At 58.8% G+C, this 55,223-nt stretch carries 59 protein-coding genes (1 of these 59 running past the window's edge); 33 read left to right on the forward strand and 26 right to left on the reverse strand.

What is annotated here, in order from left to right:
- Positions 1-320: 320 nt before the first annotated feature.
- The 5 genes from AC2FFB_RS17915 to AC2FFB_RS17935 are packed head-to-tail and all read left to right on the forward strand — an operon-like array spanning position 321 to position 4,095.
- Positions 321-971 carry a histidine phosphatase family protein gene (locus tag AC2FFB_RS17915; protein WP_142640087.1) on the forward strand — a complete coding sequence of 217 codons (651 nt, stop codon included), beginning with the start codon at positions 321-323 and terminating at the stop codon, positions 969-971.
- A gap of 21 nt (positions 972-992) precedes the next feature.
- Positions 993-1,607 carry a glutathione S-transferase family protein gene (locus AC2FFB_RS17920; protein ID WP_142640085.1) on the forward strand — a complete coding sequence of 205 codons (615 nt, stop codon included), beginning with the start codon at positions 993-995 and terminating at the stop codon, positions 1,605-1,607.
- A 15-nt stretch (positions 1,608-1,622) separates the two neighbouring features.
- Positions 1,623-2,669, forward strand: coding sequence for a saccharopine dehydrogenase (locus AC2FFB_RS17925; RefSeq protein ID WP_496875255.1), 1,047 nt, complete (start codon positions 1,623-1,625; stop codon positions 2,667-2,669).
- Positions 2,670-2,681: 12 nt separating this feature from the next.
- Positions 2,682-2,930 carry a SemiSWEET family sugar transporter gene (locus AC2FFB_RS17930; RefSeq protein WP_142640081.1) on the forward strand — a complete coding sequence of 83 codons (249 nt, stop codon included), beginning with the start codon at positions 2,682-2,684 and terminating at the stop codon, positions 2,928-2,930.
- 22 nt (positions 2,931-2,952) lie between these two features.
- On the forward strand, positions 2,953-4,095 hold the full coding sequence (locus tag AC2FFB_RS17935) for a saccharopine dehydrogenase family protein (RefSeq protein WP_496690446.1): 1,143 nt from the start codon (positions 2,953-2,955) through the stop codon (positions 4,093-4,095).
- Between the two features lie 48 nt (positions 4,096-4,143).
- Here the strand turns inward: AC2FFB_RS17935 and AC2FFB_RS17940 are convergent, their stop codons facing one another.
- A complete protein-coding gene (locus AC2FFB_RS17940; RefSeq protein ID WP_142640076.1) occupies positions 4,144-4,461 on the reverse strand; it encodes a DUF3775 domain-containing protein in 318 nt (105 codons plus the stop codon).
- 79 nt (positions 4,462-4,540) lie between these two features.
- A complete protein-coding gene (locus AC2FFB_RS17945; RefSeq protein ID WP_142640074.1) occupies positions 4,541-5,317 on the reverse strand; it encodes a DUF1365 domain-containing protein in 777 nt (258 codons plus the stop codon).
- 147 nt (positions 5,318-5,464) lie between these two features.
- Here AC2FFB_RS17945 and AC2FFB_RS17950 point away from each other — a divergent pair, with 147 nt between their 5' ends.
- On the forward strand, positions 5,465-6,121 hold the full coding sequence (locus AC2FFB_RS17950) for a sigma-70 family RNA polymerase sigma factor (RefSeq protein WP_142640072.1): 657 nt from the start codon (positions 5,465-5,467) through the stop codon (positions 6,119-6,121).
- A 10-nt stretch (positions 6,122-6,131) separates the two neighbouring features.
- Positions 6,132-6,782 (forward strand): ChrR family anti-sigma-E factor, encoded by a 651-nt coding sequence (locus tag AC2FFB_RS17955; RefSeq protein ID WP_281973765.1) that lies wholly within the window; start codon positions 6,132-6,134, stop codon positions 6,780-6,782.
- Between the two features lie 60 nt (positions 6,783-6,842).
- Here the strand turns inward: AC2FFB_RS17955 and AC2FFB_RS17960 are convergent, their stop codons facing one another.
- From AC2FFB_RS17960 to AC2FFB_RS17985, 6 genes are all read right to left on the reverse strand, one after another.
- The gene (locus AC2FFB_RS17960) at positions 6,843-8,072 is read right to left on the reverse strand and encodes a DNA recombination protein RmuC (RefSeq protein WP_496875256.1); all 1,230 of its coding nucleotides are present in this window, start codon (positions 8,070-8,072) and stop codon (positions 6,843-6,845) included.
- Between the two features lie 52 nt (positions 8,073-8,124).
- The gene (gene mutL / locus AC2FFB_RS17965; protein WP_496875257.1) at positions 8,125-9,975 is read right to left on the reverse strand and encodes a DNA mismatch repair endonuclease MutL; all 1,851 of its coding nucleotides are present in this window, start codon (positions 9,973-9,975) and stop codon (positions 8,125-8,127) included.
- 282 nt (positions 9,976-10,257) lie between these two features.
- A complete protein-coding gene (locus tag AC2FFB_RS17970) occupies positions 10,258-11,187 on the reverse strand; it encodes a metal ABC transporter permease (RefSeq protein WP_496875258.1) in 930 nt (309 codons plus the stop codon).
- A complete protein-coding gene (locus AC2FFB_RS17975) occupies positions 11,184-12,389 on the reverse strand; it encodes a metal ABC transporter permease (RefSeq protein WP_282022374.1) in 1,206 nt (401 codons plus the stop codon). Before AC2FFB_RS17975 ends, AC2FFB_RS17970 begins: the two co-directional genes overlap by 4 nt.
- A 3-nt stretch (positions 12,390-12,392) precedes the next feature.
- Positions 12,393-13,196 (reverse strand): metal ABC transporter ATP-binding protein, encoded by an 804-nt coding sequence (locus AC2FFB_RS17980; protein WP_281996044.1) that lies wholly within the window; start codon positions 13,194-13,196, stop codon positions 12,393-12,395.
- A gap of 3 nt (positions 13,197-13,199) precedes the next feature.
- Positions 13,200-14,153, reverse strand: coding sequence for a metal ABC transporter solute-binding protein, Zn/Mn family (locus AC2FFB_RS17985; protein ID WP_142640058.1), 954 nt, complete (start codon positions 14,151-14,153; stop codon positions 13,200-13,202).
- Positions 14,154-14,351: 198 nt separating this feature from the next.
- On the opposite strand from AC2FFB_RS17985, the gene deoC reads away from it, so the two are divergent.
- The 3 genes from deoC (at position 14,352) to AC2FFB_RS18000 (ending at position 18,604) form a co-directional block, all read left to right on the forward strand.
- Positions 14,352-15,350 carry a deoxyribose-phosphate aldolase gene (gene deoC, locus AC2FFB_RS17990; RefSeq protein WP_281973768.1) on the forward strand — a complete coding sequence of 333 codons (999 nt, stop codon included), beginning with the start codon at positions 14,352-14,354 and terminating at the stop codon, positions 15,348-15,350.
- An 11-nt stretch (positions 15,351-15,361) separates the two neighbouring features.
- Positions 15,362-17,695 carry an aldehyde dehydrogenase family protein gene (locus AC2FFB_RS17995; RefSeq protein WP_281996042.1) on the forward strand — a complete coding sequence of 778 codons (2,334 nt, stop codon included), beginning with the start codon at positions 15,362-15,364 and terminating at the stop codon, positions 17,693-17,695.
- Between the two features lie 177 nt (positions 17,696-17,872).
- Entirely contained in the window at positions 17,873-18,604 is a 732-nt protein-coding gene (locus AC2FFB_RS18000; RefSeq protein ID WP_271952139.1) for a Crp/Fnr family transcriptional regulator, read from the forward strand.
- Positions 18,605-18,607: 3 nt separating this feature from the next.
- On the opposite strand, the gene AC2FFB_RS18005 is transcribed toward AC2FFB_RS18000, so the two are convergent.
- The 7 genes from AC2FFB_RS18005 to AC2FFB_RS18035 all read right to left on the reverse strand — a co-directional run bounded on the left by AC2FFB_RS18005 (position 18,608) and on the right by AC2FFB_RS18035 (position 27,068).
- Complete coding sequence (locus tag AC2FFB_RS18005) at positions 18,608-19,912, reverse strand: M16 family metallopeptidase (protein WP_271952138.1); 1,305 nt, start codon at positions 19,910-19,912, stop codon at positions 18,608-18,610.
- On the reverse strand, positions 19,909-21,249 hold the full coding sequence (locus AC2FFB_RS18010; protein ID WP_496875259.1) for a M16 family metallopeptidase: 1,341 nt from the start codon (positions 21,247-21,249) through the stop codon (positions 19,909-19,911). Before AC2FFB_RS18010 ends, AC2FFB_RS18005 begins: the two co-directional genes overlap by 4 nt.
- 81 nt (positions 21,250-21,330) lie before the next feature.
- On the reverse strand, positions 21,331-21,849 hold the full coding sequence (locus AC2FFB_RS18015; protein ID WP_271952136.1) for a DUF3035 domain-containing protein: 519 nt from the start codon (positions 21,847-21,849) through the stop codon (positions 21,331-21,333).
- Between the two features lie 50 nt (positions 21,850-21,899).
- Positions 21,900-22,370: a signal peptidase II gene (gene lspA, locus AC2FFB_RS18020; RefSeq protein ID WP_281973770.1), complete on the reverse strand. Its 471-nt coding sequence runs from the start codon at positions 22,368-22,370 to the stop codon at positions 21,900-21,902.
- Complete coding sequence (purH, locus tag AC2FFB_RS18025; RefSeq protein ID WP_496875260.1) at positions 22,370-23,959, reverse strand: bifunctional phosphoribosylaminoimidazolecarboxamide formyltransferase/IMP cyclohydrolase; 1,590 nt, start codon at positions 23,957-23,959, stop codon at positions 22,370-22,372. The genes lspA and purH overlap by 1 nt, the downstream gene beginning before the upstream one ends.
- A gap of 22 nt (positions 23,960-23,981) precedes the next feature.
- Positions 23,982-25,721, reverse strand: a complete 1,740-nt coding sequence (locus AC2FFB_RS18030; protein ID WP_496875261.1) for a heparinase II/III family protein — start codon at positions 25,719-25,721, stop codon at positions 23,982-23,984.
- 90 nt (positions 25,722-25,811) lie between these two features.
- The gene (locus tag AC2FFB_RS18035) at positions 25,812-27,068 is read right to left on the reverse strand and encodes an RsmB/NOP family class I SAM-dependent RNA methyltransferase (protein ID WP_496690436.1); all 1,257 of its coding nucleotides are present in this window, start codon (positions 27,066-27,068) and stop codon (positions 25,812-25,814) included.
- Between the two features lie 89 nt (positions 27,069-27,157).
- On the opposite strand from AC2FFB_RS18035, the gene AC2FFB_RS18040 reads away from it, so the two are divergent.
- Positions 27,158-27,340 (forward strand): DUF1674 domain-containing protein, encoded by a 183-nt coding sequence (locus AC2FFB_RS18040; protein ID WP_142640036.1) that lies wholly within the window; start codon positions 27,158-27,160, stop codon positions 27,338-27,340.
- Here the strand turns inward: AC2FFB_RS18040 and AC2FFB_RS18045 are convergent, their stop codons facing one another.
- Positions 27,341-28,198 carry a LysR family transcriptional regulator gene (locus AC2FFB_RS18045; protein ID WP_496875262.1) on the reverse strand — a complete coding sequence of 286 codons (858 nt, stop codon included), beginning with the start codon at positions 28,196-28,198 and terminating at the stop codon, positions 27,341-27,343.
- A gap of 99 nt (positions 28,199-28,297) precedes the next feature.
- Here AC2FFB_RS18045 and tmpA point away from each other — a divergent pair, with 99 nt between their 5' ends.
- From tmpA to AC2FFB_RS18060, 3 genes are read left to right on the forward strand one after another with little or no spacing between them, the layout of a single operon-like run.
- Positions 28,298-29,434 carry a 2-trimethylaminoethylphosphonate dioxygenase gene (tmpA, locus tag AC2FFB_RS18050; protein WP_142640032.1) on the forward strand — a complete coding sequence of 379 codons (1,137 nt, stop codon included), beginning with the start codon at positions 28,298-28,300 and terminating at the stop codon, positions 29,432-29,434.
- Entirely contained in the window at positions 29,431-30,021 is a 591-nt protein-coding gene (tmpB, locus tag AC2FFB_RS18055; protein ID WP_142640030.1) for a (R)-1-hydroxy-2-trimethylaminoethylphosphonate oxygenase, read from the forward strand. Before tmpA ends, tmpB begins: the two co-directional genes overlap by 4 nt.
- A complete protein-coding gene (locus tag AC2FFB_RS18060) occupies positions 30,018-30,686 on the forward strand; it encodes an ureidoglycolate lyase (protein WP_281996035.1) in 669 nt (222 codons plus the stop codon). Before tmpB ends, AC2FFB_RS18060 begins: the two co-directional genes overlap by 4 nt.
- Before the next feature lie 25 nt (positions 30,687-30,711).
- Here AC2FFB_RS18060 and dapB read toward each other — a convergent pair whose 3' ends face one another.
- Entirely contained in the window at positions 30,712-31,521 is an 810-nt protein-coding gene (gene dapB / locus AC2FFB_RS18065; protein WP_142640026.1) for a 4-hydroxy-tetrahydrodipicolinate reductase, read from the reverse strand.
- 91 nt (positions 31,522-31,612) lie between these two features.
- Between dapB and rbfA the strand changes: the two genes are divergently transcribed.
- The 14 genes from rbfA (at position 31,613) to AC2FFB_RS18135 (ending at position 42,260) form a co-directional block, all read left to right on the forward strand.
- A complete protein-coding gene (rbfA, locus tag AC2FFB_RS18070) occupies positions 31,613-32,008 on the forward strand; it encodes a 30S ribosome-binding factor RbfA (protein WP_142640024.1) in 396 nt (131 codons plus the stop codon).
- Positions 32,005-32,742, forward strand: a complete 738-nt coding sequence (locus AC2FFB_RS18075; protein WP_496714223.1) for a phosphodiester glycosidase family protein — start codon at positions 32,005-32,007, stop codon at positions 32,740-32,742. Before rbfA ends, AC2FFB_RS18075 begins: the two co-directional genes overlap by 4 nt.
- A gap of 60 nt (positions 32,743-32,802) precedes the next feature.
- Positions 32,803-33,708, forward strand: coding sequence for a tRNA pseudouridine(55) synthase TruB (gene truB, locus AC2FFB_RS18080; RefSeq protein WP_496714227.1), 906 nt, complete (start codon positions 32,803-32,805; stop codon positions 33,706-33,708).
- 21 nt (positions 33,709-33,729) lie between these two features.
- A complete protein-coding gene (locus AC2FFB_RS18085; RefSeq protein WP_496714231.1) occupies positions 33,730-34,233 on the forward strand; it encodes a DUF1643 domain-containing protein in 504 nt (167 codons plus the stop codon).
- A 94-nt stretch (positions 34,234-34,327) separates the two neighbouring features.
- Positions 34,328-35,341, forward strand: coding sequence for a calcium-binding protein (locus AC2FFB_RS18090; protein ID WP_496690431.1), 1,014 nt, complete (start codon positions 34,328-34,330; stop codon positions 35,339-35,341).
- A gap of 145 nt (positions 35,342-35,486) precedes the next feature.
- The gene (gene rpsO / locus AC2FFB_RS18095; protein WP_142640015.1) at positions 35,487-35,756 is read left to right on the forward strand and encodes a 30S ribosomal protein S15; all 270 of its coding nucleotides are present in this window, start codon (positions 35,487-35,489) and stop codon (positions 35,754-35,756) included.
- 689 nt (positions 35,757-36,445) lie between these two features.
- Positions 36,446-36,655 carry a hypothetical protein gene (locus AC2FFB_RS18100; RefSeq protein WP_281996033.1) on the forward strand — a complete coding sequence of 70 codons (210 nt, stop codon included), beginning with the start codon at positions 36,446-36,448 and terminating at the stop codon, positions 36,653-36,655.
- A gap of 316 nt (positions 36,656-36,971) precedes the next feature.
- Positions 36,972-37,325, forward strand: a complete 354-nt coding sequence (locus AC2FFB_RS18105; RefSeq protein ID WP_142640011.1) for an ArsR/SmtB family transcription factor — start codon at positions 36,972-36,974, stop codon at positions 37,323-37,325.
- The gene (locus AC2FFB_RS18110; RefSeq protein WP_281973782.1) at positions 37,306-37,728 is read left to right on the forward strand and encodes an SRPBCC family protein; all 423 of its coding nucleotides are present in this window, start codon (positions 37,306-37,308) and stop codon (positions 37,726-37,728) included. Before AC2FFB_RS18105 ends, AC2FFB_RS18110 begins: the two co-directional genes overlap by 20 nt.
- Positions 37,725-38,093: a DUF1761 family protein gene (locus AC2FFB_RS18115; RefSeq protein WP_142640007.1), complete on the forward strand. Its 369-nt coding sequence runs from the start codon at positions 37,725-37,727 to the stop codon at positions 38,091-38,093. Before AC2FFB_RS18110 ends, AC2FFB_RS18115 begins: the two co-directional genes overlap by 4 nt.
- Before the next feature lie 236 nt (positions 38,094-38,329).
- Positions 38,330-40,480 carry a polyribonucleotide nucleotidyltransferase gene (gene pnp / locus AC2FFB_RS18120; RefSeq protein WP_281973783.1) on the forward strand — a complete coding sequence of 717 codons (2,151 nt, stop codon included), beginning with the start codon at positions 38,330-38,332 and terminating at the stop codon, positions 40,478-40,480.
- Between the two features lie 173 nt (positions 40,481-40,653).
- The gene (locus tag AC2FFB_RS18125) at positions 40,654-40,926 is read left to right on the forward strand and encodes a PepSY domain-containing protein (RefSeq protein WP_142640003.1); all 273 of its coding nucleotides are present in this window, start codon (positions 40,654-40,656) and stop codon (positions 40,924-40,926) included.
- Positions 40,927-40,949: 23 nt separating this feature from the next.
- Positions 40,950-41,480 (forward strand): helix-turn-helix transcriptional regulator, encoded by a 531-nt coding sequence (locus AC2FFB_RS18130; protein ID WP_271952098.1) that lies wholly within the window; start codon positions 40,950-40,952, stop codon positions 41,478-41,480.
- 48 nt (positions 41,481-41,528) lie between these two features.
- Entirely contained in the window at positions 41,529-42,260 is a 732-nt protein-coding gene (locus AC2FFB_RS18135) for a glycosyltransferase family 25 protein (protein WP_496875263.1), read from the forward strand.
- A 71-nt stretch (positions 42,261-42,331) separates the two neighbouring features.
- Here AC2FFB_RS18135 and AC2FFB_RS18140 read toward each other — a convergent pair whose 3' ends face one another.
- A complete protein-coding gene (locus AC2FFB_RS18140; protein ID WP_281996032.1) occupies positions 42,332-42,982 on the reverse strand; it encodes a peroxiredoxin in 651 nt (216 codons plus the stop codon).
- Between the two features lie 207 nt (positions 42,983-43,189).
- On the opposite strand from AC2FFB_RS18140, the gene AC2FFB_RS18145 reads away from it, so the two are divergent.
- Complete coding sequence (locus tag AC2FFB_RS18145) at positions 43,190-44,629, forward strand: aldehyde dehydrogenase family protein (protein WP_142639996.1); 1,440 nt, start codon at positions 43,190-43,192, stop codon at positions 44,627-44,629.
- A gap of 12 nt (positions 44,630-44,641) precedes the next feature.
- Here AC2FFB_RS18145 and AC2FFB_RS18150 read toward each other — a convergent pair whose 3' ends face one another.
- The 3 genes from AC2FFB_RS18150 to AC2FFB_RS18160 all read right to left on the reverse strand — a co-directional run bounded on the left by AC2FFB_RS18150 (position 44,642) and on the right by AC2FFB_RS18160 (position 47,590).
- Positions 44,642-45,541 carry a cation diffusion facilitator family transporter gene (locus tag AC2FFB_RS18150; RefSeq protein ID WP_142639994.1) on the reverse strand — a complete coding sequence of 300 codons (900 nt, stop codon included), beginning with the start codon at positions 45,539-45,541 and terminating at the stop codon, positions 44,642-44,644.
- Between the two features lie 76 nt (positions 45,542-45,617).
- Positions 45,618-46,469: a bifunctional helix-turn-helix domain-containing protein/methylated-DNA--[protein]-cysteine S-methyltransferase gene (locus AC2FFB_RS18155; protein ID WP_496694602.1), complete on the reverse strand. Its 852-nt coding sequence runs from the start codon at positions 46,467-46,469 to the stop codon at positions 45,618-45,620.
- A 77-nt stretch (positions 46,470-46,546) separates the two neighbouring features.
- The gene (locus AC2FFB_RS18160) at positions 46,547-47,590 is read right to left on the reverse strand and encodes a heme-binding protein (protein ID WP_142639991.1); all 1,044 of its coding nucleotides are present in this window, start codon (positions 47,588-47,590) and stop codon (positions 46,547-46,549) included.
- Between the two features lie 210 nt (positions 47,591-47,800).
- On the opposite strand from AC2FFB_RS18160, the gene nth reads away from it, so the two are divergent.
- Positions 47,801-48,445, forward strand: coding sequence for an endonuclease III (gene nth / locus AC2FFB_RS18165; protein WP_271952085.1), 645 nt, complete (start codon positions 47,801-47,803; stop codon positions 48,443-48,445).
- The gene (locus tag AC2FFB_RS18170; RefSeq protein WP_271952078.1) at positions 48,442-49,431 is read left to right on the forward strand and encodes an adenosine kinase; all 990 of its coding nucleotides are present in this window, start codon (positions 48,442-48,444) and stop codon (positions 49,429-49,431) included. The genes nth and AC2FFB_RS18170 overlap by 4 nt, the downstream gene beginning before the upstream one ends.
- A 55-nt stretch (positions 49,432-49,486) precedes the next feature.
- On the opposite strand, the gene trhA is transcribed toward AC2FFB_RS18170, so the two are convergent.
- Positions 49,487-50,134 (reverse strand): PAQR family membrane homeostasis protein TrhA, encoded by a 648-nt coding sequence (gene trhA, locus AC2FFB_RS18175; protein WP_281996029.1) that lies wholly within the window; start codon positions 50,132-50,134, stop codon positions 49,487-49,489.
- A 1-nt stretch (position 50,135) separates the two neighbouring features.
- The gene (locus AC2FFB_RS18180) at positions 50,136-50,621 is read right to left on the reverse strand and encodes an RNA pyrophosphohydrolase (protein WP_496690426.1); all 486 of its coding nucleotides are present in this window, start codon (positions 50,619-50,621) and stop codon (positions 50,136-50,138) included.
- 138 nt (positions 50,622-50,759) lie between these two features.
- On the opposite strand from AC2FFB_RS18180, the gene AC2FFB_RS18185 reads away from it, so the two are divergent.
- The gene (locus tag AC2FFB_RS18185) at positions 50,760-52,787 is read left to right on the forward strand and encodes an FAD-dependent oxidoreductase (protein ID WP_496694603.1); all 2,028 of its coding nucleotides are present in this window, start codon (positions 50,760-50,762) and stop codon (positions 52,785-52,787) included.
- 51 nt (positions 52,788-52,838) lie between these two features.
- Here AC2FFB_RS18185 and AC2FFB_RS18190 read toward each other — a convergent pair whose 3' ends face one another.
- Both AC2FFB_RS18190 and AC2FFB_RS18195 read right to left on the reverse strand, forming a co-directional pair.
- Complete coding sequence (locus AC2FFB_RS18190) at positions 52,839-53,447, reverse strand: LysE family translocator (protein WP_496694604.1); 609 nt, start codon at positions 53,445-53,447, stop codon at positions 52,839-52,841.
- A 127-nt stretch (positions 53,448-53,574) separates the two neighbouring features.
- Positions 53,575-54,015 carry a DUF4399 domain-containing protein gene (locus tag AC2FFB_RS18195; RefSeq protein ID WP_281973795.1) on the reverse strand — a complete coding sequence of 147 codons (441 nt, stop codon included), beginning with the start codon at positions 54,013-54,015 and terminating at the stop codon, positions 53,575-53,577.
- A 228-nt stretch (positions 54,016-54,243) separates the two neighbouring features.
- Here AC2FFB_RS18195 and AC2FFB_RS18200 point away from each other — a divergent pair, with 228 nt between their 5' ends.
- The gene (locus AC2FFB_RS18200) at positions 54,244-55,149 is read left to right on the forward strand and encodes a LysR family transcriptional regulator (RefSeq protein ID WP_142639975.1); all 906 of its coding nucleotides are present in this window, start codon (positions 54,244-54,246) and stop codon (positions 55,147-55,149) included.
- 50 nt (positions 55,150-55,199) lie between these two features.
- Here the strand turns inward: AC2FFB_RS18200 and AC2FFB_RS18205 are convergent, their stop codons facing one another.
- On the reverse strand, positions 55,200-55,223 hold the final stretch of the coding sequence (locus AC2FFB_RS18205) for a hydrogen peroxide-inducible genes activator (protein ID WP_496875264.1). Its footprint extends 894 nt past the window's final position; 24 of the gene's 918 nt are visible here — the last part of the coding sequence; the start codon falls outside the window, past its right edge; the stop codon is at positions 55,200-55,202.

The raw sequence follows: 55,223 nt of genomic DNA on the forward strand, positions 1-55,223 counted from the left end.
GAACAGGCATCTCCCAGCCCGCAAAATCAACCAACTTCCCACCCAACTCAACATGCAAACCATGCAAAGGCGTGCGCCTAATATCCGTCATAAATAAATCCTTTCCCAAGCCAGTTTTCCGAGGTCATCGAATAGCTTGCAACGATGAATTTGCAGGACAGTCTGATATCACCAAGGTTCCTGTGGACGGTCTTGCGAGTCAACAACAATACCGCCCGGCCAGATTCGGGGGTGAGCGAGAATAATTTCCAAACCGCAACGAACGGCTCTGGCCCCAGACCTAGACCTGTCCTAAGACTTGCCACGCAAGAGGGACCGACATGTCACATATCACACTGGTGCGTCACGGGCAGGCCAATACCACCGCGCGCGACGAAAAGAACTATGACAAGCTCAGCGATCTGGGACATCAGCAGGCCCGCTGGCTGGGGGCGCATCTCCAGGACACACGCAGCCATTTTCCCCGGGTCTATTGCGGCACCCTGATCCGCCACGCCGAGACCACCGCCAGCATGGGGCTGACTGATCCGATCCGCGATCCGCGGCTGAACGAGATCGAGTATTTCACCATCGCGCAGCTGTTCGAGGAACAGCACGGAGTGAAAGTGCCCACTGATCGCGAAGGTTTTGTCGAGCATCTGCCCCGCACCTTTGCCGCCTGGGCCGATGGCGCCATCAAAAACACACCGGAAACCTTCGAGGAATTCGAAACCCGGGTGCGCGACGCGCTGACCGATATCGGAACCGAAGGCGGCCCTGCCATCGTTGTGACCTCGGGCGGGTTGATTTCGATGGTTGTCCGGCAGGCGATGGGGCTGGATATCCCGGCCATGGCGCGGGTGGCTCTTGCCATCATGAACACGTCAATGCACCGTTTATACCCGATAGGTACACAGCTCAGCCCGGTTCTGTTCAATGCCGTTCCGCATCTGGAAGCACCAGACCGGCAGTTTGCACAGACCCACCTGTAACCCCAAACCAGAGGCTTTGTGATGCAACTTTACTATGCCCCTCGCACGATTTCGGTCGCCGTTGCGATTGCACTGGAAGAGGCCGGGCTGGACTATGAGGCGATCCAACTGGACTTTGCCAGTGGAGAGCAAACCAAATCCGCCTACAAGCAGATCAACCCAAAAGGCCGGGTTCCGGCGCTGGTGGTTGACGGTGGGATTTTGACCGAAACCGGGGCACTTTTGGAGTTCATCGCAGCAATGGCTCCGAAGGCCGGGCTGGTGCCTGCGGACCCGATCATGGCCGCCCGGATGCGCGAGGTGATGTATTACCTTGCCTCGACCATGCATGTGAACCACGCCCATAAGCTGCGCGGCGCGCGGTGGGCCGACAAGAAATCCAGCTGGAAGGATATGACGGCAAAAGTCGCGCAGACCATGGCAGCGTCCTGCGACTATATCTGTTCGAACGGTCTGCGTGGACCGTTTGTGCTGGGCGAGGCGTTCTCGCTTGCCGATGCCTATTTGTATGTGGTTTGCAGTTGGTTGGAAGGCGACGGCGTCGACATCGCAGCCTACCCCAAGATCGTCGCCTTTCGTGAGGCGGCAGAAGCGCGCGCTTCGCTGAAAGCCGTACGTGCCGCCGGAATGCTCTGATAAAGGGGACAAAATATGACGCATCTATGGGTCCGGGCCGAACAGCGCCCGAACGAAGAACGGGTCGGGCTGACCCCTGAAGGCGCTTTGGCGCTGATCGCTGCTGGCATCCGCGTAACGGTCGAGGAAAGCCATGTTCGCGCCATCCCCATCGACGGTTACAAGGCTGCTGGCTGCGAGATCGCGCCCGAGAACTCCTGGCCAGATGCACCCAAGGACGCGATCATCTTTGGCCTCAAGGAACTGCCCGAGGATGGCACGCCCCTGCCCCACCTCCACATCATGTTCGGCCATGCCTATAAGGGTCAGCATTCCGGCCGGGCGCTGCTAGAACGGTTCAAGGCCGGGGGCGGAACGCTGTATGATCTGGAATATCTTGTCGACGAAAACGGCCGCCGAGTCGCCGCCTTTGGCTATTGGGCCGGCTATGCCGGGGCTGCGGTGACACTCAAGACTTGGGCCGCGCAGCAGCGGGGCGCGGAATGCCCTCCGGTTGGTGTCTATCCCAGCAAGGACGCGTTGAATTCCGAGCTTCTGGCTGAACTAGATGCCATCGAGGCCAATAGACCAAGGGCCATCGTCATCGGTGCTCTTGGCCGCGTGGGCACCGGCGCCAGCGACCTTTGCACGGCGATGGGTGTCAGTGTCACCAAGTGGGACATGGCCGAAACCGCCAGCGGTGGGCCGTTCCCTGAAATCCTGGACCACGACCTGTTCCTGAACTGTATCTTCGCGCGCCCAGGTACGCCGATTTTTGTCCCACATGAGGCACTGGCCGCTGACTGCAAGCTGACCGCCATCGGCGATGTCGCCTGTGACCCCGACAGCGATTATAACCCTGTTCCGGTTTATGACCGAGCAACAACTTGGGAGGCACCTGCCCTGCGCGTGGCGACCAATCCGGTTCTTGATGTAGTTGCAATCGACAATCTGCCGTCGATGCTACCGGTCGAAAGCTCGGAAGATTATGCAGCACAGCTTCTGCCTTCTCTGCTGACCCTGACCGATCTGGACAGCGGCGTCTGGGGCCGGGCCCGCGATACTTTCGACAACCATGTCTAGGAGTAGCCACGCATGGAACACCTGATCGGAGGCGCGGCTGCGGTGCTGGGCACTGTATGTTGGCTTCCTCAAACCCTAAAGACCTGGCGCTCCCGCGAGACCAAGGATCTGTCTATGCCGGCGAACCTGTTGATTCTGGCCACGCTGAGCCTGTGGCTGATTTACGGAGTGATGATTGCGGCATGGCCGCTGATATTGGGTAATGTGATCTCGATCCTGCTTGTCAGCGCGATCGTGATTGCAAAACTGAGGTTTGGCTGAACAGCCGTAAAGGAGTTTTCACATGACGATTCACTGGTGTGGCACCGGCCTGTCGGCCATTCCCGGCTTACGCCGCCTGATCGAAGGCGGGCACAAGGTCACGGTCTGGAACCGGACAATCGAAAAGGCCAAGGCCGAAGTTGGTGACCTGACCAGCGATATCCGCGTTTTTGACATCGACGCCTTGGCGGCGGTGCTGGAACAGGGCGATGTCATCGTTTCGATGTTGCCCGGCGACTGGCACGTGCCCTTGGCCGAGCTTGCAATCGCGAAACAGGCGAATTTCGTCTCATCCTCCTATATCGCCCCCGAGATGCGCGCGTTGGACGAGGCGGCCCGCGAAGCCGGGGTGGCGCTGGTCAACGAGGGCGGGCTGGACCCGGGCATCGATCACCTGATGGCTCATGCACTGATCGACGACTATCGCGCTTCGGACGCGTTCGACCCGCAGAACCACCTGAGTTTCATCTCTTATTGCGGTGGCATCCCCAAGCATCCGAACCCGTTCCGGTACAAGTTCAGCTGGTCACCGCTGGGTGTGCTCAAGGCGTTGCGTTCACCATCGAAATCAATTCGCAATTATGCTCCGCTGGACGTGGCGCGCCCATGGGATGCGATTACCAGCTATATCGCACCCCTGCCCACACCCGAAAGCTTTGAGGTCTATCCGAACCGCGACTCGATCCCGTTCATGGCGCAGTACCATTTCGAGGATCACTGGCCGGTCAAGGAATTCGTCCGCGGTACGCTGCGTCTGAATGGCTGGGCCGATGCGTGGTCGGGTGTGTTTGCCGAAATCGAAACCCTGTCCGGCCCCGAAGGCGATGCACGCCTGAAGGAGATGTCGGACCAGTTCTGGGCCGACAACGCCTATGACGAGGGCGAGCCGGACCGTGTGGTTCTGTGTGTGGGCCTGAAGGCGGAAAAAGACGGCGTTCCGGTCTGGCACAAAACCTATGTGATGGATGCCTGGGGTGACGACCGCGGCACGGCAATGGCGCGGCTGGTCTCGGTCCCCGTTTCACTGGCTGTCGAAGCCGTCTTGAACCGCGCTATTCCGGCAGGCGTTCATGCGGCCCCCAATGATCCGAAACTGGTGCAGGGCTGGATGGCTGAAATCGACCGGCTGGCGCAGCACCTCGCGATCATTGACCATTCCAACTGAGATGACCGTCACGCCAATCAGGTGGCGTGACGGCAATAAAACTGGTGCCTACATCAGATCATTTTCCACGTCCTCGGCCGATACCCCTAGCGCATCCAGACCATTTTCCAGATGATCTGACATGTGCGGCGTTCCGATCAGGTAATCAGCACAGGGGGTTGAGGCTTCGGCCCTTGCGGTGGCGATGGCTTCGACCAGATCCTCGGCGAAGAAGCTTTCACGCCCGATCCACATGATAGCCACCAGTTCGGCCTGTTCGTCCTCGCTCATGTGATCAATGAACGCGCGCAACTCGCCCTCGGCCCGATTCAGCTCGCGCCCCATCAGCGCAACCTGAGCAACTTTTCTTGCTGAAATTTCCAACATGACCCGACTCCTGTGTTCGCGGCTTTCGAATGAAACAACCACTAGGCAGAGCCCGAGTCTTTGATCTTGAACAAACGCGTTAGCGCAGGCGCACACGCGAAACCGGCTGATCCGGCACCGGTGCGGTTCTGAACGGGCGAAAGGTGGCTTTTTTCACCCAAAGTTTAAGTGCTTGCCAGATGATCAGCGCAAAGGTCCGCCGCGCACCAAATGGGCGGCGCAGCAGCGACCACAGGATCACCCGGTTGGTCAGCGGACGGCGTGTCCCGGTCAGGGTGGCGATCAATCCGCCCTCGGGGCGGGTATACTCGATCCAAACGCCAACACGTTCGGGGCGATAGTCGAAACGGAAGGTATAGCTGCCCTCGATCTTCTGGAAGGGCGAAACATGCAGCAGCTTGTCAGCCACCATCCTGTCTGTCACTTCGATGGGCGCAAAACCGGGCTTGTGGCACAGATAGCTGTGGCGCGTGCCATAGGTGTTGGTCACCTCGGCCACCACCGCATTAAGCACATCCTGTCCATCAAAACAGAACCAGAAGCTGACCGGGTTGAACACATGCCCCAGAACCCGAGGCTGCGTCAGCAACATCAGGCGCGCCGGTTGCGCCACCTGCAACTGATCAAACCGCGCGCGCAGCCAGGCGGCACCGTCGCCCTGGCCCGGCTCACCCCCGTGATCCTGCGACCGCCAGTTGGCAAGATTGGCCCGGTTCACCGAAAATAGCGCCGGAGTGGTCAGATCGCGTTCAGGGTTCAGAAGAATGTAGTCGACCGAATAGCGGAAGGCGTTTTCGATCGCCCCCTTGCGCCCGTGAAAGGTATGGCCCGCAACATGATCAACGGTCTGTGTCATTCGATATGGTCCGACCCGCTTGTAACCGCCCGGAGGGGCGTGGTTTTCTGAAGGTTTCTGTTACTTAGAATACGGCATCCAGCCAGGATTGGATCAAAAATATCGCTTCAGAGTGATCCGGCTTGGGACACCAACCGTATTGTGGTTATGTTTACCGAGATAGACACCGTGACCTTGGACGAGCCGGCGGCTACACCCGCCGTCCTCAAGCCTTGGCGCACAAGAAAACGCATCAAGGGTAGACAGGTGAACGGAACACAAAGCAGTTGCGACACCAGGATTGAGTGGGTGGACCATGTCAGGCGCATTCGGGATGCGCAGGATCAGGCGGCTTTTGCCGAGCTGTTCCAGCATTTTGCGCCGCGGATCAAGGCGTTCCTGATGAAGTCAGGCTCGGACGCGACCATGTCCGAGGAATGTGCGCAAGAGGTGATGGCGACCTTGTGGCACAAGGCCCATCTGTTCGATCCGACCCGGGCAACGGTGGCCACATGGGTGTTCACCATCGCACGGAACAAACGCATCGACGCCCTGCGCAAGCAACGGCGCCCCGAACCGGAAGAACTGGGCTGGGGCCCCGAGTCCGAACCTGATCAGGACGACGTGATCGTCTTGCAACAAGAAACCGCGCAGCTGCGCACTGCCTTGAAGGCGTTGCCTGACGCGCAAAGAGACTTGATCGAAAAGGCCTATTTCGGAGACCTGAGTCACCGGGAAATTGCGTCTCAGACTGGATTGCCTCTGGGAACGATCAAATCAAGAATTAGGCTGGCGCTGGATCGCCTGCGCCACGCAATGAACTGAGACAGAGACGATGAGCAAACAGATTAAGCATCACCTGACGGAAGATCTGCTGATGGCATATGCCGCCGGCAGCCTGCCCGAAGCGTTCGATCTGATGGTCGCGACCCATCTGTCGCTGTGTGACCATTGCCGCGCGCAGGCTGAAAGCTTTGATGCGGTTGGCGGACAGATACTGGACGCGCTGCCCTATCCTGCCCAAATGAACGACAGCGCGCTGGCTGCGACGATGGCGCTGATCGCCCAAGGCGTACCGACCCCCAAGCCCGTGAACAAGGGCTGCGCCGTGCTACCTGCCCCCCTGCAGGACTACGTCGGCGGCACTGTCAATGACATCCGATGGCGGCCCATCGGAATGGGCGTCAGACAAGCTATCTTGCCGACGAGCGGCGACGCTTCGGCACGTCTGCTGTTCATTCCGGCCGGAACCGCAGTTCCGGATCACAGCCATAACGGTATGGAATTGACCATGGTTCTGCAGGGTGCTTTCTCGGATGAGGTTGATCACTTTGCACGCGGCGATGTTGAGATTGCCGATGAAGATCTGCATCACACCCCGACCGCAGACATTACCGCAGATTGCATCTGTCTGGCCGTTACCGACGCGCCGCTAAAATTCACCAAGCTCATGCCCCGCTTGTTCCAGCCCTTCCTGCGTATCTGATCTCTGGGACCTGACGCGATGCGCTGGCCAAATCCGGCCAATGTCGCATCGAACGGCTTATCAGATTTCGTGCCGCGCCAGCGGTACAACGCCCGGCGTGTCGTCAGGTGCGATCTCTTCGAAATCGAAATTGTCCAGTCGCTGCGCCCGGCGCCCGGCCTTTTCAGCGCTGATCTTGATTTCCGAGATATCCTTGGCCGCCTGCCCGAAATGCCGGTCCAAATTGGAAACCCGATCGCCCAGGCGATCTACATCCTTGTGCAGCAGACCCAGCTCTTTGCGGATAGCACCCGCCTGTTCCCGCATCCTTGCGTCCTTCAGGATCGCGCGCATCGTGTTCAGCGTTGCCATGCAGGTGGTGGGCGAGACGATCCAAACACGTTTGGTAAAGCTCTCCTGCACCAATTCGGGAAACTTGGCGTGCAACTCGGCATAAACCGCTTCGGAAGGTAGGAACATCAACGCGCCATCGGCGGTTTCCCCGTCCAGAATGTATTTCTCGGAGATGTCGTTGATATGCTTGCGCACAGTTGTTCGGAACATCTGCACCGCCGCTTTCAGCTCCGTATCATTGGTCGACCCGATCAGCGCCTCATACGCTTCCAACGGGAATTTGCTGTCGATCACAATGGGGCCGGGTGGGTTGGGCAGGTGGATCAGGCAATCCGCCCGACGCCCGTTCGACAAGGTCGCCTGCAGCTTGAAACTGTCCGAGGGCAACGCCTTGGAGACGATATCGTTCAACTGAATCTCTCCGAACGCACCTCGCGTCTGTTTGTTCGACAGAATATCCTGAAGCGACAGCACATCGCCCGATAGTTTGGTGATGTTATCTTGCGCCTTGTCGATGGCCGCCAGACGCTCCTGCAGCTGGGTCAGTGACGTCGCCGTTTGTTTCGACGAGCCGTGCAGCGATTCCTTCATCCGCTCCTGCATCTCGGCCAGCGCACGTGCGGATTTCATCGCGTTATCTGCCAGCCGATCGTTCATCTGCTGCTGCACCGAAGACAGGCGCGATTCAACCGTCTGGATCACCTGCAGCTGCGCATTGGCCTGCGTGTCCGAGACATGCTGCAGACCACCGCGCAGCTGCTCTTGTCCTTGTCCCAACTGCTGAACATGTTGACCCAGATGCGCCATTTGCCGCGACAGTGGCTCGGCCATCCTGGCTGACCGGTTGGCCGCTCGCAAAGACAGGAACAGCAGCAACAGGATCAATGCCACCACCCCGCCAACGATCAGGATCACGGGGTCGTTCAATGCCAATTGGGTTCCTGCAATCTCGATCATGTTGCCTCGGATGTTCTTGTTTTATTCTTCATAGCCCGCGCACCGCGCGGGATCAACTGCGTCCGAACAATCGTTCGATATCGGCCAGTTTCAGTTCCACATAAGTTGGCCGCCCATGGTTGCACTGGCCGGAATGGGGTGTCGCCTCCATCTCGCGCAGCAGGGCGTTCATCTCTTCGGCCCGCATTCGGCGGCCCGAGCGGATCGAACCATGACAGGCGACACGGCTGAGGATCGCCTCAATCCGCGCCTGCACCTTCTGGCTTTCACCCTGATCGGAGAGCTCATCCAGAATATCCAGAATCATTGCGCGGGCGTTGACCTCACCCAGAATGGCCGGGGTTTCACGCACGGCAACCGCACCGCCGCCGAAGGGCTCGAGCGTCAGGCCAAAGCGAGAAAGGTCATCCGCCACCGCCAAAAGTCGCGCGCAGTCGCTTTCAGACAACTCTACGATCTCGGGGATCAGCAGCGCCTGCGCCGCCACGCGGTTCGCCGCCATCTGGGCTTTCAGCTTTTCATAGACCAACCGCTCATGCGCGGCGTGCTGATCGACAATCACCATACCATCAGCGGTCTGGGCGATAATGTAGTTTTCATGCACCTGCCCGCGTGCAGCCCCCAAAGGCAGGGCTTCTACCGGCGTCTCGGAAACAGATTCCGCGACCGGCTCGACCACGCTGCCGCTGTAATCGCGGGTCAGTTCAGCAAAGCCCGGTGCCTGCGCCTGATAGGCCATCTGGCGCGCGGCGGGTGAAGGGCGATCCATCTGGTAGACCCGCGCCGGAATGGGTTGCGGTGATTCGGGCCGCATCGCGCCGAGGGTCGCGTTCGCTACGGTTGAAGACGCCCGATGCCCGGCCTCTGCCAGTGCGTGCCGCAGAGCCGAGACAATCAGCCCGCGCGCGACGCCAGGGTCGCGGAACCGCACTTCGGATTTGGCAGGGTGCACGTTCACATCCACCAGCGTCGGATCACAGTCGATGAACAGAGCCGCCGCCGGATGCCGATCACGGCTAAGAAAGTCGAAATAGGCCGCCCGCAATGCACCGGTCAGCATCTTGTCACGCACAGGCCGTCCGTTGACGAACAGGTACTGCGCCACCGCTGCGCCCCGAGAATAAGTCGGCAGGGCGGCATAGCCATACAGCCGGATACCCTCGCGCGTGGCGTCAATTTGCAACGCGTTCTCGGCAAACTCGCGCCCGATCACGCGGGCCAGTCGGGCATGCAACGCGTCAAACAGATCACCATTCTCGCGGTCAGCCCGGAAGGTCACGCGCCCCTCGACGCCGCCCGAGACATCGCGCAGGGTAAAGGTGACCGAGGGCTCGGCCATGGCCAGACGTTTGACCGTATCGGCAATGGCCTGTGTCTCGGCGCGGTCGGTACGCATGAATTTCAGACGCGCAGGCGTGGCAAAGAACAGATCGCGCAACTCGACCACGGTCCCCGCACGCAGAGCCGCGGGTTTCACCGCGGACATTGTGCCACCAGCGACCTGAATCTGCGCCGCATCCGCCCCCGGAACACGACTGGTTATGGTCAAACGCCCGACCGCGCCCAGCGACGGCAACGCCTCACCGCGAAAGCCGAAAGTATGAATGTTCAGCAGATCCGACCCGTCGATTTTCGAGGTTGCGTGGCGGGACAAAGCCAACGGCAAATCCGCCGCCGCAATACCACAGCCGTCATCGGTGACGCGAATCAGCGTCTTGCCCCCATCGGCGATCTCTATCGCAACCCGCGTGGCACCTGCATCAATGGCGTTCTCGATCAATTCCTTGACCGCAGAGGCCGGTCGCTCGACCACTTCGCCGGCTGCGATCCGGTTGATTGCAGCATCGTCCAACTGCCGAATTACCGGTCGAAACTCGTTGATATTGGGGTTTGCCTGCTCCATACCCCTAGACCTAGCACATGCGCACACGATTCTGCCACTGCTATGGCATTCAGATTTTGTGCAAGAGGGGGGCGTTCGGACAATCGCGCCGTGTCGGCCCGCAAGGCGACGACCTTGATCACGATTGCCCGAACAAGCCGGGGTGAGTGGTGGTCAGTTGCTTAACAATACAACAACCTTAGCACGATCTGCAGATTAAGGCTCATTAACTCTGGTCGTGCTGTTGGCGTTGGCAAAGTTCAGCCGAAATACGGCATCAGCCAACAGCAGGAATATGCCGGATCAAACAGTGCCTGGAGCACCCGCGCGGGTCCGGCAGGGGCCGAAAACAGCCGCAAGCGCCAGAATCACACCAGATACCGTTGCGATCATTCCGGCGGCACTCACGGCATCGCGGGCACCCAGCCATAATGGGCCATAACCCGCCAGAACATAGCCCATCACCGCCGAAACCACGGCAAATACAACGCTCCATGCGATTTGAGATTCCAATCGGTTGGTCATCAACCGCGCCGCAGCGGGGGGGCAGATGAACATGGCAATCACGATGATCGAGCCAACCGCGTCGAAGGATGCGACAGCAGCAATCGCCGCTGTGATCACCAGCGCAAACCCCAAAGGACCGGTCCGAATACCAACCGTGCTGGCAAAACCTTCGTCAAAGGTCGAAATCTTCAATGGTCGCCAGAATATCCAGGTAAACAGGGAAACCCCCGCAAGCGTCAGCGCGATACGCGGCAATTCCGGGGGCAACCCCGCAAGCGCGGCCGGGTCCCGCAGCGAGGCCCATCCCGTTGCGTCCAGCCAGATCAGACTTTCGAGATTGCCATACAGCGCGTGTTCCACATCCAGATGCACGGTCGAGGTGTCCGTCTGCTCCAACAAAAGAACACCCGCCGCAAATAGGGTAGTAAAGACCACGCCCATTGCCGCACCGGGTTCGATCTGACCCAGCCTGCGGATCGCTTCGATCATCACAACGGCAACCACGGCAGCACCCGCCGCGCCCAGCATCATCGGCCAGGTCGAGATCGCGCCGGTCAGCAGAAAGGCCACCACGATGCCCGGCAACACTACATGGCTGATCGCATCCCCGATCAGCGCCTGTTTGCGCAGAACCAGAAAGTTCCCCGGAAGGGCGCAGGCGATGGCGGCAAATGTCCCGATCAGCAGCGGTGTCAGTGACAGGGGAACGAATTCTTCGCCGCTCATGGTGCTATCCCCTGCGGGCCGCCGATCTGGCGGTCGATCTCGGTAATCTGGTCGCGGGTCAGCACGGTTTCGATATCGCGCAGCCCGTCATAAAGCGCCGCCGTTGCTTCGTGGGCCTGGTCCGTGCGAACGACCTCCCACCGCTTTTCGTCACGCAGGGCTTTGGCGGCGCGGGCCTTGCCAGCCTCAGTTGCCACGCCGTCGGGGCGGGCCAACCCGGCCCGGCGTAACAAACGCAGGGTCAGCGGCTCATAGATTTTCTGCCCTTGTGCCAACGCAAGCAAGCCCTGCCGGATATGAACCCGACGCTGGAATTGCAGGTGCCGCAAAACCGCCGCCAGAACACCGCGAACCGGCGCCAACAGCAACGACAGGACAAACACGGCAAAACTGACAAGAACGATAAGCGGACCCGTCGGCAGATTGGGAGCCGCCGCCGACAGCGCCGCACCGATATAACCCGAGACGCCCCCGATCAGACCCGCCAGCAACACTACTCTTTCGGACCGCTCAGTCCAAAACCGGGCTGTCACCGGCGGAATGATCAAAAGCGCAACGATCAGGATCAGCCCGACAACTTTCAGGCCAACCACTGTGACGGCCATTACCAGACCCATCATTGCAAGGTCGATGCGATGCACCGGCAGGCCCCTGGCTGCGGCAAATTCAGGGTCAAAGGCCACGATCGTCATTGGACGGCGGATAATCATGACAAGCGCCAGTGTTGCCGCGCCTCCGATCGCAATGATCATCGCATCTGCCCAAAGCATCCCTGCGGTCGAGCCCAGCAGAAACCCTTCGAGCCCCGCCTGTCGGCCCACACCCATGGTCTGGATCACCGTCAGCAGCACAATGCCGAAACCAAAGAATACAGATAGGACCGCTCCGATCGCGGCATCCTCGGCCAGCCGCGTGTGCCGCGTCAGCCAGTTCATACATAAAAGGCCGATCCAAGCGGATATTGCCGACCCGACGAGCAGGCCGATCAGGTTTCTGCCGTCCCCACCGAGGGCCACAAGCACCATAAAGGCCAGACACACACCCGGCAATGTCGCATGGCTGATCGCATCGCTGACCAGTGCACGTTTGCGCAAGAACAGAAATGTGCCGGTCACCCCGGCGGAAATGCCCAGCAGGCTTGCGCCGATTGCGACAAGCGTGGCGTTATAGCCAAGCTGAAGGGTCAGAGCATCCCAATGCATGACTCACCCCAGCGCGCGTGAGATCTGGTCGATCTGCGCCGTAGCCAGACGGCCGCCATAGGCAGATTGCAATGTCTTGGCCGTAAAAGCCTCGGCCACGGGCCCCTCGGCGACTTTGCGCGTGTTGATCAGGAAAACATGGTCGAAATAGTCGGTGACGGTCGCCAGGTCATGATGCACCGCAACCACGGTCTTGCCCGCCTCTTTCAGGGATTTCAGGACCGAAATGATGGCCTTTTCCGTTGCCGCATCAACCCCGGCAAAAGGTTCGTCCAGCAAATACAGATCGGCGGCCTGCGCCAAGGCGCGCGCCAGAAAGACCCTCTGCTGCTGGCCGCCTGATAACTGGCCGATCTGCCGGTCGGCAAAGTCACGCATCCCTACACGGTGCAGACAATCCATCGCCCGCGCCTTATGCCGGGCGCGCACCCGTCCCAACAGCCCCAGCTCGCGCGACAAGCCCATCAGAACCACGTCAATCACGCGCGTCGGGAAGTCCCAGTCCACGCTGGCCCGTTGCGGTACATATGCAATCCGGGACCGCTGCCGGTCCAGCCGATCACCATACACTGTCACCTGCCCGGACAGGGGTGACACAATCCCCAACGCAGCCTTCAACAGGGTCGATTTACCAGCACCGTTTGGCCCGATGATCGCTGTCATGGCACCCGGTTGCACGGTCATATCAACCGAGAAAACCGCCGGCTTCTGCCCGTACGAGACGGTCAGGCCACGAATGGCCAGCGGGCTTTTTCCAATGTCGTTTTCCGGAAGGGGGATGCCCTGATGTGCCGCCAGTTCCAGCATCTCTTAAAACCCCGCCGACAGATTGCCGCTCATGCCAGTTTTGGGAATATCAGCCCCCAGAGCGCCTGCGATTACTGTGATATTGTGATCCAGCATCCCGATGTAGGTACCCTCATAGGTGCCGGGCTCGCCCATCGCGTCCGAATAAAGCTGTCCACCGACTTCGACCTGATGTCCCCTGGCCGCTGCGCCCTCGATCAGCGCACGCATCGACCGATCCGAGACCGAGCTTTCCACGAAAACTGCCGTCAGTTGCCGGTCAACCAGCGTATCGACCAATTCGCTAATCCGGTTCAGTCCCGCCTCGGATTGGGTTGAAATACCCTGAATTCCAAGCACATCGTACCCGTATTCAGCACCGAAATACCCAAAGGCATCATGTGCCGTCACCAGAACACGGTTGTTTTCCGGGACCGCTGCAAGCACTTGCTTGCCATAAGTCTCCAGTTCCGCGATCTGCGCAAGAAAGGCCTCTGCGTTTTCCGCAAAGGTGTCCGCGGCCTCGGGGCGCGCTTGTGTCAGGGCTTTTTGCACCTCGACCACGACATCGCGCCACAGGGCCGGGCTCATCCAAAGATGGGGATCGTATTTGTCAGCATAATTGTCATGCGCGTGCAGCTTTGACTTATCAACGCCTTCGGCTACCGCAACGACCATGCGTTTACGCCCTAGGTCATGGAAGAACTCTTCCATCTGCGCCTCAAGATACAGACCATGCCACAGGATCAGATCGGACCTGGTCATAGCGACGATATCACTGCGGGTCTGACGATAGGCATGCGGGTCGACGCCGGGGCCCATAAGGCCCTTCACCTCGACCTGATCACCTCCGACCTGACGGGCGGCATCGGCAATCATACCGGTCGTGGCCACCACTTTCAGCGGCGCATCGGCCCAGGCCGAGAATGGGAATACAGCGGCGAATGCCAGCGCTGCAAGGAAACTACGACGAATCATATCAGACCCCGGAAATGGTATCTTGCTAAGATGAATATGAGAACCGCTCGCAACTAAGTCAATGCTATTGAGAATTATTCGCAAGAAAACGCCTATTTTGTCCATTTGGTCAAAAAATTTACCCTTCCAATGCCGGATGGCCTTCCATTTGCATCTTACCCGTGCGAATTTGATACAAACCTCCCAAAGGATGTGAAAATGGAAACGCAGAGCTCAGAAAGCCCCGTGCGCACCGCGCATCTGCCGCAAGTGACCGAGCCCCGGAACCCTGGAATGGAGCTTGATCTGGATTGGGTGCGGGCCGTACAGGTCAACACCTCGGCCGTTGAGCGCCGCGCAGCCACCCTGCCGGGTCGGCGCTCGGTGAAAAAGGACTACCAGGCGGCGTGGCTGCTCAAGGCGATCACCCTGATCGACCTGACCACCCTATCGGGAGACGATACCGTCGGCCGTGTCCGGCGCCTGTGCGCCAAAGCGCGGCAACCCGTGGCTTCTGCAACACTTCAGGCGTTGGACATGCCACCTATCACCACCGGCGCGGTCTGTGTCTATCACGACATGATCGAAACCGCTGTGGATGCGCTGAAGGGCACCGGGATTCCGGTGGCCGCCGTATCGACCGGATTCCCTGCAGGCTTGTCCCCGTTCCACCTGCGCGTGGCCGAGATCGAAGAAAGCGTCAAAGCCGGAGCCGAGGAAATCGACATCGTAATCTCTCGGCGTCATGTGCTGTCGGGCGACTGGCAGGCCTTGTATGACGAGATGAAAGCGTTCCGCGTGGCTTGTGGCGACGCGCATGTCAAAGCCATCCTTGCAACCGGCGAACTGGGCAGCCTACGCAACGTGGCGCGCGCCTCGCTGGTCTGCATGATGGCGGGGGCGGATTTCATCAAGACTTCGACCGGTAAGGAAAGCGTCAACGCCACGCTGCCCGTGTCGCTGGTGATGATCCGGGCGATCCGCGATTACTATGACCGCACCGGGTATCGTGTCGGATATAAACCCGCAGGCGGGATTTCCAAAGCCAAGGACGCACTAGTTTACCTGTCGCTGATCAAGGATGAGCTGGGCGACCGTTGGCTGGAGCCGGACCTGTTTCGCTTTGGCGCGTCGTCGCTTTTGGGCGATATCGAACGGCAGCTAGAACATTTCGTAACGGGTGCTTATTCCGCCGGTTACAGGCACTCGATGGGCTGAGGACGAAAACAATGACAGTCAAAGAGATTTTCGAGACCATGGATTACGGCCCTGCCCCCGAAAGCTCAGCCGAAGCGCTGGCCTGGCTGGTCGATCAGGGTGACAAATTTGGTCACTATATCGACGGGACCTTCACCAAACCGGGCAAGGGGTTCGACAGCCGCAACCCGGCGACCGGAGAGGTTTTGGCCAAGCTGACCCAGGCCAAGCAAGCCGATGTCGACGCCGCCGTATCCGCCGCCCGCAAGGCGCAGCCAAAATGGGAGAAGATGGGCGGTGCGGGTCGTGCGCGCTACCTCTATGCCATCGCGCGCCTGCTGCAAAAGCACTCGCGCCTGTTTGCAGTGCTGGAAAGCTTGGATAACGGCAAGCCGATCCGTGAATCGCGCGACATCGACATCCCTCTGGTACAGCGTCACTTTTACTACCACGCCGGCATGGCGCAGTTGATGGAAAGCGAACTACCCAACGCCGAAGCGCTGGGAGTGTGTGGACAAATCGTTCCTTGGAACTTCCCGCTGCTGATGCTGGCTTGGAAGATTGCTCCGGCGCTGGCCATGGGTAACACGGTCGTTCTGAAACCTGCCGAATATACCTCTCTGACCGCGCTGCTGTTTGCCGATATCTGCTCACAGGCCGGGCTGCCCAAGGGTGTGGTCAACATCGTCACGGGCGATGGCGCGGTAGGTGAGATGATCGTGGCCTCGGACGTGGACAAGATCGCCTTTACCGGCTCAACCGCAGTGGGGCGGCGCATCCGTGAGGCGACCGCCGGTTCGGGTAAGGCGCTGACTTTGGAGCTGGGTGGCAAGTCCGCCTATATCGTCTTTGACGACGCCGATATCGATTCCGCCATCGAAGGGCTGGTCGACGCGATCTGGTTCAATCAGGGTCAGGTTTGTTGCGCGGGTTCGCGTCTGTTGGTTCAGGAAGGCATCGCCGATCGGTTCCACGAGAAACTGCGCGCCCGAATGGACACTCTGCGCATCGGTGATCCATTGGACAAATGCATCGACGTGGGTGCTGTGGTCGACCCGGTCCAGTTGCAGACCATCAAGAGCATGGTCGACAGCAACACCGCGGGTCACGTTTATCAGGCGGCCGGCGCGCTGCCCGAAAATGGCTGTTTCTTCCCGCCAACGCTGATCTCGGGCCTCGAAACCTCCGATCAACTGATGCAGGAGGAAATTTTCGGTCCGGTGCTGGTGTCCTCGACCTTCCGTACTCCGGAAGAGGCGGTTGAGCTGGCCAACAACACCCGTTACGGGCTGGCGGCGACGGTATGGACCGAGAACGTGAACCTTGCACTGGATATCGCACCGAAGCTGGTCGCGGGCGTTGTCTGGGTGAATGCCACCAATCTGTTCGATGCCGCGGCCGGGTTCGGCGGTGTGCGCGAAAGCGGCTTTGGCCGCGAAGGTGGCTGGGAAGGTCTGACCGCCTACACCAAGCCCAAAGGCAAAGGCAAACCATTGGCCAAGGCCGAGGCCGCGATGGGCGAAGGTGCCCCGGTCGATCCGATTGACCGTACTGCCAAAATGTATGTCGGCGGCAAACAGGCCCGTCCTGACAGCGGATATTCGAAACCCGTCTGGGGCAAGCCTGGCCTGCTGGGCCATGTGGGTCTGGCCAACCGCAAAGACGTGCGCAACGCGGTCGAGGCCGCAGCGGGGGCCAAGGGTTGGTCAAAGACCACCGGCCATCTACGGGCACAGATCTTGTATTACATCGGCGAAAACCTCTCGGCCCGCGCGGGTGAATTCGCTGCGCGCCTTGATGCCATGACCGGCAGGAAAGACGGCGCGAAAGAGGTCGAAGCCTCGATCCAGCGCCTGTTCACCGCCGCTGCCTGGGCCGACAAGTATGACGGCCAGGTGCACGGCGTTCCGATCCGGGGCGTGGCCATTGCCATGAAAGAACCTGTCGGCGTGATCGGCGCGCTCTGTGCTGACGAGGCGCCGCTGCTGGGTCTGGTCTCGGCCATGGCGCCTGCGATTGCGATGGGCAACCGGGTGGTTCTTGCGGCAAGCGAGCCTTACCCGCTGGCGGCGACGGATTTCTACCAAATCCTCGAAACCTCGGACGTGCCCGCTGGCGTGGTCAACATCCTGACTGGCAGCCACACGGAACTGGCGAAGCCGCTGGCTTCGCATCTGAATGTGGATGCAGTTTGGTCATTCTCGTCTACCGATCTGTCGGCCGAGATCGAGCGGGCTTCGGCCGGGAACCTGAAACGGAGTTGGGTGAATAACGCCATGGCAACCGAATGGCACGAGGATCAGACTCGCCGTTTCTTGCAGGCTGCGACCGAGGTTAAAAACATCTGGGTGCCCTACGGTGAGTAGGGACCCAGCCCTGGAGAACCCAGGGGTGCAAACAGTTTGTTCGGGTACAGATGGCGCGCTGCTGCATAGAGTGATCATTGAATGAACATAACGATGATTAACATGTGACATTGTTCATATACAGCGCCGCCACTATCCCTCAGCTTGGACCCAGTCTTAACAAGGTTGGATCGGTCCATGCTGAGTTTTCCATACGAGTTTCCTGAACTGGTACAGGTCGCCACGATGATCGGCGTCTTTGGCGCGGGCCTCTACATCACCAGCTATTTTCTGCTACAGATGGGGATCATCCGGGGCAACGGCAGCCTCTACCCCCTGCTTGTGATCGCCGCAGCCGGATGTGTTCTGTTCAGCATGTCGGAAGAATTCAACCTCGCGGGCTCGATCATTCAGCTGGCCTATATCTCGATCTCGATCCTGGGCCTGCTGCGCGGGTTTCTGTCCCGGCATTTGCTTCGGTTTTCAGATGACGAACGTCAGTTCATCGCCCTGCACCTTGAATCGCTGAAACCCCACCAAGCCCGGAAACTGTTGAACACCGCCGCCGTCAAGACCTATGAAAACGGTGACATCCTGATCGAAGAAGGCAAGACAACCGACTTTTTGGGCTTTGTCTTAAAGGGGCGGACCACGATCCTGAAAAACGGCCGGGTCATCAACCAATGTGGAGAAGATGAGATTTTGGGAGAGCTGACCTTTGGCCTTGGGCTGCCTGCCACAGCCACGGTAATAGCCACCGAACCCACCAAATGCCTGGTTTTCGACAATATCAGCCTGATGCGCTTGCTGCGGCGGAGCCGCCATATCGACGATGCATTGAAAGCAGCGCATTTCCGACATACACGGCAAAAGCTGTTGAACAGCAACAGGCACACGCTGCAGGCCCAGAGAAGACCTGCAGCGGCCTAAGGGTCAGCCGTCCAGACCTTCGGGTTTGCCAACGATGGTAAAGTGCAAACCATCTGGATCCAGCAGTTCGGACGCCACCCGGTTCACATCCTCAAGCGTCACTGCATTTACCTTGTCATTGCGTGTGGCGATATAGTCGATAGGCAAATCCTCCATCTGCATACCCACCATGATCCCGGCGATCTGGCTGTTGCCATCAAAGCGCAGCGGATAGGCACCGGTCAGATAGGTCTTGGCGTCGTCCAACTCCTTCTGAGTGACCCCTTCGGATGCGGCGCGCGCCCATTCGTTGCGGATCACATCAACGGCTTCGGCAATACGGTCATTGGCAGAGGACACCGACCCAAGATACACAGAGGCCAGATCCTTTGGCACCAGATAGGTCGCCACACCATAGGTCAGACCGCGTTTTTCGCGCACTTCCTGCATCAGGCGGCTTTCGAAACCCCCGCCGCCAAGAATGTGGTTCAACAGATAGGCGGAAAAGAAATCCGGGTCGTCGCGGTCGATCCCGGCATGGCCGAACAGAGCCACCGATTGCGGCGTATCGAACTCGATCACGCTCACTCCGCCAGTGATTGTCACATCGGCCCGCTTAGGGATCGGTTTGCCGGTATCCGGCAGATCAAGCAAGAGCTCGTCCAGCACCGCGCCCAGTTCCTCTGGGGTGATATCGCCGACCGCGCCTACATACAGACGATCCTTGGTAAACACGTTCTCATATGCCGTGACCACATCATCGCGGGTCAAGGCGCTGACACTCTCGATCGTGCCCTTGCCTTCGGAACCGTAGGGGTGATCGCCATAGGCCATTTCCGCGAAGCTGCGCCCGGCAATGTCACTGGGGCTGGTCTGATCTGACCGCAGACCCGACAGAACCTGAGCGCGAACACGGTCTACAGCATCCTGATCGAAACGCGGTTCGTGAATCGTGGTCCGCAACAGGTCAATCACCTCATCCCTGTTTTCGGTCAGAAACTGTGCCGAGATCGACACTGAATCGTCTGAGGCGCTATACCCGAACGACGCGGCCAGAGATTCCAGCTCGCGCGCATAGGTGCGGGCATCCATTTCGCCAGCGCCTTCTTCTATCAGGCCGCTCATCAGATACACCGCGCCGCGCTTTGTCGGGTCGTCCAGCGACGTGCCACCGCGGAACCGCAGCTCCAGGGCGGTGAAGGGGATCGAGTGATCCTCGACCAGCCATGCGGTGATGCCACCCGGCGAGGTGACCTCTTCAATCTCGATCTCGGCCCATGCAGGAACTGCGATGACCAAAGCTATCAGAGTTACAAATATCCGCTTCATTGCGTTACCTCATCGTCTCGCATCAGCCAGCCCGTGACCGAGGTTTCAGGCTGCAGCACTTCGCGCGCGGCGGCGATGATCTGATCACCGGTCACCGCCTGCAGGACATCAGGCCAAGCCTGTACATCTTCGACCGTCAGCCCGCTGGCCAGGGCACGGCCATAGCGATTGCCGATCCCGTCCACATTGTCTCGCGCATAGGTCTGCGCGGCGCGCAGCTGCATCTTGATCCGATCCAGATCCTCTTCGTTCACACCTTCGGCGATGAAATCGGTCACGGCCTGATCCATCGCATCCTCGGCCTCTTGCAGCGACACGCCTTCGGCCGGAACAACCAGCAGATCAAATGTGGTATCGTCAAGCGACACGCCTCGGTAGAACGCACCGGTATAGACGACCTTTTGCTGCTCGAACTGCAGTTTTTCATTCAGGTACGACGTCGTGCTGCCCCCCAGTAATTCAGCCAGAAGGAACAGGGCGGCGGCTTTTTCCTGTGCACCTGCGTCCCGTTCGGGTGCTAGATAGCTGCGCTGAACATAGGGCTGCGATACGCGCGCATCCTTAAAGGTCAGACGGCGTTCAGCGGTTTGTGGCGGCTCCTGTGATCGCACGCGTTCGGGCAGGTCCGAGTTTGCCGGGATTACCCCGTAATATTGCTCGGCCAGGGATTTGACCTCGTCTGGCTCAACATCACCGGTCACCACCAGGATAGCGTTATTTGGCGAATAGTGGATCTGATAGAAGGACAGTGCATCGTCCAGGTCCAGCGTCTCCATCTCATGTTTCCAACCGATAACGGGGACACCATAGCGGTGGTTGAGGTATTGCGCCGCGCTGACCTGTTCACCGAACAGGGCGCGCGGGTTGTTTTCGGTACGCTGGTTACGTTCTTCCAGGATCACGTCGCGCTCGGTGGCGATGTCATCATCGGACAGGCGGATATTGCGCATCCTGTCTGACTCCATCCGCATCATCAGCTCAAGCCGGTCGGCAGCAACACGCTGAAAATAGGCGGTGTAATCATACGAGGTGAACGCGTTGTCATTGCCGCCATTGGCCGCGACGGTTGCCGAAAACTCGCCCGCCTCCAGCGTGTCGGTGGCCTTGAACAGCAGGTGTTCCAGAAAATGCGCCACACCGGACGAGCCGACGGGTTCGTCCGCCGAACCGGCGCGATACCAGACCATGTGCTGCACGACTGGGGCGCGGTGATCCTCGATCACGACAACGTCCATACCGTTATCCAGAGTAAAGGTGGTGACCGCCTCGTGCCCATCTTCGGCAAAAACCGGGGTGGCGGCGATCAGAGCAGCCGACAGTGCCAGAGCCCGAACCATGGGGCATCCTCCGTTTCGTTTCTGGTGTTCAAACTACGGTGGTGCCGCGCGGGTTCAACCCCGATGACGGAAAGTTAAGAATTATTCATTGACCGGCGGCGCCGATGGCGTTTCGATTCCAGCGTTCCGCGCAGCCTGGGTTTGCTTGTTCGGGTCGATAGCCCAGCGACGGTAAACCTGCGAATATCGGTCTACGTTGAACAGCCGCAAACGGGTCCAGCGCCCCTGACGCTTGCGGAAATCCGCATCTTCTTGGTTGACGACCTGCCGTGTGTTTGACGGAACGCCATATCGGCTGGAGGCCGTGACAAGCGCGCCATCAGAGGCAGGCACAGCGGTATTTGGATTCGAAGCAGCCGGATTCCCGCCCAGCGCGGCAATAGCATCCCCTGTGGGATTGGCATCGGTCAGGTTTGTGCCACCCGGTGTCGGTGCGGGCAAAGAGTTGTAGTTCTCGGGCTGGGTCAGAGGTTTGACCGGCAGAATCGCAAACTCGTCCGGACCCGGGCCCGGCGGCTCGAGGTGGCGCAGACCGATATCCGAACATCCCGCAACCGCAAGACTCATAGTCACAACAAATATGGAACGCGGCAACCGCATGAAAGTCTCCAGCCTGTTTCAGGCGCTTTTATCGTATTTCCAAACCCGCGTCACGAGGGCTTTTTCCTATCAAACAGCACCAACCCGAACGCACCTGCGAATATGAATACATCGGCCAGATTGAACACATAGGGGTTGTCGAAACCACAGCAGGACATGTTCAGAAAATCCAGCACATATCCGTACAACACGCGGTCCACCACATTGCCAAGCGCACCGCCGATCAGCAGGCCGCCACAGACCAACATGAGCTTTGAGGGGGCCGTGCGCATCAACCAAATCAACACGCCCACTGAAATCACCAGTGAAACTCCGATCAGAGCCCAGCGCGCGGCGTCGCCATTGCCCTGAAACAGGCCGAAATTGATGCCGCGATTCTCGCCATATCTGAACACCAGAAAGGGCGGTAGAACGCTGATCGGCCCTTCGGCCACGCGCATCACATGAACGACCAGGTACTTGCTGATCTGGTCGATCAGAAACGCGGTCAACGCCGCCCAGAGGAGCAATCGGGCACGCATCAGTGACGGAAATGACGCATGCCGGTAAAGACCATGGCCAAACCGGCCTCATCTGCGGCGGCGATCACGTCGTCATCCCGCATCGAGCCGCCAGGCTGAATCACGCAGGTGGCGCCTGCCTCTGCGGCCTCCATCAAACCGTCGGGGAAGGGGAAGAACGCGTCTGACGCCACCGCCGAGCCGATGGTCAGCGGTTGGGCCAAGCCCAGCACATCGGCCATACGTTCGGCCTTTTTGGCCGCGATCAGGGCGGAATCCACACGGCTCATCTGACCCGCGCCGACACCCACGGTCGCGCCGTCCTTAACATAGACGATGGCGTTGGATTTCACGTGCTTTGCCACCTTCCAGGCAAACAGAAGGTCGCGCATCTGTTCATCCGTCGGGGCCTTCTTGGTGACAACCGTCAGGTCATCCATGCCGACGAATCCGTTATCCTTGTCTTGCACCAACAGACCGCCCGCGACCTGACGCACGGTTTTGCCACCAGCGGTCACATCCGGCAGGCCTTCGGTCGTCAGAAGGCGCAGGTTTTTCTTGGCGGCAAAGATCGCCTTGGCCTCATCCGAGGCGCCGGGCGCGATCACAACCTCGGTGAAAATCCCTGTGATTTCCTGCGCGGTTTCAGCGTCCAGCGGCTGATTCAGGGCCACGATCCCGCCAAAGGCCGAGGTACGGTCACAGTCGAACGCGGCCTTATAGGCGTCCAGCAGCGTGCCTCCTGTCGCAACGCCACACGGGTTGGCATGTTTGATGATGGCACAGGCCGCACCCTTGACGGGATCGAATTCCGCAACCAGCTCAAACGCCGCATCGGTGTCGTTGATGTTGTTATAGCTCAGTTCCTTGCCCTGATGCTGAAGGGCGGTCGCCACACCGGGTCGGTTGGTACCGTCGGTATAAAATGCAGCGGTCTGATGGCTGTTCTCGCCATAGCGCAGTGTCTGTTTCAACTCGCCCGCAAAAGCGCGGCGTTTGGGGGCCTCAAGCAGCAGCGCATCGGCCATCCAGTTCGATACGGCGGTATCGTAAGCAGCGGTGCGGGCATAGGCCTTTTGGGCCAACCACTGACGGAAACCATATGAGGTCTTGCCATAATTCTCGTCCAGCTGATCCAACAGCGACGAGTAATCCTCGACATCGACCACGACATTGACAAACGCGTGGTTCTTGGAGGCGGCACGGATCATCGCCGGGCCGCCGATGTCGATATTCTCGATACATTCGTCATAGCCAGCGCCTTTAGCCACGGTCGCCTCGAACGGATAGAGGTTCACTACCAGCAGGTCGATCGCGTCGATGCCGTGTTCGTTCATCGCGGCGACATGGGTGTCATTGTCACGCAAGGCCAGCAAGCCGCCATGCACCATCGGGTGCAGCGTCTTGACCCGGCCATCCATCATCTCGGGGAAACCGGTGATCTCGCTGACATCCTTCACCTCCAACCCCGCATCGCGCAACGCTTTTGCTGTGCCGCCGGTCGACAACAACTCGACCCCGCGGTCGGCCAGCGCCTTACCCAGCTCGATCAGCCCGGTCTTGTCGGATACGGAAAGCAACGCGCGGCGCACGGGGTGAAGATCGGTCATGGGTCCAAAGGTCCTTTTGGCGTCAGTCAAACTCGGGCTCGTCCCGGTGCAAGTCGCGCACGGCAAAGGCTGTATCCTGCGCCTTGCTCAACGTCCACCGGATGCGCGTCGCATACTCCATTGCGCGGCCAGATAGAACGATCTGTTTTGTCGCGCGTGGCTTCAAACGGCCCTTTTCAAGATAAACACTTGGCTCGATTGACAATTTCCCCACACCATCATGGCGGAACACCCAAATCTCACCGCTTTTGAGCGCCATGGACACCGCCGCACCGCCCAAATCTATCGCCGCATCCACGTCCGGATGCAGATGGAACCGTATGTCAAAGCCGATACCAGTCAGGCTCGACGCATCCAGCGCCTTGTCAAATTGCCGCTTGGCCCTGTCACTTGTGGTAAGCAGAATATCTTCGCCGGTCAGCTCCCGCCCGTCAAAGCGCAGCTCGAACGTTCGGGCATGGGTCAGGCCGAACACTTTGGTATAGCCATCATGCCCGGCCATAAACCGGGTTCCCTCGAACGCGTCTTCGAACTCGACCGGAACATCCTTTGGCGCGTCCACCAGCCCTTCACGTTCCGTACCAGGAACAGCTGAGGTCAGACGCGCACTTGAAAAGCCGTCAAGACAAAGTGTCGAATGCGACGGCGTGGCGCGCCCGGCCCGACGCCATTCCAACCCAAAGGTTTCCCCAGACCCACAATTCACAATCAGAGGTCGGCGGCCCGAGGTCAGCTCGAATGCCAAGGTCGACGCATGTGCGTTATATGACGCATCCCCTTTGGGCGGCGAACTGGCGTCAATTACCACACTGGTCCGTGCCGCATAGAGACGGGCAAATCCCATGGACAGGCCGTTCTCGCTTTGCGGTCTGACGCCGCTTTGCGCCAGAGCCTTATCCAGACGCCCCTCGACCCCGCGCCCGCCCCCGTGGAAACGGGCCAGTGCACCATCCGAATGACGCAGATTACGCATGGTCGGGGCCATCCGTTTAATCGCATTCGCCTGCGCCCCAGGTGTACCCCGCCCCAGATCGCTAAGTGCTGCCGATGTCCAGGCGAGCAGCGTGAAGACTTCCAGCAGCTCCTCGGGGTTGCGCGTGGAGATACCACCTTTTTGATCTATCTGACTGTCACATTCCCGCGCCAGAGCGCGCAGGGCGGGCTCTGCCATCTGCTCAAGCCCTTCCAAAGCCAAACCAGCCTGCACCAGACCGGCTAGCGCCTCGAACCGGGGCAGGCCAGGCGTCGCAGCATGCCAGCGCTTCGACAGGAACCAGGCCTGCTGAGATAGCGAACTGAAAAAGACCTTGCTTTGTTGCTCATCCACACCGCGCAGCAAAAAGATCGCGTGATTGATCCAACGCATCACTCGCCGGCCTGTCAGATCAGGTGCCCAACCGGGCCCGTGCCCGCGCCCATGTGCTTCGATCCAGCCCCAGACCCAGCGTTGCGCCTTTTCGCGCGCCCGGATGTCGCCAACAGCCGCCAGATCATCCAGCCAGGCAAAACCGTGGCGTTCATCGTCGAATCCGGTGCTGGGCGCAGTGACATCCCATAAGCCTGTATCCTGCGCCTCTACCAGATAGCCCGAGAACAGCAGGTTCCCAGCCACCAACTGACGCCCGCGCGCAAATGATCCAACCGTGCGTGGTTCCGGATCGCCCACAAATCCGGTAACGGCCTTGCGCCGCTGACTGAGCCGCGCATAAAGCCGGTTCTGAAATCGCGACCATCGGTTTGCCATGGTGTCCGAATTTGACATGACGCTCGTTACTCTGCCCCTTGCGCTCTGCTGGCGCCTGAGACCCAACGATAGACCGGAGCAATCGTCAAGTCATCGAAAAGCGTGCCTTCAGGTCGATTTCGTCAGGCAGGCGATATAGAAGCCGTCCATGCCGCCTGTCCCCGGCCAATAGTCAGGCCGCAGACGCAAACCGCCCTCTTCGGTGATCCAGCCCGTTTCGATCCCTACGACCTGTAAAGCGGCCCGGTCCGCTTGCATATCAGGATACATCTGTAGCGCCTCTTCAACCTGCACCTCGCCCTCATCGGGCAGCAACGAGCAGGTGCAGTACACCAACCGCCCGCCCGGTTTCAGAAGGGTCCAGGCATGAGCAAGCATCTGCGTTTGCAGCTCGATCAGCGCGCCGAATTCCGACCCGTCCTTGGCAAAGGGCAGATCAGGATGGCGGCGGATCGTGCCGGTGGCGGAACAGGGCGCATCCAGAAGGATGGCGTCATACTGGCCTTGATATTCAAGCGCGTCAGCCGCGATGACCGTAGCCATCAGGCCCGTCCGCGTCAGGTTCTCGCGGACTCGTTCCAGCCGCGATTCCGAGATATCCAGCGCAGTCACATCGGCCCCCGCAGCCGCCAACTGCAACGACTTGCCACCGGGCGCAGCGCAAAGGTCCAGAATTTTCTCTCCGGCCTTAGGCGCCAGAACTCGGACAGGCAGTGCGGCGGCGGCATCCTGAACCCACCAGTCACCGCGATCATATCCCGGCAGAGCGGACACCTGCCCCGCATCCCGAACCCGCATCGAACCGGTCGGAAGCATCTCACCCGGCGCTGTTGCCCCGGGCTTGACCGAAAGATCCAGCGGCGCGCCCTCGAAATGCGCCAGCTCCATGCCGGTCACGGCCTCGGCACCCCAGGCCATGATCAATGGATCGCGCAGCCACTCGGGTAGGCGCGGCACGCGCATTTTCGGCCAAGCCTCTGGCCCTTCCGCCGCCACCTTGCGCAGAACCGCGTTCACCAACCCCTTGAGCCGCCCATGCTTGCGCGAGCGACCGACAATCTCAACCATGGAATTTACGACGCCATGCGCTGCCTCGCCATGGCACAGCTCAACCGCTCCCAGACGCAGGGCATTATGCACGGTCAGGGCGGGAGTGCGGTTCAGGTGATTGTCCAACAGACGGTCGGCGCGTTCGAGCCCACGCAGCGTTTGCAACGCCAGCCGCTGTGCCCGCGCCCGGTCTTCTGGTGCCAATCGCTCCAGCGCACCTGCAGCCAGACATTCTGACATCAGCCGCCCCTCACCCAAGATCTGATCCAGAAGGTAGATTGCGCTGCGTCGCGCGGCCGTTGCGTTATCGGACATTGAATCGCCTTTGATGTGACCCTCGTCCGCATTGCCAAGGGCGGACGGGGGCGTATATCAAGCCAATGCACTGAAAGGAACCCGATGTCATGAGTGACGAGCCCAAAGACCTGCCGCCTGCCGCACAACGCGCGCTGGCTGAGGCGGAGGACCGCCGTCGCAAGGCCGAAGCCGACGCAAAAGCGCGACCCAAAGAGCTGGGCGGACGCGACGGCCCCGATCCTGCACGTTATGGCGATTGGGAAAAGAAAGGCATCGCGATAGATTTCTGATCAATCCCCGCGCAGGGCCTGCAGAAAATCCGCGATGAGCGCCCGTTGCTTATTGGATTTCGCACGCTCTTCGGGCCAGGTCAGCCAATAGCCATCTTTTGCGTTCAATTCGGGCAAATCCAGTCGACGCAACCGCCCCGCTCGCAAGTCCGATTGCGCCAAGGGCATGGATCCCAACACAACGCCCAAACCCTGCCGAGCCGCCGAAATCGCATGTTCCATCGAATCGAAGCTCATTTTCGAGGTTCGCAGGTCGGTCTGAGTGGTGTTTTTCGCCCAATCACGCCAGCCGGGCCTTTCACCGCGCAGATCAATCAAGGGCGCGGACCAATCCACACCCGGCGCTGCCATCGGCACCAGCACTTCGGCGGCAATCAGTTCGGCATCTCGCCCGGGCCACGCCCCACGCCCATAGCGGATTTGAAGCCAAGTCCTCTCTTCATCCAGCGAAGACCGTCGCGCCACAGAATCTGTCAGCACCCGAACTTTGGGGCGCAGGTCGTGAAAACGTGCAAGAGCGGGTATGACGAGGGCTTTGATATGGGACGACAGGCCAGCCACCCGCAATTCGCGCGGGGATTTTCCGAAAAGGTCTTCGGTATTGCGCTCGAGCGCCTGCAAGCTGTCCTGAACCAGCGGCAGATAGCTTTCGCCCTCGACGGTCAGCGATACACCGCGCGCCTCGCGCACAAACAGCGTGCGGCCCAACCAGGCCTCAAGGTTGCCGATGCGCTGACTGACGGCAGCCTGCGTTAGACCGAACTCGCGCGCCGCTGCCGAGAATCCACCCAACCGCCCCGCCGCTTCGAATATGCGCAACCAGTCCAGCGGGGGCAAGCCGATCTTCTTTTTATCCATAAGATTTTCCAGGCCTCAGCAGCAACAAGGATTAATTGTCGTAATGCCATAGGGGGCGTATATCCTCAAGCAAAGCCCCGCGCGAACAGGAGAAACCCCATGCTGCGCTCTGCCACCCATACTCCGTCAATCGTCACCGTGGAATTCGATACAGGCCCAAGTGCCCGCTTTCACGCCATCTGGCTACGCGACAACGCGCTTGATCCTGACACACGGGCACCGGGCAACGGACAGCGCCTGATCACCATTGGCGATATCCCCGCCGATACCATGGTCAGCGCTGCCTCAGTGGCCAACGGCGACCTCACCGTCACATTTCAACCCGAAAACAAGACTGTCACTTTCCCCGCCGATTGGCTGGCTGCGCATAGCTATGACCAAGAGGACAGCCGCAACTTTGGCCGCACCGCGCCCGGGATCACCACCTGGGAGCAAGGGCTCGACGCGCCCAGCGCCGACTGGAGCGACGTCCACGCCAAACCCGCAGCCAAGCGTGGCTGGCTGGCAATGGTCGCCGAATACGGGTTTGCCAAACTGACCAGTGGCCCGACCGAACCGGAATCCCTGTTGAAGGTGGCTGATCTGTTCGGATACGTCCGTCAGACCAACTATGGCCCCTATTTCGAGGTTCGAACCGAAGTGAACCCGACCAACCTGGCCTTTACAGGGCTTGGCCTGCAGGCGCACACCGACAACCCCTATCGCGACCCGGTACCGACATTGCAGATCCTGTACTGCCTGGAAAACAGCGCCGAGGGTGGCGATTCCATTGTTGTGGACGGGTTCCGGGCGGCGGAAAAACTGCGCGATCAGGACCCCGATGGATTTGCCCTGTTGGCAGGTTTCCCGGCGCGGTTCGAATACAAGGGCTCGGACGGGGTCTGCCTGCGGTCGCGCCGCCCAATGATTGAGCTATCGCCCGACGGCGAGTTGATCGGTATCCGCTTTAACAACCGCTCGTCGGCTCCGTTTGTGGATATCCCCTTCGATCTGATGGAGGCCTATTACGCCGCCTATCGCCAGTTGGGTGAGATAATCGACGATCCGGCCATGGGCGTGTCGTTCAAGCTGGAGCCGGGCGAAAGCTTCATCGTTGACAACACCCGCGTCCTGCACGCGCGTCTGGGCTATTCCGGCGCCGGGTCGCGGTGGTTGCAAGGCTGCTATGCCGACAAGGACGGCTTACTGTCAACGCTGGCGGCGATGGAACTGGCGACACTGGAGGCGGCGGAATGAAACCTGATTTCTCGACCCTGACCCCCGACAATATCGTGGCCTTCATCGGGGATATCTTTGACCGCCGCGGAGGCGAGGAATATCTGGGCGAACCCGTCACCATGGCAGAACACATGCTGCAGGGCGCGACCATTGCCGAACAGAACGGCATGCCCGAAGAGATCATCGTAGGGGCATTGCTGCACGATATCGGTCATTTCACATCCGAATTCGGCACGTACCACCCCGACGACACCGAAGACCGCCATCACGAAGATGCAGGCGCCGAGGTGCTGGAACAGTTCTTTCCGTCTGTTATCACCGATTGCTGCCGCTATCACGTGGCGGCCAAACGGTATCTTTGCGCTACCAAGCCCGAATATTTCAACCGCCTGTCCACGGCTTCGGTTCATACACTGGAACTGCAAGGCGGGCCGATGAGTGCCAGAGAAGTTGCCGAATTCGAGCAGAACCCGAACCTGAAAGAGATCATTCAGGTGCGTTATCTGGACGAAGCAGGTAAACGTGCAGACATGGAAACCCCCGATTTCAACCATTTTGCGCCGATGGTGCAGCGAATGGTCGAAAAATATCAGGAGCTCACATGAACGCCCCAGAATACATTTTTGAGGCCAACACCAAACCATCCCTGCCTTGGCACGAGGTCCCCTTGATCCGTGCTACAGACAAGTCGGTCAAGGGCTATGGCTGTCTGGTCGACGACCCCGAAGAATTCGAAATTGAAATCGTCCGTTGGCCACAGCAAGGCTGGCGGCCCATCGACGAAGGCACCGGCGATGAAGCCGGTTGGGTCGAAGGCACATTTCATGGTGAGTGGAAAGGGGACGTCCTTTACGGCGAGAACGAAGCGGTCAACGGCCACTATGTCCTCGGCTGGTCCACTGATCCGCAACAGGCCAACGCCAACCGGCAAACTGCTCCGCGCGATCAGGTTCTGCTTTGGCACATGAACTATCACCCCGATGGCGGACAGATGTTCTGGCCGATCGACAACAAGCCTTTCATCATCCCTGCCGCATTGCCGGGCGACAATCTGACACCGGAAAAGGTGGTGGCCTTCTGGTGTGATGGGTCACGCGGGCTGTATATCCATCCTGGCATCTGGCACGAGGGGATATTCCCGGTCGAGGACAATCAGCGTTTTCTGGATCGGCAGGGCAAGGTTCACGCGCGGGTCAGTGCGGATATCGGCAAAGAATTCGGCGTCTATCTCGCCTGCCCTTTGCGCGCAGATAAGATCCGAGAGTTGTAGTCGGTCTGTCGGCTCCCGGGCGGTGTCAAAGCCCCAGAACGTCCACCATGTCATATTGGCCAGGCGCTTTACCCTGCCCCCAAAGTGCGGCTTTCAGGGCGCCGCGCGCGAAAATGGCGCGGTCAGTGGCCAGGTGGCGCAGCACGATGCGTTCGCCCGGTGCCGCGAATAGCACGTCATGCTCACCCACGATGTCGCCGCCGCGAATGGCATGGAACCCGATATCGCCCCGTTTGCGCGCGCCGGTCATACCATCGCGGCCCCGATCGGACACCTCAGCCAGATCTACACCACGCCCTTCCGCAGCAGCCTCGCCCAGCATCAGCGCGGTGCCCGAGGGCGCATCGACCTTGTGGTGGTGATGCCCTTCGATCACCTCAATATCGAAATCTTCATCCAACGCGGCAGCGACCTTTTTGGTCAGCTGTACCAGCAGGTTCACACCCAGGCTCATATTTCCCGCCCGCACGATCACCGCATGACGTGAGGCCGGCTCCAGAGCGGCAATCTGCTCGTCACTCATCCCGGTAGTGCCGATCACATGCACACAGCGCGCCTGCGCCGCCAACGCGGCGAATTCCAGCGTCGCCTCGGGTGCGGTGAAATCAATCACGGCCTGCGCCTGGGCAAAGGCCTCCAGCGGATCGTCGGTCACCGTGACGCCCAGCGCTGCACCGCCCATGGCCACGCCCACATCCTGCCCAACCCAATCATGACCCGTGCGCTCGACCACGCCGACCAGACGCGCCTGATCGCTGTCGGTCACGGTCCTGATCAACATCTGACCCATACGGCCCGAAGCCCCTGTGATGACGATCCCCGGAATATGGGTCATTGCGCTGGTCCTTTTGCATTGATTGGCTCAAAGCCTCCTACCCGGTTCGCACCCGCTTGGCAAAGCCCCGCTTTGCGCTTAGATCGGGGATATGGCTAAGAACAAATTCCACGATGGCCCCGGCCCGTCCCAACGACAGCTGCGTGTCGGCGAACTGATCCGCCGCACCCTGTCCGAGGTTCTGGCGCGCGGAGATGTCCACGATCCCGACCTGAATCGCATGTCAATCACTGTGGGTGAGGTGCGCACCTCGCCCGATCTGAAGATCGCCACCGCCTTTGTGCTGCCCCTGGGCGGCAAAGGGCAGGAGGATGTGATCGAATTGCTGGCCCGCAACAAGCACGAGCTGCGGCGCATGGTTGGTAAAAAGGTCGGGCTGAAATTCTCCCCCGATCTGCGATTCCGGCTGGATGACACATTCGACCGTTTGGATGACACCCGCCGCATGTTCGATCAGGACGCGGTGCGCCGCGATCTCGACGAGTGATCCGGGCATTTGTCACTTTGGGCGCTTTCCTGTGGACGGCGCAAGCCGGGGCAGTAACATGCGAAAAGGTCACGCATAGTGACAAACGCTACACTGTCTGCGAGGTGGATGCAGCGAATGAGGACATGCGCTTGTTCCTCAACGACGAGAATGGCGACCTGCTAGGGCATTTCTCGGCGGTGAATGAGGCGCTGGAGCCCGATGGCAAGCGTCTGGCCTTTGCGATGAACGCAGGCATGTATCACGACGACCGCTCTCCCGTTGGCCATTATGTCGAAGACGGGCAGGAGCAGATGCGTGTAATCCCGAACCCCGGCCCCGGAAATTTCGGCCTTCTGCCCAACGGGGTGTTCTGCATCCGCGAGGGCCGCGCCGACGTGTTCGAGACGCTGGACTTTATAGATCAAGCCCCGGATTGCCGGTTTGCCAGCCAATCCGGCCCGATGCTGGTGATCGACGGGGAACTGCACCCTCGATTCCTGTCCGATTCGACGTCGGTTTATGTTCGCAATGGTGTGGGTACCAGCGATGATGGCGCCCGCGCACTGTTTGCCATTTCCGAGGATTACGTCACCTTCCACGAATTCGGCAGCCTGTTTCGCGAGGTATTGGAAACCCCGAATGCGCTGTTCTTTGATGGCAATATCTCACGTATGTATGACCGGGTGAATAATCGATCCGATGTCGGGTTTTCACTGGGGCCGATTGTTGGTGTGGTCGAAGACACGCCCTGAAATTGACAGGGCCCGACCGATCCGCTAACTCGCGCGCCTCGGCAAAGAACAAGGTGCAGAATGGGACGCAAACGCAAGGGTCGCGACATTTCCGGTTGGCTGGTAGTGGACAAGCCCGCAGGCATGACCTCGACCGCCGTGGTCAACAAAGTGCGTTGGGCGATGGACGCGAAAAAAGCGGGCCATGCGGGCACGCTGGACCCCGAGGCTACCGGAGTTCTGGCCGTGGCTTTGGGTGAGGCGACCAAGACCGTTCCCTATATCACCGACGCACTCAAGGCCTATACCTTCACCGTGCGACTGGGTCAGGCCACCAATACCGATGACGCCGAGGGCGAGGTAATCGCAAGCAGCGATGCGCGCCCTTCGGATGATGACATCAAAGAGTCCCTCGCGCCCTTTATCGGTGAAATCATGCAAGTCCCGCCGAAATTCTCGGCGGTGAAGATCGACGGGCAGCGTGCCTATAAGCTGGCCCGCGATGGCGAGGATGTGGAACTGGCTGCGCGTCCCCTGTGGGTCGAAGAGCTGGTTCTAGTCGACCGCCCCGACGACGACCACGTCATGCTGGAAATGACTTGCGGCAAGGGCGGTTATGTCCGATCGATCGCCCGCGATCTGGGGGCTGCGCTGGGGTGCTACGGCCATGTCCGCGAACTGCGCCGTATCTGGTCCGGCCCGTTCGAGACCAAAGACGGGCTGAGCATTGAACAGATCGACGAGATGGCCAAAACCACCGCGCTGGATGATTTCCTGCACCCGCTGGAAACTGGCCTATCGGACCTGCCCGAACTGAAATGCACCCCCGAAGGTGCGACCCGTCTGCGTAACGGCAACCCTGGTATGGTTCTGGCGTCCGATGTGGAATACGGGGATGAGGCCTGGGCCTCGCTGGATGGTCAGGCGGTGGCGGTCGGCATCTATAAATCCGGCGAATTGCATCCCAGCCGGGTGTTCGTCACGTAATCTGCGTGCTAGTCGAAACCCATGATCACGCGCACACATACCAAGGGCGACGCGCCCTCGACCGCTGTTTATTCAGATTGCGAGAGATACCGCTATAGCCTGACGCGCATCTGGGATCCGGCCGGGCGCAAGGCGCTGTTTGTGATGCTGAATCCGTCCACGGCGACCGAGGTGCAGAACGATCCGACGGTGGAACGCTGCGAACGCCGGGCGCGCGCACTGGGGTTCGGCGCGTTTCAGGTCACCAATATCTTTGCATGGCGCGATACTGATCCACGCAAGATGCGGGCCGCTGCCGATCCGGTGGGGCCAGAGAATGACATGGCCATTCTGAATGGCGTGGACTGGGCCGATCAGGTCATCGCTGCCTGGGGCACCCATGGCGCTCATTTGGATCGAGGCACCGCCGTCGAAACCCTGCTGCGCGGCACCGGTCAGCCGATGTACCACCTTGGGCTTACCAAGGAGGGCCATCCCAAGCATCCGCTCTATATCGCTTACACCCAAAACCCCGAACCCTGGTGACAAAGGGTTAACCACAAGCTCAGCTAGGCTTTGACCAAAGCCCTGATCGCATGGGACATTTCACCCTCGAAGCAATGCGTTCAAGGAGGTTGTCATGTTTCTGATCGGATTGCTTAGTCTGGCGGCTGTCGGCGGGGTGGCCTATGCCATCGGCGATGTCTTTGACATAGATGAAGATCCCGGTGAGGACGATGTCGTCGACGACCAGCCTCCTGCGGTCGAAACTGGCGAATTCCTTGACGTCGGTGAGAATGTCGAGGAACCCGAAGCGCCCGAGATTTCGACCGGGACGATCATATCCGAAATCGAGGGCGACATGATCATCGCTGGTACCGAGGATCTGGACATCCTGACCGGCCAGGACGGCGACGATCAGATCAATGGATATGCGGGGGATGACACGATTTATGGTGGCGAAGGCGATGACACCCTGCATGGGGGAGGAGGCGCTGATACGATCTTTGGCGGCGCTGGCCAGGATGTCCTTCACGGAGAGGCGGGCGACGATCAAATCTCGGGCGATGAGGGGGATGATGCACTTTACGGGCATTTCGGCGCAGATCACCTGGACGGCGGGATGGGCGAGGATGAGCTGTATGGCGGGCAGGATGACGACATTCTGATCGGCGGTGAGGGCGATGACGCACTGCATGGCGGGTTTGGTGATGACCGGTTGAGCGGTGGCGAAGGCGAGGACGTGCTGTTCGGCGGTGATGGCGACGATATTCTGGACGGTCAGGATGGAGAGGACACCAACGCGCTGGATTTCCTGAACGGTGGCGCCGGGGATGATACGATCCTTGCCGAAGGCGGTGATATCGTAACCGGGGGCGAAGGTGACGATGACATCGTGGTTTCGCCCGAATCGGATGATGACGCCGTCACCGTCATGGATTTTCAGCCCGGTCAAGACAAGCTGCTGATCTCATGGGAAGGTCAGGAAAACCCGGACATTCAGATCAAGACAGACACCGAAGACGAGAACCTGACCCATGTAATTGTCGACGGGCAGAACGTGGTGCAGCTGATCGGGGCAGACGGAGTCAGCGCCGATGACATTCAACTGATATCCTCAGGCGATCTGGCGCAGCTCTGCGCGCTGGGCTGAATTTCCAGAATCCCTTTGCCATTGACCGCAAATGCGCCTATACGCGCGCATCCGTGTCGGAATCGATGCGGTTTTCTCCATGGGCCTGCGCTGGACGACATCCCGGCCTGTGCCATCAACCCTAACCTTTTCAAAGGAGACCCCGATGTCGATTACTGCCGCTGAAAAAGATCGCGTCATGAAAGAATTCGCAACCAAGGACGGCGATACCGGTTCGCCAGAAGTCCAGGTTGCCATCCTGACCTCGCGTATCACCACCCTGACCGAGCACTTCAAGACCCACAAGAAAGACAACCACGGTCGCCGTGGTCTTCTGAAGATGGTTGCCCAGCGCCGTAAGCTGCTGGACTATCTGAAAGGCAAAGAAGAAGCACGGTACCAGGACCTGATCAAAAAGCTGGGCATCCGCCGCTAAGCGCGCGCTGCTGTTTTTGATACAGACGCTGAAAAGCCTATAGATCATGATACGCTCGCCATTCGGCGGGCGTATTTGGTTTTGGGGTTCTCTCCGACCTTGAAGCAAAGCCTTTCGCTGCCTTCTCGATGACCGATCACGACAACATCTCGGACGATGGAAACTTTTTTCGCGCCGTGTGATCCACTTCACCGACAAGCTGCTCAAATCGCTGCAGTCTAGGAACTGTAGTGAGTAGGCGCTTATTTTTTTTCGAGCGTTAGGTTTTTCATAGTCCTCCCTTTTCAAGGCGCGCCCACAATGGGCGCGCCCGTTTTTATTGGGAGCCACGGTTCCGCCTGCTTGCACGATAGAATCGCCCCTAAAGACGGCCGCTTTTTTGCCTTCAGGACCGTTGAATTTGCCCGTGATGAACAGGTGTCAAATTGTGACGTTGCGTCGCAGATTCTGAGCGCTGGTTTAGAAAGTTGACGTAAACGTAAGCAACGTCGTGTTTTTTTATCAGAGAGTCAAAAAATGACGCGAAAGGCCAATATCTTCCCCCTTTGCACAGGATCGGTCGGTTCCTAAATGCCGCCTGTCGCTGCGGGTACACACTCACGGCAAACGGTCTTTGAGCCCTCCCACCCTCGTGGTTCGGACTGGCCCGCAGCGACAGTGTCCGACGACTATTTTACTGGAGTTTAACAATGCCTCTAAAATCAGTTTTGAACCGCGTTTTTGCAGCTAACCTTTCCCAGGCTCCTAAATCAGAAAAAAAGTCAACAACAGTCTCTGGCACAGATGGCATCGTAAAAAAAATGTCCGAGGTGGAAACTGCCGCAATCCTCCGTGGCATATTGAAAGAAGAAGAATTGGGGTCTCCCCAACCGCGTAGCAAAGAAGATTCGTTGCAATAGGCCCAGACCCGCTTTGATCCCGGATATATGAAATCCGCTTTCTGCACGATCATAATAGAATGGATCATCTTCTTTAAGCTGGAGACGGGGCCAATACGGTCCGATCTCACCTGTAGTCAGTGGCTCCACCAAAATCGTTTGCCACACATGTCCTCCCCAAATTTTACCTGACTCAGACTGTATTCGGACACATCTGCACCGATCAGGGCCAAACCCTTATCCAACAGGGTGCATTTGGCGACTGGTCAATCAGGGTTTCAACATGTTATTCACCCAAATGGTTGACTGAAGCAGAATAAGGTTGTAATTCATCCAAATGGTTGAACGAGAGAGTCGATATGACCTCAATGCAATATTGAAGGCCGCGTCCGACCCGACCCGCCGCGCTATTCTGACGATGCTTGCGCAGCAGGGACCATTGCGGGTGACGGACATTGCGCGGCAATTCGATATGAGCCTCAACTCGGTCTCCAAGCACATCAAGGTGCTGGAAAACGCCGAGCTGGTGCAGCGCCGGACCGAATGGCGCGAACATCTGATCGAGGTTCAGATGGCTCCTTTATCAGCCGTTGATTCTTGGTTTGCCGGGTTGCGTTCGATTTGGGCGCTTCGGCTGGACGCCTTGGAAACTGCTTTGGAGGACCCAGAAGATGACGGACCTGTCACTTGAAATAACGCGCGCCATTCCACATCCACCCGAAAAGGTGTTTGATGCCTGGCTCAACCCCGAGATGCTGGCAAAATTCATGCTGCCGGCACCGGGCATGACCGTGCCCGAAGCGCATTCCGACGCCAAGGTCGGCGGCAGGTTCAAAATCATCATGCGCGCGCCCGAGGCTGGCGATCTGCCGCATGAGGGCGAATACAAGGTCATCGACCGCCCCAACCGTCTGCAATTCACCTGGAATTCGCCCTACAGCCAAGACGATTCCACGGTCACACTGGATTTCACACCCACCGAAAAGGGCACCGAGCTGCGGCTGCACCACATCCGCTTTCCCTCGCAGGAAAGCCGGGACAATCACGAGGGCGGCTGGACCGCTATCCTTGCGGCGCTGGAGACGGCACTATGATCAACTGGCTGGCTCTCGGTGCAGGGGTGGTCGCTGCCTTTTTGTTGGGCTGGCTGGTCTACGGCCCTATGGGCTTTCAGAAACGCTGGGCAGAAGGCACCCGCATCGACCCGACGCCGCCCGAAACCCCGCCACTGGGCGCGATGGCCACACAGATCGTGTTCCTGATCCTGCTGGCTGCGGTAATCGCGGTGACCGAGACTACCAATAGCCTGGGCGTCGCCCTGCTTGCAATCCTTGCGGTGGCGGCGCAGACAGCCTCGGTCGGGACATGGGCGCAAAAAAGCGGCTTCGCCATTGCGGTCGACACCGGCTATGCGCTGGGCTGTGGTATCGTCATGATCCTGGCCCACGCGATCCTGTAGGATCGCCGCGTCTGCCCGATCCTCGATGGATCGGGCATGCGCCCTTTATACCCTTACCCTTCCTCGGAACTCCTGCCTTTCCAAAGCCCCCAAACTGCTGTATGGGCGGTCCATCTGAGACGTTGTGCTCTGACCCCGGCACTCGAATGGAAGATAAAGTGGGGTCGGCGGCAATGGGGCCGCCACGCAAACGGGAGACCCGCAGGGGCGGGAGTGCTCCCTTCTAGGATACGCAAATGTTTGATGTAACAAAGAAATCAATTCAGTGGGGCGAAGAGACGCTGACACTGGAAACCGGCAAGGTTGCCCGTCAGGCGGACGGCAGTGTGATTGCCACGCTGGGCGAGACCAGCGTGATGGCAAACGTGACCTTTGCGCGGAAGCAAAAACCCGGTCAGGACTTTTTCCCGCTGACCGTCCACTACCAAGAGAAATATTATGCCGCCGGTAAAGTTCCGGGTGGCTTTTTCAAGCGCGAGGCGCGCCCGACTGAAAAAGAGACGCTGACCGCGCGTCTGATCGACCGGCCGATCCGCCCGCTGTTTGTTGACGGCTTCAAAAACGAAGTTCTGGTGATGTGCACCGTGCTGAGCCACGATCTGGTCAACGACCCTGACATGGTGGCGATGATCGCAGCCTCTGCCGCGCTGACCATTTCCGGCGCACCGTTCAGAGGCCCGATTGCTGGTTGCCGCGTTGGTTTCGAGGATGGCGAATACATTCTGAACCCGACTGTGGACGACATGCAGGACCTGCGTCTGAACCCTGAACAGCGTCTGGATCTGGTTGTTGCCGGCACCAAAGACGCCGTGATGATGGTTGAATCGGAAGCCTACGAGCTGTCCGAGGCCGAGATGTTGGGTGCGGTCAAATTCGCACATGAGCAGATTCAGCCGGTGATCGACCTGATCATTTCACTGGCCGAAGACGCGGCAAAAGAGCCGTTTGATTTCCAAGCGCCCGATTATTCTGAGCTGTCTGCTGCCGTTAAGGCCGCAGGTGAAGAGCAGATGCGCGCCGCCTTCGCAATCACCGACAAGCAAGAGCGCACTGCCGCTGTTTCCGCTGCCCGCGATGCGATCAAGGAAGCCCTGACTGAGGAACAGCTGGAAGACGCGAACCTTGGCTCGGCGATGAAAAAGCTGGAAGCAGGCATCCTGCGCGGCGACGTCGTCAAAGGCGGCAAGCGGATCGACGGTCGTTCGACCACCGATATCCGTTCGATCGTTGCAGAAACCTCGATGCTGCCGCGGACACACGGCTCGGCCCTGTTCACCCGTGGTGAAACACAGGCGCTGGCTGTAACCACGCTGGGCACCGGTGATGATGAGCAGTTCATCGACGCCCTGCACGGCAACTTCAAATCGAACTTCCTGCTGCATTACAACTTCCCTCCTTATTCGGTTGGTGAAGCGGGTCGCGTGGGCCCTCCGGGACGTCGTGAGATTGGTCACGGCAAACTGGCATGGCGCGCGTTGCAGGCGGTTCTGCCTGCGGCAACCGACTTCCCCTACACGATCCGCATCGTGTCCGAGATCACCGAATCCAACGGATCAAGCTCGATGGCTTCTGTTTGCGGCGGTTCGCTGTCGATGATGGATGCGGGCGTTCCGCTGAAAGCACCGGTTGCCGGTGTTGCCATGGGTCTGATCCTGGAAGATGACGGCGATTACGCGATCCTGTCGGACATTCTGGGTGACGAAGACCACCTGGGCGACATGGACTTCAAGGTTGCGGGTACCGAAAACGGCATCACCTCTCTGCAGATGGACATCAAGGTTGCGGGTATCACGCCCGAGATCATGGAGAAAGCCCTGGCGCAAGCCAAGGACGGCCGGATGCACATCCTGGGCGAGATGGGCAAAGCCCTGTCCGAGACCAATGATTTCTCGGTCCACGCACCGCGCATCGAGACCATGAACATCCCCACCGACAAGATCCGTGAAGTGATCGGTTCCGGCGGCAAAGTCATCCGCGAAATCGTCGAAGTCTCGGGTGCCAAGGTCGACATCAACGACGATGGCGTGATCAAGATCGCCTCGCCCGATGGGGAATCGATCAAGAAGGCCTATGAGATGATCCATTCGATCGTTGCCGAACCCGAAGAAGGCCAGATCTACACCGGTAAAGTGGTCAAGATCGTCGACTTTGGTGCTTTCGTGAACTTCTTTGGCAAGCGCGACGGTCTGGTCCATGTGTCCCAGATCGAAAACCGTCGCCTGAACCATCCGTCGGATGTTCTGAAGGAAGGCCAGGAAGTGAAGGTCAAGCTGCTGGGCTTTGACGACCGCGGCAAGGTGCGCCTGTCGATGAAAATCGTCGATCAGGAAACCGGCGAAGAGATCGCACCTGAGAAGAAAGAAAAGAAAGAGGAAGGCGCAGAATAATCTGCTCGCCCCTCTGATTTCTCGAAAGACCCCGGCTTTGTCCGGGGTCTTTTTTTGTTCTGTCAGCATAAACCTTGGACCAATTCCGCCCAATTCAACCGAAATCCAATCGCACCACCGGCCAGGCGAACCCACGTCTCCTACATCGACGCAACAAATCTAGGAGATGCGAAATGGAGACTTTCAAAATGCTGACTCTGACCGGACTGATCGCGACCGCCCCGGTGCTGGCTTTTGCCAACGTGACAGTCGGGGACAAGCTGGGCACCACCGAGACCGATATCCGCACCACTCTCGAGGCGCAGGGATACCAGATCGAAGAGATCGAATTCGAAGATGGCGAGATCGAGGTTGAACTCGTCAAGGATGGCGTGGAAACTGAACTGGTCCTGAACAAGACCGATGGCGTTGTCACCGCGATCGAGCTTGAAGAGGACGACGACTGACCAGACAATCTTAAAGGAGCGCTATGAAGATTTCACAGACGTCTTTACTCTGGCTCCTTCTGGTGGTGCAGGCTGTCTGCGCCACCTTTTTCCTAACCGATGCAGCGCTCGATTGGTTTGGTGGCGAAACTGCCGGGTTTCGGCATTTGCACCAGTTCGAATTGTTCCTGTCTCTGGCTCTGATCGGTGGTTTGGTGGCGACAATCACCCTGATCCGGGCTCAGAGCTTGCGCGTGCAGGACATGCAGCGTCAACTGGGCGTGGCGCAGGGCGCGTTTTCGCAGGTCATCGAAAATCAATTCACGCAGTGGCAGCTCAGCAATGCGGAACGCGATGTCGCAATATTGTCCATCAAGGGTTTGTCGATCGCAGAAATCGCCGAGCTGAGACAGACGAAAGAAGGGACTATCAAGGCACAAAGCGCTGCGATTTACCGCAAGGCGGGTGTCTCAGGGCGGCTCCAACTGCTCAGCTTTTTTGTCGAAGAGCTTTTGTCCGAACCCCTGGTCAACACGTCCTCGTCGTCAGAACCCGCCGACCAGGGCCAGGCTTGATCCACGGTTGCTCTTTCCCCGCCTGACGCGGTGTTCTATGCACGGGGTATGCGATCCTTTGTCATCCATATGTCCTCGAGCACCGCGCGCCGTCCCAATGCTGATCAGCTCTGCGCGGCCCTGCCCAATGCTGAACTGTTTGAGGCCGTAAATGGCCGCGACCCTGGCCAGATTTCCGGTGTCGAACTGCATTCCGGAAATCTGCACCGCCCGCATTACCCATTCCCCTTGCGACCCGCAGAAATCGGCGTGTTCGAAAGCCATCGACGCATCTGGCGCAAGCTGGTCGAGGACGATATCGACCTGGCCATCATCTCCGAGGATGACCTGCGCATAGATCGGGCGCGAATGGAACAGGCGCTTGGGTTGCTGGCCTCAATCGCCACCCCCGATCACTATATCCGCATCCCCGTAAAACAGCGCGAAGTACCGGCACAGGTCCTGGCAGAACAAGACGGCCTGCGGCTGATCCTACCCAAGGTGATCGGCCTGCAATGCGTATGTCAGATGGTGGGGAAAAACGCCGCCGAACGCCTTTTGGCGACCACCGACCAAATCGACCGCCCTGTCGATACCTTCTTGCAGATGCACTGGCTGACAGACCAGCCGGTTCACGCCTTGCAAGGCAGCGGAAATCAGGAAGTGGCCCAGGAAATCGGCGGCTCGACCATTCAGACAAAACCGCCCCTGTCAGACAAATTAACCCGAGAGTTCAAGCGCGCAGCCTACCGCGCCAAGCTGCACCTGCACCCGCAGCGCCCGCCTGCTTCATCTGGCTGAAAATACCTTCCGGGGGGAATCGCGCCGCGAGGCGCGATGGGGGGCAGACAGCCCCCCTGACCTTGGTCGTCTTACGACGGCGCCTTGGTCTTGCGCAGATAGGGGAAGATGGTCTCGAACTCGCCAAACTTTGCTTTGGCGTCGTCGTTTGAGACAGCAGGCGGAATGATTACGTCTTCGCCAGGCACCCAGTTCGCCGGGGTAGCCACGCCTTTCGACGACATCTGCAACCCGTCCAGTGCACGCAAAATCTCGGCAAAGTTACGTCCCACAGTCATAGGATAGGTCATCGAAAGCTTCAGTTGCTTGTCCGGCCCGATGATAAAAACCGACCGCACGGTCGCGCTGTCGGCCGGGGTACGCCCGTCCGGCAAATAGGCCTCGGCGGGCAGCATGTCGAAGGCCTTTGAAACGGCCAGACCATCATCGGCAATGATTGGAAAACCGGGACGCGCGTTGCCATAGGCCTCGATATCCTTTTTCCACTTCTTGTGGTCTTCGACGCCGTCAACCGAAACGCCCAGGACCTTGGTGTTGCGCGCGGCCCACTCATCGCTTAGCTGCGCGACGGCCGAAAACTCGGTGGTGCAGACAGGAGTGAAATCCTTTGGGTGCGAGAACAGAATGGCCCAGCTATCCCCAATCCAGTCGTGGAACTGAATGGTGCCCTGATCCGTTTCTGCAGTGAAATTGGGGACTGTGTCGTTGATGCGCAAACCCATGAAGCATCTCCTTTGCTAATTACAAAACCGAGTCGGTTGTCCAGAACCTAATCACTTTGCGCCGATGTTAAACAGTCAGCAAGTCACTTTAGCCCTAGGCCAGACCTCAAAATTCCATTTGATCAAATCGCGCTTGCCGGTTTCCTGAAGGCCTGACACAGTGGCGCCGAACCAAGAATCCCCGTCGCATGGTCAGGAGGATGCACCATGATCGAGAAACGCAATTTTTACATCAACGGTCAGTGGGTTGCCCCATCGGTTACGCATGATTTTCAGGTCATCAACCCCTCGACCGAAGAACCATGTGCCGTGATTTCGCTGGGCGATCAGGCCGATACGGACGCGGCTGTTGCAGCGGCCAAGGCGGCGTTGCCCGGCTGGATGGAAACCCCGGCGGAAACCCGCATCGCGATGGTCGAAAAGCTGATCGCGCTTTATGCCGAACGGTCCGAGGATCTTGCCCAGGCAATGTCGTTAGAGATGGGCGCCCCGATCGACATGGCGCGTAGCCAGCAAGTCGGAGCAGGCAGTTGGCACCTGGCAAATTTCATCCGCGCCGCCAAAGCGTTTCCTTTCGAGCGGCCGCTTGGCGATCACGCTCCCAACGACCAGATCATCTATGAGGCCGTCGGTGTCGCCGCCCTGATCACACCGTGGAATTGGCCAATGAACCAGGTCACGCTGAAGGTCGGTGCGGCTGCGATTGCGGGCTGCACAATGGTTCTGAAACCCTCGGAGCAAAGCCCGCTGAACGCGATGATCTTTGCTGAGCTGATGGATGAGGCCGGATTCCCGCCCGGTGTCTTCAACCTTGTCAACGGTGACGGGGTTGGCGTCGGATCTCAGCTGTCCACGCACCCCGATGTGGATATGGTCAGCTTTACTGGATCCACCCGCGCGGGCACGGCGATTTCCAAAGCCGCAGCCGATACACTGAAGAAGGTGCATTTGGAACTGGGCGGCAAGGGTGCAAATGTGGTCTTTGCCGATGCGGATGAAAAGGCCGTCAAACGTGGCGTGCTGCACATGATGAACAACACCGGTCAAAGCTGTAACGCCCCTAGCCGGATGCTGGTTCAGCGTCCCATCTATGACGCGGCGGTGGAAACCGCAGCTGAGGTTGCCAAAGGTGTCACCGTTGGCCCGGCGATGGAAGAAGGCCGCCATATCGGCCCGGTTGTGAACGAGCTGCAATGGGGCAAGATTCAGGACCTGATCCAAAAGGGTATCGACGAAGGCGCGCGCCTTGTCGCTGGTGGCACTGGCAGGCCCGAAGGGCTGAACAAGGGCTATTACGTGCGGCCCACGGTCTTTGCCGACGTCAACAACCAGATGACCGTCGCCCGCGAAGAGATCTTTGGACCGGTTCTGACCATGATCCCCTTCGATACTGAGGAAGAGGCCATCGAAATCGCCAATGACACACCTTATGGGCTGACCAACTATGTCCAGACACAGGATAACGTCCGTGCCAACCGCATGGCCCGCGCTCTGCGGTCGGGTATGGTCGAGATGAATGGCAAATCCCGCAGCGCGGGTTCCCCGTTCGGCGGCATGAAACAATCCGGCAACGGGCGCGAAGGCGGCGTCTGGGGGCTGGAGGATTTCCTTGAGGTTAAGGCCGTCGGCGGCTGGGCTGCCGAGTAACCCACCTGCCGTCTAACCTGTTTTCGGGGCCCGTGCGCTATCTGCGCCGGGCCCTTTAGACTCTGAATCCGGCTCGAGATGAATCACAAAAACCGATCCGGGGAACTGATCGGTCAAAGCGTCTTCGATATCGTCACAGATATCATGGGCCGTCGCAACGCTCATGCCACCGTCAACGACCAGATGGAACTCGACAAAGATCATGCTGGCGGATCGACGGCCCCGCAGGTCGTGATATTCCAGCGCCCGGCCCAGATTTGCATCGATGATGCTCCGCACTTCATCCAGTTCGGGATCAGTAAGGGACACGTCCATTAGACCGTCAATCGACTTGCGAATGACCTTCCATCCCTCCCACAGAATGTTCAGGGCGACCAGAATGGCCAGGATCGGGTCCAGGATCAGCCAGCCGGTGGCAAGGGCCAAAACCAATCCGATGACAACGCCCACCGAGGTGAACACATCGGTAAAGATATGCTTTGCGCTGGCCTCAAGCGCCGGAGAGGCGTACTGCCGCCCGACCCGCAGCAACATATAGGCCCAGGCACCGTTCAGAGCGGTTGCCAGCACATTGATTGCCACCCCGGTCAGCGGGGCCTGGTCCAGATGCGACGATGACAGCGCGGCAACGGCCTCTCGCAGGATTAGAAGCGCCGCCAGCACGATCAGCACACCTTCGACAACAGCAGACAGGTATTCGGCTTTCTTGTGCCCAAAGGGGTGATTATCGTCAGGAGGTTTGCCGCCGATCGAAACCGCAAAGAACGCCAGCAAGGCCGCGACCACATTGACCACGGATTCCATCGCATCGGACAACAAGGCGACCGATCCCGTCAACCACCAGGCCAACAGTTTCAAGGCCAGAACCGCGATGGAAATCGGGATCGACCACAGGGCAAATTTCTGGATCATCGCATTGGTGTCCTGCAACCTTGGGACAGGTCTATCACTTTGTTCGATGATCCCTATGGCTTTTTCTGATCAGAAATCAAGCGTCTGCTTGTGCCGCCTCATAGGCCAGCATGGCGCGTTTCACCGGCAGGCCCCAATGATACCCACCCAGCCCTCCGGATTTTCGCAGCGCGCGGTGGCAAGGGATCAGCCAACTGACCGGGTTTCGACCCACGGCCGTCCCGACGGCGCGCACAGCTTGCGGTGATCCCACCCGTTGCGCGATCTCGGAATAGGTTGTGACCTGCCCCGAAGGGATATGCATCAGCGCTTCCCACACTTTGATCTGTAGGGGCGAGCCAATCAAATACAGAGGCGTTGGTTCCAATCGGTCGCTCACCGCGCCAAATGCACTGAGCGCCCAGGGCCGCAGGCGCATCGGGTCCTCGACGAAATTTGCATTGGGCCAACGCGACAACATATCCGCCATGGCATTTTCTTCGCCGGTTTCGGCCCCAAAGGCCATTCCGCAGATGCCCTTGTCGGTGCCCATCACCAAAGCAGGACCAAAAGGACATTCAAACCATCCCCAATAGATGGTCAAACCGGCACCCCTACGGGCGTATTCGCCGGGGCTCATGGATTCCCATTTCAGGAACAGATCATGCAGGCGACCGCTGCCGGACAGGCCCACATTCAGGGCGGTTTCCAGTGTCGTGAACCGCTCGCGCAGCAACGCCTTGGCATGGCCCAGCGTCAGATATTGCTGATACCGCTTGGGCGATACCCCGGTCCAACGTGAGAACAGGCGCTGGAAATGCGCGGGACTCATATCCATCTGCTGTGCCAGTTCATCAAGACTCAGGGCCTCTCCGCCCTGATCAATCAGGTCAATCGCCCGGCGCATGACATTATAATGATAGCCGTTTTCTGGGGTCTGGACATTCATGGTCGCACTCCTTCCATAGACAGAAGATGGCCTGTTACCGACCAGAGTGCGACCCGATTCTTGCGCTATCTGCGCCCTCAGACCTGCGGGATAACGGTATAAGGTGCCGCCTCTTCCGGGGGTGCAACCTTTTCCATGACGTTGATGCTGACATGCGGCCAGCGGATCAGACCGGGCTTCCCGTCAAAGCGTGGGAAGAAATCCAGACCAACATTCTGCAGATACATCATCAGCAGCTTGGGTTCACCGCCAATTCCCGGCTCGTCCAGTTCCATGATCCAAAAGATCGAATCCATCACCGCCGCGTTGGCTTGTTTGACAACAAACGGAATGTTGACGATCCCGGCATCCTCAAGCGCGGTGTTGAACGGCAATATCGTGGTTTTTTTCACATTGTTCGGTATTCCAGCTGCCAACAACAGATGCGGATGCACAGGGTCGAAGCCTGGGAACCCCGGGGCGGTCACAACGCCGTTGAACGGATTATCGTGATAATGTTTGTAGGGCGAAAGATATCCGCTGTTCAGGTCCTTTGTGGCCCCTTCGGGCAACCCGTCCACCACCGGAATCGTCGGCGGTCCATCGATCTCGCTCGCTTCTCCAAGACCTAACAACGAGTCGCCATGTGGCACCGTTCCCAAACGTGCAACGTTCAGATTGTTTGTGGTCAGATTGGTCATATGCAGGAACAGACCGGGCTCGTGATGGATGGCCAGATCGGCAGGTCCAGCCAGTCCGCTGTCGGGGCGATCTTCAGCCGAGAGCTGCGCGATGGACTGCTGATAATCCAGCGTAACCACAAACTGATCGGTGTTAATGGTCGGGTCTCCTGAGGCCGGGTTCGGACGCTCAATCCCGCGGTTTGGAACCGCTTTGTCAACGGTCGTGAATTGAAGCGTTTCCTCGAATTGATTAACCAGCAGACGGTAGTTGAGACGGCTGCCAGGCTCGGTCGCAAACGGAAGCGCGATCATGTTCCAGCCACGTCCGCGCGTGCTGTCGCCGTTCTTCCAAACTCCGGGCAATAATTTCAGGGGGCCGAGGTCTTCGTCGCCTTGATGGGCCAGCTCAACAGACCGATAACGGGACTGCAGTTTTGCGGCAAGATCTGGGTTCGCCATGGATCAACCTTTCAATAATTAAATAAAATATCCGCCAATGCGGGAAAAATGCGCTGAAATAAAAATAGGCTGCGCATCGCGAGAATAACACGAATCAGGCTTACCCTACGTAATCCAAAACCCACAGCTATCCGCTAAGCAGATTCTTGCTTGTGTGGTTACCCGAGCCATCGGCTTGCCCTGCGCCGCAATACGTGCATACGTCGCCGCATGGCCAAGCAACTTGATTACCACACTATCCGAGAGATTTTTACCCGCTTTCAGCAGGCTGACCCGGAACCTGAGGGTGAGCTAGAGCATGTGAATGTCTATACTCTGGTCGTAGCGGTGGCGCTGTCTGCACAGGCCACCGATGTCGGCGTCAACAAGGCTACGCGCGCCCTTTTCAAAACCGCTGACACCCCGCAAAAGATGCTGGATCTGGGCGAAGATGGCCTGATCGAGCATATCAAAACCATCGGTCTATTCCGCCAAAAGGCAAAGAACGTTATCAAGCTCAGCCGTATTCTGGTCGAAGAGTATGACGGCGAAGTTCCCAATTCCCGCGCCGCGTTGCAATCGCTGCCGGGCGTCGGGCGTAAGACCGCCAATGTGGTGTTGAACATGTGGTGGCGCTATCCGGCGCAGGCCGTGGATACGCATATTTTTCGTGTCGGAAACCGAACAGGCATCTGCCCGGGAAAACATGTGGATGCGGTTGAACGCGCAATCGAAGATAACATCCCGACCGACTTCCAACTGCACGCACATCACTGGCTTATCTTGCATGGCCGGTATCACTGCAAAGCACGCAAACCTATGTGCGGAACCTGTATCATCCGCGATCTCTGCCAATTCGAGGACAAGAACCTATGAAAACCTACCAGCTCACCGGTATTGGAAACGCCGTTGTGGACGTGATCTCTCAGGCCGATGACAGTTTTCTGGAACTGATGGGCATCGAGAAGGGCATCATGCAGCTGATAGAACAGGAGCGGGGTGAACTTCTTTACGCCGCTATGGAAGGCCGCGTGCAAACGCCGGGCGGATCCGTTGCGAACACGATTGCCGGTGCCGGCGCACTGGGACTGAGCGCAGCCTTTATCGGACGCGTACATGATGATGCGTTGGGACGATTCTACGCAGAGGCGATGCACGAGGACGGTGTGGATTTCGTGAACCCGCCCGTACCGGGTGGAGAGCTTCCGACCTCGCGCTCGATGATTTTTGTCTCACCCGACGGTGAACGGTCGATGAACACCTATCTGGGGATTTCCTCGGAGCTTTCCTCGGCGGATGTGTCAGCCGGGGTCGCGGGTAACAGCCAGATCATGTTCCTTGAAGGCTATTTGTTCGACAAGGAAAAAGGCAAAGCTGCGTTCCTTCAGGCCGCACGGGATTGCCACAAGGGCGGCGGCAAGGCCGGGATCGCCATTTCTGACCCGTTCTGCGTTGAACGGCACCGGGTCGATTTCCTGCTGCTGATCGAAAATGAACTGGATTTTGTGATCGGCAACGAGGCCGAGATCAAATCCCTGTTCGAAACCGACGATCTTGAGGATGCACTGGCGAAAACCGCCGATATCTGCCCTCTGGTGGTCTGCACCCGGTCAGGCGACGGGGTAACTGTGCTGAATGAAGGTCAGCGCTTTGACATTCCGGTGGAAAAAATCGTTCCCGTCGACGCCACCGGCGCAGGCGACCAATTCGCAGCCGGGTTCCTGTTTGGCATGGCCACCGGGCGCGACTATGAGACCTGCGCCAAGATGGGCAATGTCTGCGCCCGAGAGGTGATCAGCCATATCGGCCCGCGCCCCAAGGCGGATATGATCGATTTGCTCAAGCAGGGCGGCTTGCTTTAATCGGATCAGGACTGGCCTATAGTTTGTGGGAGGGGCAGAGCCCCTCCCCTCACGGTTATCTCTGCACGAACAGGGCGATCCAGACGCCTACGAACATGAATATGCCACCAAGATTGACCCAAGTGTGCCAAATCGCATAGCGGAAAGGCAGTGTCTTGCGGGCATAAAAGACTGTGCCGATCACGTAGCTTGCCGCCCCGGCCAGAATGCACCACAGGACTGAAACGGGGACATCTTTCAGATCGGGTATGGCGCACAGCCCCAGCGCGCCCAGACCCAGATAGGATGCTGTTGACCATCGGGACTTGACCGTCTTGTTGGCGATCTTGTTCCAGATGGCCACCACAGTCAGCCCCCAGCACAACCAGAGCAAAGTCATGGTCCAGCCGGTACCGGCCAGCAGGAAAAAGGGTGTGAAGGTGCCGCAGATACTGGAATAGATTGCGGCATGGTCTATGCGTCGCAGCAGCTGCCGACGCTGGTGCCAGCGGGAAAAGTGATAAAAACACGAGGCCAGATTAGAGCCCAACGCACAGGCTACATAAACCAGAACCGCAAGAATAAGCCCGCTGTCGAGCATCAGGTACGATTTGCGGATCAGCGCTCCGCCAGCGGTCAAAATCAACGCCAGACCGATAAGATGCACGACCAGATCGGCGCGGCGGTGGCATGGGTCCGGACTGGGATAGGTCTGTGGGATCATGTCAGTTCAGGTGATCCGAAAACGCTGCAACCACGCGTTCATACACGTCGCGTTTGAACGGCACGATTTCGGCAACCAGCTGGTCCGGTTCCTGCCATTTCCAGCGGGTGAATTCGGGATGCTCAGTCTGAATGTTGATCTGATCGTCGCGGCCAGAGAACCGCATCAGATACCATTTCTGCTCTTGACCCCGATACCGACCTTTCCAGATCTTCGGCACGATGTCATGCGGCAGATCATAGGGCAACCACCCCTCGGTCTCGGCGATGATCTCGACCAGATCTGCCGTGACGCCGGTTTCTTCCCACAGCTCGCGCAGCGCCGCATCGCGCGGGTCTTCACCCTGGTCCACACCACCCTGAGGCATCTGCCAGGCGTCCTTGTGGCGGTCGTTGCGCTGGCCGACGAATATCTTACCCTCGGCATTCATCAACATCAGCCCGACGCAGGGGCGGTAGGGCAGTTTGGCAATCTCTTCGGGGGTCATACGCGGCCTCGTGAACATGCTTTGGAGAGTCTGTAACAAGCAGCGGGCCCAAGGCAAAGGGTATGACGTTAGGTTTCGCGTGACAAAGATGACGCGAAGGTCAATCTGGCAGCCAAATTCTATAAGGGAGAGTTCTGGATGACTGCATACCCAAACATGCTGGCCCCGCTGGATCTGGGCTTTACCACGCTGAAGAACCGCGTGCTGATGGGCTCGATGCATACCGGGCTTGAGGAGACCGGCGATTGGAATCGGGTGGCCGAGTTCTATGCCGACCGCGCGCGCGGTGGCGTGGCGCTGATGGTGACTGGTGGGATCGGACCAAATCTTGAAGGTTCGGTACTGCCGGGGGCATCAATGATGACCAACGACAAAGAAGTGGCAAACCACTCCATCGTCACCCAACGGGTGCATGAGGCCGGTGGCAAGATCGCGATGCAGATCCTGCATGCGGGGCGCTATGCCTATGGGCCGAAATGTGTCGCACCCAGCCCTGTGAAATCTCCGATCTCTCCGTTCCCGCCGACCGAACTGGACGAAGAGGGTATCGAGAAACAGATCAGCGATATCGTGAACGCCGCGGTCCTGGCCCAGAAAGCGGGCTATGACGGGGTCGAGATAATGGGGTCCGAAGGGTATTTCCTCAACCAGTTTCTGGTGACTCACACCAACAAGCGCGAGGACCGTTGGGGTGGCTCTTACGAGAACCGGATGCGCTTGCCGATCGAAGTTGTCCGCCGCACGCGCGAGGCCGTCGGCACGGAATTCATCATCATCTACCGCTTGTCGATGATTGACCTGGTTCCCAACGGATCTACTCATGATGAGGTTGTGGAACTGGCGCAGCGGATCGAACAGGCCGGCGCCACGATCATCAACACCGGCATCGGCTGGCACGAGGCGCGGATTCCCACCATTGCCACCAGCGTTCCGCGCGCGGCCTTTGCTTGGGTGACCAAAAAGCTGATGGGCAAGGTCTCGATCCCGGTCATCACGTCGAACCGGATTAACACGCCGGAAGTCGCCGAAGAAGTTCTTGCCACGGGGTGCGCCGACATGGTTTCGCTGGCCCGCCCGATGCTGGCAGATGCGGATTTCGTCAACAAAGCCATCGCTGCTGAGGCGGCGACGATTGCACCCTGCATCGCTTGCAACCAGGCCTGTCTGGATCACACATTCCAGGGCAAACTGACCTCGTGCCTGGTAAACCCGCGCGCTTGTCACGAAACCGAACTGGTGATCACACAGGCCGACAGCGTCAAGAAAATCGCCATCGTAGGGGCGGGCCCGGCAGGCCTGTCCACCGCAATGACCGCCGCGCAGCGTGGCCATGACGTGACCATTTTTGACCGTGCCCGTGAGATCGGCGGCCAGTTGAACATGGCCAAGCAGGTTCCGGGCAAAGAGGAATTCTGGGGTCTGGTCGACTGGTACCGCGCCATGATTGCCGATTTGGGCGTTAAGGTCGAGCTTGAGCGTGAAGTGGGCGCCGATGATCTGGCCGGCTATGACGAGGTGGTAATTGCCACCGGTGTCGTTCCGCGTGATCCGAAAATCCCTGGTCAGGACCGAGACAATGTCGTCGATTATATCGACGTCCTGCGCCACAAGACCCCGGTTGGCCAATCAGTGGCCGTGATCGGAGCAGGTGGGATCGGCTTTGACGTGTCCGAATTCCTGCTGGAAGAAGGCCACAGCATCACCACCGACTTGCCTGCCTGGATGAAGGAATGGGGCGTTACCGACCCGGCCGAGCATCGCTCGGGGCTGGCGCCTGAAGGGCCACAACCTGCCGCCCCCGCGCGCCAGGTGACTTTGCTGCAGCGCAAGGCGCAAGCCCATGGCAAAGGGTTGGGCAAGACCACCGGCTGGATTCATCGCGCAACGCTGAAGATGAAAAACGTCAATTTCGTCGGTGGCGTGAATTATGAGCGGATCGACGATGACGGGCTGCATGTGAGTTTCGGCGAAGCACGCGAGAACCCGACAGTAATTGCGGTGGATACGATTGTTCTGTGCTCGGGCCAGATCTCGGACCGCAGCCTGGCCGATACGTTGATCGAACGTGGCATCACCCCACATGTGATCGGCGGCGCGGATGTTGCAGCCGAATTGGACGCCAAACGGGCCATCAATCAGGGCACGCGGCTGGCAACCACTTTCTGATATGCCTTGGCCCGGTCCAGAACCGGGCCAATCACTCTGCTGGTACTGGGGTCAGTCGGCCAGCGCCAGCTTTGCACCCAATGCCCCAAAGGCGCCGGCGAAACAGCGCCTGACCCAAGCCATGACAGTGGGCCGCTGGATCACATAGTCGCGTGCCACCGCCGCGAAAGCGCCATAGCCAACAAAGACGACAAAGGTCATGACCATGAAGGACAAGGCCAACTTGATCAGCTCTGCTTCGGCGGCACCTGTACCGGCGGGAATGAATTGCGGCAGAAAGGCCAGAAAGAACAAAGATAGCTTGGGGTTCAACACATTGATCAAGGTGCCTGTGAGTGCAATCTTCACATACCCTTTTGCGGGTTTCTGGCTCTGTACATCCAATGCTCCGCCTTGCCGGACGATCCCCCAGGCCATGTAAAACAGATACAGCACCCCAAGGTATTTTAGCACCAGAAAGGCCAGCGCGCTGGTATGCAGCAGGGCCGCAAGACCGACGATACTGGCCAGCGCAGCAGGTACGATCCCTATGGTACAGCCAATCGCCGCCGCAAAACTGGCCCAAAAGCCACGCCCCAACCCAACCGCAAGCGTATAGATCGCGCCGGTGCCCGGTAAAAGCACAACGATCAGAGACGTCAGTAGGAACTCTGTCGACATCCTGGCCCTCCCTTTCCTAGCACGCAGGATTTCCGGTTCGAAAGGAAAAGTAAACGCCATACATCACTGTGGCCCGGCGACATTCCTGAAAGCCCACCGGATACTAACAGCAGAAGTCTCTTATCGCTTATTCAACGGTTATCGTAATCACCTCGGACACGATGGGCGTGGAATGCGGTACATGACCTGCATCGCCCAGCACTAGCTGAAGCGTATGTTCGCCTGCAGCCATTTCCAGCGTCACCTCGGTCTGACCGCCGCCAAAATGGATATGATTGTCATCCGCGGGCAGACCATAAGACAACTCATCCGCACCGTCCTCTCCCTGCCCCAAAGGCGGTCGGTCGATCAGCAGATGATGATGCCCGGTGTTTTCCTTTTCAGTACCCGCCGGCGCGACCCCCATGCCGCTGAGGCCAAAGACCACGGTGACCGGAGATTGGACAACGTCGCCGTCAGACAATTTCACAAAATAGACCTGCGCTTCGGGGTTTGATGGTGTTTCACCCCCGGCCAGAGCAAATGTCGCCGACAGGCAGGTTGCGGCAATAGCTAAAACAGCTTTCATAATCTTCTCCGTTGTCACAAATTTGCCATCCTCATGGTAGCATGTTTCGGCCCGAAATCGAGGATACCCGTTGTCAAAAGGCTTGTGGCCCATATGGAAACCACTGTTTCAGAGTTTCCCCAGCGCAAACGATCCGATTCAAATCCCTGATATTATCCCATGTCCGCCCTGTTTCCGCCCAGATTTGACGTAAAGATCAGTTAAAGAACCTACACCTGGGGAACAAGAATGGACCGACTGACCGAAATGGAAGCCTTCGCCAACGTGGTGGACCAAGGCGGTTTCACCGACGCGGCCAAGAAAATGGGCATCTCAAAATCGGCTGTGTCCAAGCACGTTTCCAGCCTGGAAGCACGCCTGGGCGCAAGACTTCTGAACCGCACGACGCGCCGCGTGTCACCAACCGAAATCGGGCTGGCCTATTATGACCGGGCCCGCCGCGTTCTGAATGACGCGGGCGAGGCTGATGCGCTGGTCACCTCGATGCAATCTGCCCCCTCTGGTCTGCTGCGGATCAGTGTGGCGACAGATTTCGGCGTGAATCACCTATCTCCGGTTCTGTCGGGATTTCTAGCTGCCTATCCCGACATCACGGTGAATATGGTGCTGAACAATCGCTATGTTGAGCTGATCTCGGAAGGGTTCGACGTTGCCGTGCGGATTGGTGAGCTGGAAGACAGCACATTGCGCGCCCGCAAGCTGACCGAAACCGTCAAGCGGATGGTCGCCGCGCCCACCTATATCGAGAAATTCGGGCGTCCGCAAAAGATCGACGACCTGAACGAACACAAGCTGTTACATTATTCCAGCCAGTCTTCGGGCAATGTGTGGAAACTGACCGCACCTTCGGGTGAAAAACGTCAGGTTCGCACCGCCGGGTGGCTCAGCGTGAATGATGGGCAATCCTTGTTGAACGCTGCGGTCTCAGGGCTTGGGATCGCGCATCTGCCCAGCTATCTCTATTCCGACGCGCTGAAGTCGGGCGAAGTTGTCGACGCAATGCCGTCGCTGCCCGATGAAGTGCAAGGCGTTTATGCCGTCTACCCGCCCGGTCGCTTTACGCAGCCCAAGGTGCGGGCATTCATTGATTTCCTCGTCGATGCCTTCAACGAAAAAGGCCCGATGGACTGGTAATTTCTCCCGGTGGAAACTGAACGGCCCGCACAAGTAGTGTGGGCCTTTTTTTATTCGCTGAACACGGCCAGCCC

It is taken from the genome of Ruegeria sp. YTSA219, assembly GCF_059609985.1.

Coding starts and splice junctions, on each gene's coding strand:
- AC2FFB_RS17975 (WP_282022374.1), bottom strand. CDS start 12,389: ATGCATTGGGATGCTCTGACCCTTCAGCTTGGCTATAACGCCACGCTT.
- AC2FFB_RS18005 (WP_271952138.1), bottom strand. CDS start 19,912: ATGAAGCGGATATTTGTAACTCTGATAGCTTTGGTCATCGCAGTTCCT.
- AC2FFB_RS18160 (WP_142639991.1), bottom strand. CDS start 47,590: ATGGCGAACCCAGATCTTGCCGCAAAACTGCAGTCCCGTTATCGGTCT.
- AC2FFB_RS18040 (WP_142640036.1), top strand. CDS start 27,158: ATGAGTGACGAGCCCAAAGACCTGCCGCCTGCCGCACAACGCGCGCTG.
- AC2FFB_RS17935 (WP_496690446.1), top strand. CDS start 2,953: ATGACGATTCACTGGTGTGGCACCGGCCTGTCGGCCATTCCCGGCTTA.
- lspA (WP_281973770.1), bottom strand. CDS start 22,370: ATGCGTGCCCGATTGCTCCTCTGGGCGGCGTTGACCGCGTTTCTGATC.
- AC2FFB_RS18180 (WP_496690426.1), bottom strand. CDS start 50,621: ATGACCCCCGAAGAGATTGCCAAACTGCCCTACCGCCCCTGCGTCGGG.
- AC2FFB_RS18200 (WP_142639975.1), top strand. CDS start 54,244: ATGGACCGACTGACCGAAATGGAAGCCTTCGCCAACGTGGTGGACCAA.
- AC2FFB_RS17995 (WP_281996042.1), top strand. CDS start 15,362: ATGACAGTCAAAGAGATTTTCGAGACCATGGATTACGGCCCTGCCCCC.
- AC2FFB_RS17920 (WP_142640085.1), top strand. CDS start 993: ATGCAACTTTACTATGCCCCTCGCACGATTTCGGTCGCCGTTGCGATT.
- pnp (WP_281973783.1), top strand. CDS start 38,330: ATGTTTGATGTAACAAAGAAATCAATTCAGTGGGGCGAAGAGACGCTG.
- AC2FFB_RS18115 (WP_142640007.1), top strand. CDS start 37,725: ATGATCAACTGGCTGGCTCTCGGTGCAGGGGTGGTCGCTGCCTTTTTG.
- AC2FFB_RS17985 (WP_142640058.1), bottom strand. CDS start 14,153: ATGATTCGTCGTAGTTTCCTTGCAGCGCTGGCATTCGCCGCTGTATTC.
- AC2FFB_RS18130 (WP_271952098.1), top strand. CDS start 40,950: ATGAAGATTTCACAGACGTCTTTACTCTGGCTCCTTCTGGTGGTGCAG.
- AC2FFB_RS17925 (WP_496875255.1), top strand. CDS start 1,623: ATGACGCATCTATGGGTCCGGGCCGAACAGCGCCCGAACGAAGAACGG.
- AC2FFB_RS17940 (WP_142640076.1), bottom strand. CDS start 4,461: ATGTTGGAAATTTCAGCAAGAAAAGTTGCTCAGGTTGCGCTGATGGGG.
- AC2FFB_RS17950 (WP_142640072.1), top strand. CDS start 5,465: ATGTTTACCGAGATAGACACCGTGACCTTGGACGAGCCGGCGGCTACA.
- AC2FFB_RS18015 (WP_271952136.1), bottom strand. CDS start 21,849: ATGCGGTTGCCGCGTTCCATATTTGTTGTGACTATGAGTCTTGCGGTT.
- AC2FFB_RS18085 (WP_496714231.1), top strand. CDS start 33,730: ATGATCACGCGCACACATACCAAGGGCGACGCGCCCTCGACCGCTGTT.
- AC2FFB_RS18045 (WP_496875262.1), bottom strand. CDS start 28,198: ATGGATAAAAAGAAGATCGGCTTGCCCCCGCTGGACTGGTTGCGCATA.
- rbfA (WP_142640024.1), top strand. CDS start 31,613: ATGGCTAAGAACAAATTCCACGATGGCCCCGGCCCGTCCCAACGACAG.
- trhA (WP_281996029.1), bottom strand. CDS start 50,134: ATGATCCCACAGACCTATCCCAGTCCGGACCCATGCCACCGCCGCGCC.
- AC2FFB_RS18185 (WP_496694603.1), top strand. CDS start 50,760: ATGACTGCATACCCAAACATGCTGGCCCCGCTGGATCTGGGCTTTACC.
- AC2FFB_RS18105 (WP_142640011.1), top strand. CDS start 36,972: ATGGTTGAACGAGAGAGTCGATATGACCTCAATGCAATATTGAAGGCC.
- tmpB (WP_142640030.1), top strand. CDS start 29,431: ATGAAACCTGATTTCTCGACCCTGACCCCCGACAATATCGTGGCCTTC.
- AC2FFB_RS17945 (WP_142640074.1), bottom strand. CDS start 5,317: ATGACACAGACCGTTGATCATGTTGCGGGCCATACCTTTCACGGGCGC.
- dapB (WP_142640026.1), bottom strand. CDS start 31,521: ATGACCCATATTCCGGGGATCGTCATCACAGGGGCTTCGGGCCGTATG.
- AC2FFB_RS18125 (WP_142640003.1), top strand. CDS start 40,654: ATGGAGACTTTCAAAATGCTGACTCTGACCGGACTGATCGCGACCGCC.
- AC2FFB_RS18140 (WP_281996032.1), bottom strand. CDS start 42,982: ATGGGTTTGCGCATCAACGACACAGTCCCCAATTTCACTGCAGAAACG.
- AC2FFB_RS18145 (WP_142639996.1), top strand. CDS start 43,190: ATGATCGAGAAACGCAATTTTTACATCAACGGTCAGTGGGTTGCCCCA.
- AC2FFB_RS18060 (WP_281996035.1), top strand. CDS start 30,018: ATGAACGCCCCAGAATACATTTTTGAGGCCAACACCAAACCATCCCTG.
- truB (WP_496714227.1), top strand. CDS start 32,803: ATGGGACGCAAACGCAAGGGTCGCGACATTTCCGGTTGGCTGGTAGTG.
- AC2FFB_RS18030 (WP_496875261.1), bottom strand. CDS start 25,721: ATGTCAAATTCGGACACCATGGCAAACCGATGGTCGCGATTTCAGAAC.
- AC2FFB_RS18155 (WP_496694602.1), bottom strand. CDS start 46,469: ATGAATGTCCAGACCCCAGAAAACGGCTATCATTATAATGTCATGCGC.
- mutL (WP_496875257.1), bottom strand. CDS start 9,975: ATGGAGCAGGCAAACCCCAATATCAACGAGTTTCGACCGGTAATTCGG.
- AC2FFB_RS18090 (WP_496690431.1), top strand. CDS start 34,328: ATGTTTCTGATCGGATTGCTTAGTCTGGCGGCTGTCGGCGGGGTGGCC.
- rpsO (WP_142640015.1), top strand. CDS start 35,487: ATGTCGATTACTGCCGCTGAAAAAGATCGCGTCATGAAAGAATTCGCA.
- AC2FFB_RS18150 (WP_142639994.1), bottom strand. CDS start 45,541: ATGATCCAGAAATTTGCCCTGTGGTCGATCCCGATTTCCATCGCGGTT.
- deoC (WP_281973768.1), top strand. CDS start 14,352: ATGGAAACGCAGAGCTCAGAAAGCCCCGTGCGCACCGCGCATCTGCCG.
- AC2FFB_RS17930 (WP_142640081.1), top strand. CDS start 2,682: ATGGAACACCTGATCGGAGGCGCGGCTGCGGTGCTGGGCACTGTATGT.
- AC2FFB_RS17970 (WP_496875258.1), bottom strand. CDS start 11,187: ATGAGCGGCGAAGAATTCGTTCCCCTGTCACTGACACCGCTGCTGATC.
- AC2FFB_RS18110 (WP_281973782.1), top strand. CDS start 37,306: ATGACGGACCTGTCACTTGAAATAACGCGCGCCATTCCACATCCACCC.
- AC2FFB_RS17980 (WP_281996044.1), bottom strand. CDS start 13,196: ATGCTGGAACTGGCGGCACATCAGGGCATCCCCCTTCCGGAAAACGAC.
- AC2FFB_RS18000 (WP_271952139.1), top strand. CDS start 17,873: ATGCTGAGTTTTCCATACGAGTTTCCTGAACTGGTACAGGTCGCCACG.
- purH (WP_496875260.1), bottom strand. CDS start 23,959: ATGACCGATCTTCACCCCGTGCGCCGCGCGTTGCTTTCCGTATCCGAC.
- AC2FFB_RS17960 (WP_496875256.1), bottom strand. CDS start 8,072: ATGATCGAGATTGCAGGAACCCAATTGGCATTGAACGACCCCGTGATC.
- AC2FFB_RS18170 (WP_271952078.1), top strand. CDS start 48,442: ATGAAAACCTACCAGCTCACCGGTATTGGAAACGCCGTTGTGGACGTG.
- AC2FFB_RS18010 (WP_496875259.1), bottom strand. CDS start 21,249: ATGGTTCGGGCTCTGGCACTGTCGGCTGCTCTGATCGCCGCCACCCCG.
- AC2FFB_RS18195 (WP_281973795.1), bottom strand. CDS start 54,015: ATGAAAGCTGTTTTAGCTATTGCCGCAACCTGCCTGTCGGCGACATTT.
- AC2FFB_RS18190 (WP_496694604.1), bottom strand. CDS start 53,447: ATGTCGACAGAGTTCCTACTGACGTCTCTGATCGTTGTGCTTTTACCG.
- AC2FFB_RS17955 (WP_281973765.1), top strand. CDS start 6,132: ATGAGCAAACAGATTAAGCATCACCTGACGGAAGATCTGCTGATGGCA.
- AC2FFB_RS18035 (WP_496690436.1), bottom strand. CDS start 27,068: ATGTCCGATAACGCAACGGCCGCGCGACGCAGCGCAATCTACCTTCTG.
- nth (WP_271952085.1), top strand. CDS start 47,801: ATGGCCAAGCAACTTGATTACCACACTATCCGAGAGATTTTTACCCGC.
- AC2FFB_RS18100 (WP_281996033.1), top strand. CDS start 36,446: ATGCCTCTAAAATCAGTTTTGAACCGCGTTTTTGCAGCTAACCTTTCC.
- AC2FFB_RS17915 (WP_142640087.1), top strand. CDS start 321: ATGTCACATATCACACTGGTGCGTCACGGGCAGGCCAATACCACCGCG.
- AC2FFB_RS18135 (WP_496875263.1), top strand. CDS start 41,529: ATGCGATCCTTTGTCATCCATATGTCCTCGAGCACCGCGCGCCGTCCC.
- tmpA (WP_142640032.1), top strand. CDS start 28,298: ATGCTGCGCTCTGCCACCCATACTCCGTCAATCGTCACCGTGGAATTC.